Here is a 56,988-nt window from a genome sequence, read left to right on the forward strand (position 1 = left end):
TTTTGAAGTATTTGAAAGAAGCAGGTCTGGTAATATGCAAAAGCCGCGCAATACCCCTGCCCCGCTCAACCAAAGTTCTTCTGAAAAGACCTCTGAAAAGATGATCGACAAGATCCAAACAGCGGGCGTCGCCGCATATTATATGAAAGGAACACTTGGCCCGCACCTTACTGAAGCATTCCGTGAACAGCCGATGGCAAACGCATACCAATGGGATGCCGTTTTTGCCGATGGCGATTTTTACAAAAGTGGGATGAATGGCCAAGGCATCTATGTCTCGCCAGGAAAAGACGCTGTCGTGGTTTGGCACGCAACCGGAGGTGCCAGTGTCGACATGGAAGCTTACGCCAGGGCCATTGTGACTTCACTGTAGGTCAGATCACGTACTGGTGTCTCTGGCTGCGGGTCAACAGATTGTCGGTCGTTTGATGACTAGAGCATCCATTCGACCGGCACCCACCTGACAACGGCCGTCAGGGCACGCTGTAAACCGGTGGTTTCCGGGTCTGCTGTGTGAATGGTGACTGTCCCATCCTGCTCTTCTTGCAGCCAGATCATCTCGCCGCTGTCGTTAAGTTCGACGCGGTAAGAAAACTCAGGCCGGTTCAATTGCTCCGCAAGCGACGCAGCAATCGTTGGGCTTTCGATCATAAGACCCATTTCCGTATTCAGTCGCGCGGACCTGGGGTCGAGGTTGTAAGAGCCTATAAATATCCGTTCTCCATCCGATCCAAAGACTTTTGCGTGTAGTCCGGACGCCGATCCAGCCAGCATCTCGGGCAGGCTGCGCTCGCGATGTTCACGCCGCAAAGCTCGAAGCTCAAGCAACTCTACACCGCTGTTCAGCAAGTCTTCCCTGTATCGCATATATGCCGCGTGCACGGGCATCACATCCGTGGCATCCAGTGAGTTGGTTAAGACGCGGACCTTCACTCCGGACTTTGCCAACCCTTCCAGAACCTCCGCGCCTCTTTCCCCCGGAATGAAATACGCAGAGACCAAGTCCAATGAGGTCTGAGAGGTTTTGGCGAACTCGATAAGTTGTTCGACAATCAGGTCTTCACTTTCTACTTCGCCCAAACCTTTTGACGGGTCGTCGACAAAAAGTGTAACTTCGCTCCACTCGAACTTCAGATCATGTGCCGCTATCCGGTCGGCCAGTTCGTTATCCTGAATTGCCCTTTGATAGCCTGCACCAACCGCAGTCTGGCGTGCTGCATCCGCCTTTGCCTTCAGGCTTTTTCCCGCCGGAGGGTCTAAGAAGAGATCAGCATCGTACGCGGAGGCACTGTTCCAATATGCGTCGAATGATTGCGATACCTCATCCACAATCGGGCCGATAGCTATCGCGTCTACATCCAGGTAGTGCGTTCCCGCCCCGTAGTCGAAATAGATGTCACCAATGTTGCGTCCCCCAACTATCGTGGCGACCCCGTCCACAGTCATTGACTTGTTATGCATCCGCCGGTTCAGGCGACCAAAGTCAAATGCATAGGACAGAAGTTTTGGGTTCCTCAAAGTGAACGGATTGAAGATGCGTACTTTTGCATGTTGCAAGGCGTCCAGTTCGGCAAGCAAATCATCCAATCCGGAGATACCGTTATCGTCGACCAGCAATCTGACGCGCACGCCGCGCTCTGCTGCTGCCCTAAGTTCTTCAAGAAGCATCAGGCCGGTAACGTCATCTTGCCAGATGTAGTACTGAGCATCGATTGAGGATGTTGCTTCTCTCGCAAGGATCGCCCGGGCCGCAAAAGCTGCGCGTCCATTGCCCAAAGGCCTTACACCGTCAAGCCCGGGGTTACGCTCAAGTGCATTTCTAATAGTTGCGCCTAATGGTCCGTCCCAATCGGCATCTTGCTTAAACGTTGGCTGAGAAAAATTTTCTTCAGGAAGTGGAAAGGTCCACCTTAACCCGACTATGGCCACTGCCATCAGCGCCACCGAAATCAAACATATTCTGATCAGCCGCATTCAGGGTTCCATAATTGGCTAGTTGGATTTGCACTAGACCTGAGTTTGACCTATCGACAGATAGTTTTTCAAGAACTTAGGTCGAAGCAACAGACTGAGCACCAATGTTTGTCTGCTATGTAATTGGTGAGCCATGGAATCGGACATACCCGATTAAACATGCCCATAGTAGTCTCGGGCAGCGACTGCTGAGTAGGCATAGTGCAGCAAGGTCCCCCAATCGAAAATCGGCAGGCCCACCTCGCGCTGTGCTGCACGAGAAAACGGGTGCATCCCTGTGCATTCAAAAAACGACGGCGCCGACGTTTGGATAGCGTGCCACGAGTGCTTTGGTGGCCTCTACCATCTGGCGTTCTGCGGTCTCAAAGTTTGCGAGAGGAGCGTCTGGACGTTTTTCCGGATCCCAGAGTTTGTCGAACTCGGTCACCCCAGTTCGTCCTGGGCGCTTCCAATGATCAGGTTGGAATTCGGATCAATTCCGGCGGCTTCAAGGTGGCCTATGAGGGTCTGGGCAAATGGCACCTGCAGCAGGCTGGACGTGAACACCGGCACATTTACGGCGGTGGCGACATCCTGCTGGAAATAGGCAAAGTATCCACACTCTGCGGCAATGGCGCGGCATCCGTATCTTTCCAACCGCTTTGCGGATGCAATGATCAGCGCGCGAACTGGCGTTTTGTCCTGGTCCCAAACCAAGGTTTTGTTGCTGACGTCCGTGGCGATGTCGTATTAGATCGGAAAGGGAAACGCGCTTGGGTTTCGCACGTCACCGGGGAAGCCCGGATAGGCATCGTCCAGAAGCATGACGCCAAGGCCCATCCCATAGCCCACATGGTTCTGACGCACGCTGATATTTTTGATGCCGGGGTCACGGGGTGCATAAAACATTTAGTTAGGCCTTTTCGTGTCAGGGCATTTTGGCGGGTCAACATACAGTCGACCCGACCCAGTCTGATCAGCTGTTGCGTTTGAGGAAGTCGACTAGCAGGGCCGAGATCTTCTCAGGCTGGTCTTCCATTGAAAAGTGGCCGCAGTCCTCGAGCACATGCAGTTCCGAGCCGGGGATGGCGTCGTTCAGCTTGTGGGCCCATGCGACCACCTGCCAGGCGTCATCCGCGCCCCAGATCAATTGGACCGGACGCACACCGAGCTCGGCGTAGCGCGGTGCGACCTCATCGGTGTGCTTGGGTTCGTAGTGCATAACCTGATGCTGAAAGAAACTGCCCTGGCCTACGGGACCACAGATGAAATCGAGGTAGGTTTCCATCGAGGTCTCGGCGAGACGTTTCTTATTCTGCACTGTCGAATAGAGCCATTCACGGAAATGCTCACGGTGTTCTGCATCCGGCGCCTTGATCAGCTTCTCAAGACCCGCTTGCATCTGTTCACGGGTGCGCTTCGAGGGCCAGCTGTTATAGCTCACCACGTCAATCATGGTCAGCGTGCGGACACGCCCAAGGGATTGGATGCCGAACCGCTGGGCGATACCACCACCGATGTCATGGGCGATGACATGCAGGTTATCCAGCCCCCAGATGTCGAACAGCCCTTCAAGGATCGGAACCTGCCCGGTGACCGAGGTGTCAATGTTTGGGTCGCGTGGACGTTCCGATAGGCCATACCCGAGCAAGTCGAACACATGCACCTTGTATCCGGCCTCGACCAGCGAAGGCAGGATGTTTCGCCAGATCCAGGACGAGGACGGAGTGCCGTGGATGAGGACTACAGGCGCGCCTTCACCATGCACGCCGTGGGCGATGCGGTTTCCGTTTATCACACAGTGTCGGTCAACAAGTTGGGTCATGATATTTCTCCTGCTTTGGTGGGCTGGTCGGGCTGCTATTCGGGGATGATTTCAAGGAAAGGGAGCGCAGGAACGGTCAGACGCTCCAGGCAAAAATGCCGTAGGCGCCGGCGGCGATGTAGAAGCCCTGCATCGTCGTCCAGCCCCACATCCGCTTGCGCACCGCAAGGGTAAAAAGCAGAAGCGCCGACAACAGGAAAAACACGAAGGAAAGCACCTCGTATCCAGTGTTGGAGGCGATGAGCAGGGAATAGGCGATGGACAAAAAGGCTCCACCCCACTCAAGCGATTTGTTTGCATCGGTTGTCATGTTTCAATCCGTTTTCTGACTTTCCCCGATTGTAGTTTCAGAGCAATCAATCTATAGAATGAATGATTGTCATGAATTGATAAGGTATTCGAATGGGGACATGCCATGGCTGAACGGCTGGAAATAGATGGCCTACGGGCGCTTCTGGCAATCTCGTCTCATGGGGGCGTCACGCGCGCGGCCGAACATCTTGCGCTGTCGCAACCGGCGGTCAGTCACAAGGTCAGACGGTTGGAAAAGGTGCTGGATTGCGATCTTCTGGCGCGCCGAGCTGGCGGGCCGCTGTTCACCGAGGCGGGTGAGCGGTTGCTGGGATATGCACAGCGCATGATGGATCTGCATGACGAGGCGCTGGCGGCGTTGGGCAAGAAACCACTCAAAGGTATGATCCAACTGGGCATGACTGAAGACGCAACGGGCGGCGACGTGGCCCGCATTTTGGGTCGCTTCACCCGGCTACACCCAGAAACCCAAGTGCGCACACGGATCAGCCAGAGCTTGACCCTCGCAGGCTGGTTGGAGGCCGGTGAAATCGACGTTGCAGTCATGCAGGTCTTCAGCCGCGATGTGCTCCCTGACGATCTGGTTCTCTATGAAGACCAGTTGCATTGGATCAAATCGCATGACCTTCCATTGGACCTGTCGGTCCCGGTGCCGTTTCTCGCCTTTGACAGCAACTGTTTCTACAAACACTGGGCCAGTGCCGAAGGGGCGCGGGGCGGGCAGCGGTTTGAAACGGCCTTCGAATGCCCCAGTGCGGCGGGTATCCTATCGTCCGTGCGCTCGGGGTTGGGGGTCGCGCTGATGAACGGGCTGCACCTGTCGCCTGACCTGGAGGTTGTCGAAGATGTGTTCCCAGAGCCGCCTTCCATCGCCTATGTCGCGCGAACTCGCCCCAAGAACCGGAATGATGCAGTCAAGGCGCTCATCCAGGAAATCTCCAGACAGGTCAGAAATGCAATTCCCCTACGCGTTGCTTGAAGAACCAGCCCTGGCCTCTATCGAAGCACAGGCAGCCCAAATTCTCGACGAAATAGGGATTGAGTTGCGGGGCGATCCCGACAGCCTCGACGCCATGACGTCGGTCGGGGCACGGATCGAAGGCGAGCGTGTGCGTATCGGTGCTGACCGTCTGCGCGATCTGCTTGCACATGCGCCCGCCTCCTTTTTCTGGCAAGGAAAGACCGAAGCGACTTCGGTCACGGTCGGAGGCGACCGCCCGGTGGTCGTCCCCTTCTATGGCCCGCCGAATGTCCGTCACGCGGACGACACCATCCGCCAGGGCACGCTCGAGGACTACCGCGAACTCGTGCGCCTATGCAAAGCTTCACCGGCAATCGACAGCACCGGCTTTCAGCTTTGCATCGCCCATGAGGGCGACGCACTCGTGCCCTACATGGAGCTCGCCCGCGCCCATCTGGAGCTTTCAGATAAGCCGATGATGGGCACCGTCTTGTCCGAAGACGCTCTGCGCGAGGTTGCCAGCGCGGCTGGCGTCAAGGATACGGACGAAGACTGTCGGTTGCTTCACCTGATCAACCTGACGCCTCCGTTGGTCTTTCAGGCTAATCCTTTGCGCTGCCTGCGGGCGTCGGCCGAATTGGGTCAGGCGAGCCTTGTTGCCTCTTACATGATGATGGGGGCCACCGCGCCGGTGACCATTGCCGGGGCGCTGGCTCAGGGGCTTGCGGAAATCATGGTTGGGCTGGCTTTGACGCAAATCTATCGCCCCGGCGCTCCGGTGGTCGGCGGGATCTTCGCAACCCCGTTTTCGATGCAGTTCATGGGTCCGATCTTTGGAACACCAGAATCTCACCTGGCCCAATTGGCCGGTTGCCAGTTGGTGCGCCGACTTGGGGTCCCCTGCCGTGGCGACGGTTTGGTCACGTCGTCCAAGATCAATGACGCTCAGGCCGGATATGAAGGGGCCAGCGCCTTCGGGGCATCTTTGACCGGAGGAGCCGACCTGATCTTGCATGCGGCGGGCTGGCTGGAGTTTGGCCGGACCGTCGGTGTTGAGAAGTTCAATTGCGATAAGGCGATCGGGAACCATTACTCGGAAACTTTGGGTTGAAACCGAAAGCGCTTCTACTTAGCGCCCTGCCTGCATACAGCTTGGCGGAATTCCATCCTTTTCCATCTTTCGTCATTTACAAATTAAAACATTCATTTTATTGATTTTGTATGGGTGGAAATTCATTTTCTCGACGTACTTTCTTACACAACGCCGCGTGTCTCGCGGCATTTGGTGTTCAGTCCAAAATCGCTTGGGCAGAGCTACAACTCGGTTCTTCGGCTCGGATTGCGACCATGTCAGACGGGTACCTGTCATTGCCTCCGGAAATGGTCTTCGGCGCCATGCCGAAGGAAGAACTCAGGCAGCTTCTGGACAGCTACAAGGTGGACGCGACCAAATACGAGCCAGAGTGCAACGTGGCGCTTTATCGAGATGATAAAAACACAGTGCTGTTCGATGTGGGAGCTGGGCCCGATTTCATGCCAACATCTGGCAAGCTTCTGGAATCTCTTGAAACTATCAACCTGTCGCCCGAAGACATCTCGCACGTGATCTTCACCCATGCGCACCCGGATCACATTTGGGGCGTTTTGGATGATTTCGACGACCTTCTGTTCCCCAACGCCACGCATCACTTTGGCCGTAGTGAGTGGGATTATTGGTGGAACCCCTCAACGATGGATACCATTGGAGAAGATCGCGCTGCGTTCGCAGTAGGCGCAAAACGGCGTATGGAAGCAATTGAGGATAAGGTCGCGTTCTTTTACGACGGGCAAGAGATCCTTCCCGGTATTGCCGCACGCGCGAGCTTTGGACACACTCCCGGTCACATGGCGTTTGAAATTCGCAGCGGCGGTGAATCCGTGATGATTGTCGGCGACGCGCTGGGAAATCCACACGTAGCTTTTGAACGCCCCGACTGGCACAGCGGCACGGATCAGGATCCGCAGGCGGCGGCATTAACTCGGATTTCACTGCTGGATCAGATTTCACACGAGCAAATGAAAATAATTGGTTTCCACCTGCCGAATGGTGGAATCGGCCGGATCGAGAAGACTGGGTCTGCTTATGAGTTCATTGGAGAACAATAATGATGCGATCGCTGGCGATTTTCTTGGCCCTAGCCACACCAGCTTGGGCAAGCGAGGATATTGCAGACCAATACCCGCAAAGTGTGCTGTATTCCGAACCGGTCGAGTACATCCCCGGGGTCTATTCCGCCATTGGCGCAACCGCCCCGCCGACCTACGAAAACTCTGGTCACAACAACAACCTCAGCTTCATAGTTACCGGGGAGGGCGTGGTCGTCATAAACGGTGGCGCGGCTTATTTGCTTGCCGAAGCACTTCACCAGGAAATTCAGGCGATCACGGATCAGCCGGTTAAGCTTGTCTTCAACGAGAATGGCCAGGGGCACGCAATGCTTGGCAACGCCTACTGGTCAGAGCACGGCGTTCCAATTATCGCCCATTCGGATGCTGCGGCTGAATTCGAGGAATACGGCCCTCAGATCCTTGAAGGAATGCAACGGTACAATCAGGACAAGGCGGAAAGAACGTTTCTGGCTGGCCCAACCGAGACATTCGAGGATGAATACGTAATTGAAATGGGTGATTTCCGGATTGAGGCCAAATATCTCGGACCGGCCCATAGTCCCGGCGATATCTCGATTTGGCTGCCGAACCAAAGCCTTGTTATCGCGGGTGACATGGCGTTTCACGAGCGCATGCTGCCTATTTTTCAAGAGACCTATACGGCGGATTGGCTTGAGACTTGGGACAACGAGTTCGAAGCTTTGGGAGCCACATTTGTCATCCCCGGCCACGGTCATCCGACAAACATGGATCAGGTGCGCCGCTATACACGCGACTACCTGATCTATCTGCGCGGCAAGATCCAAGAGCACATGGATGCTGGCGGCGATCTGGCTGAGGCTTACTATGTCGATCAGTCACCATATGCCCATTTGGACACGTTTGAGGAACTGGCGACAAAAAATGCCGGGCGCGTATTTGAGCAGATGGAATTCGAATAGCTCAGGACGTTTGTGGAACAGGCATTCGCCTCAATAACCTATGCGTGCTGATCGCTCCAACCCACATGAAGAAAACGGCAAGCCATGCCGTCAATGACAGGGCGGACCCTCCCGAAAGCCCTGCCCCCACGGCACAACCTCCGGCCAGCATGGCTCCAAACCCCATGAGGACAGCTCCAGCAAGGTAGCGTTCCATGGGAGTATCAGGGCCAAAACGTTCGATCTTCCACTCCCCTGTAGTTAGGGCTGAGCCTGCAGCACCAATTGCTACGCCTGGAACAAGGCCGATACCGAAAGACAAAACAACGTTCCTCTCCGCGACTAACGCCATTAGTGTATCTGTGGCCGGTCCGGTAAATGTTATTGACGACACGGGCACGGCGTCAAAAGATGCTTGCGCGATCGAAAAGGTCATCAACCAGCCAAGCGCCACAGCCACGCCAACGCCTGCGGCGGTTACGATCCTGACAGGCGCGACGCTCCGGTGGATTGCAAATACAAATGCCAAGACCAATCCCAACGCTGCAACAGCTGTATATGCTGCTGGCGAAAATCCAAGTATTTCTGAAAGATCTCTCGAGGCGCCCCCTGAGACAGTCCAAATCCCGGAAAGCAATTCGCGGGCGGGACTAAGAACGCCCGTGTAAGCAGCCTGAGCCACTAAGGTTAAAACCAATCCTGTAATCAGGGCGCGCAGATTACCGCAGGAGGCCAATACCAATAGGCGAGATGCACACCCGCGCGCCAGAACCATGCCGGCACCGAACATCGCGCCGCCAATTATTGCGCCGCTAAGACTACCCCTCGATGCGATCGCGCGTGTCTCGGAAAGGTTTAACCACTCAAACGCGACAAACGCCTGTACTAAGGTGAGCGCAGCGGTGAAGGCGATCAGCCAAACCGCCAAGCGTGGACCAAGCTCGCCTTCGGCGACTTCGATGGTCGACGCTCGCAAACAAAAGTGAGACTTCTGGGCCGTCACGCCGAACAAGATACCGACAAGCGCACCGGCAAATGCCAAAGCGCCAGGGTCTCCCAACAAATCGATGAGCCTTTCCATCAAGAGAAACTCTCACTTCGTTGCTTGCGCGTCCTCGTTTTCGGTCAAATTGTCATTGTCACTGCGCAGCCATTGGCCTGCGCGCCAATTGGCATTGAGTCCATAACTCACCCAAGGCAGATACCAGTCGATCCACGTCTTCGGTGGAATGCACTGGGGAAGATGTAATCCGCAGACGTTCCGTTCCCTTGGGGACGGTAGGATAGTTGATCGGCTGGATGTAAATTCCATAGTCACGCATCAGTACGTCAGAGATGAAGCGACACTTGACCGGATCGCCGACCATGACCGGAATAATGTGACTTGGGTTCGGTGTGTGCGGAATACCCAGATCGTCCAGCCTGTCTCGCACCTCGCGCACGCGCTGCTGGTGCAAATGTCGTTCCGAATTGCTTTGCTTCAGGTGCCGAACCGAAGCGGCAGCTCCTGCGGCCACAGCGGGAGGCAATGCAGTGGTGAAGATAAACCCACTGGCAAAGGACCGGACAAAATCAACAAGCTCTTTCGACGCCGCGATGTATCCACCAACTACGCCGAACGCTTTGCCCAATGTCCCCTCGATGACGGTTATCCGATCCATCAGGCCTTCGCGCTCAGCTATGCCGCCTCCGCGCGGTCCATAAAGCCCTACGGCGTGAACCTCATCCAAATAGGTCATCGCGCCGTAGCGATCGGCCAGATCACAGATCTCGGCAATTGGTGCAATATCGCCATCCATGGAATAGACGCTCTCAAACGCAATGAGCTTTGGGGCATTGGCAGGCAGTTCAGCAAGGTGCCTTTCAAGGTCCGCCACGTCGTTGTGTTTCCAGATACGCTTCTGACACCGACTGTGGCGAATGCCCTCAATCATCGAGGCATGGTTCAACTCATCGGACAAGACTGTGATGCCAGGAATGCGAGACGCCAAGGTTCCCAGCGCGGCCCAGTTCGAGACGTAACCGGACGTAAACAGCAACGCTGCATCCTTGCCATGCAAATCAGCAAGCTCTTGCTCCAGCAAAACATGCTGGTGGGTCGTTCCAGAGATATTCCGCGTTCCTCCCGCCCCGGCACCAACCTCATCGATCACCTTGTGCATTGCTGCGACAACACTGGGGTGCTGACCCATTCCCAGATAGTCATTTGAGCACCACACAGTGACTTTTTCGGGGCCATTTTCCGCGTAGCTAAGTGCTGTCGGGAACGCGCCGCGCTGTCGTTCGAGATCTGCAAAGACCCGGTAGTTCCCTTCCTCCCGAAGCTGGTCGAGTTGACCACGGAAAAACTGCTGATAGTTCATTTCAGTTCCCAACGGCTTCTTCGACGATTCCTGACAACAGAGACTGGACCTTTTGCATTGGCCCGTCAGGGTAGCTTCGGTACCCAACCATCACGCCACTGTCGTCTTCAGCCACAAATATCCCGTAAGGGCAAAAGCCAATATTCATTGGGTCGGCTTCCATGACCTCACGCGAAATTTTTGCCGAGCAGAAAATGAAGATATCTGCGGCCGCAAATATCTGCTTGTCGCTGCCAACATCTGCGCCTGTTCGATTCAGCATTTCCCCAACATGGCTCACATAGTCGATGACCAGTCCCTGTCCCACAATCGCGGATTCGACGGCAAACGTTGCATCATCAAAACTGCCGTCGTAGGGAATAGTGATGATCTCTTCTGCAAGCCCTTGGCTCGCCAGAACAGTGGAAAACGCGGCTGCGGCGATAAAGTGTTTCATGGTTTTAGTCCTCCTCCTGAACCGCATTTTCTCAGATTGATCATCGAGGTCTTTGACACCGGTCAAAGCCCCCAATTGCCTCAACCAAACATGTCCGACGTGATACCGGCGTACCAACCAAGAGACTCTTCGTAGGTTGCTTTCCTCAGGTCGGCATCTTCTCCGGTCTGGCTGATAAAGCCATCGACTTTGGCGATCTTTTCAGGCGTCGCCTCATAAGTCGCGCCAACTTTCACACCATCATCGGTGTCAATGAGCGACCAGCATGTGTTCGAGAACTTGGCCGGGAATACTTTTGACCCGGTCAACGCACCTCTTACTGCGTTCGCACATACTTTCGCCTGGCTGTTTGCCGAAAAACCGGATTTCGGCATGTCACCCTGCTGGCTGGCATCACCAAGAACGTAGATATCGGGATCGGCTTTGGATGACATATCCGCAGCGTTCACCGGTGCCCAATTGCCGTCGGTCACTCCCGCCATTTCCGCAATGCGACCGGCTTTCATCGCTGGGATCACATTGCAGACATCAACCTTCGTCTCTTCGCCGTCGATAGTCACCGTCATTGCTTCCGGATTCACGGATACATTGCCGCCGCCGAAATCTTCGCCGATCCAGTCAACCATTCCTTCATAGTTGTTTCCCCAGCCTTCTTGGAACAATGCCATTTTCGAGAATTTCGGCTTCGGATCAGCTACAATGATCTTTGCTGTTGGGTTGTTTGCTTTCAGCACATGCGCCACCATCGAAACCCGTTCATACGGCCCGGGCGGGCAACGGTACGGGTTAGGAGGAGCGACCATCGCGAAGGTACCACCTTCGGGCATCGCCATGATCTGCGCTTTCAAAAGCTCAGTCTGAGAACCAGCCTTGTACGCATGTGGCATCTTGTTTTGGGCCGAGAGGTCCCAGCCCTCGACCGCGCCATCAACAAAGTCGATACCCGGGCTGAGGATCAGTTTGTCATAAGGAACTGACCCACCACCCGCCAAGGACACCGTCTTTGCGTCGCGATCGACCCCAGTGGCCCAATCATGCACGACGTTGATACCGTAGTTCGCGGCAAGCGTGCCGTAGCTGTGGGCGATGTCCGATAGCTCCTGAAAACCTCCCAAATAAAGGTTTGAGAAGAAACAGGTGTAATAGGTCCGAGACGGCTCGATCAGCGTCACGTCAATCTCACCTTTGCTGTCCTTGGCTATGTAACGTGCTGCAGTCGCACCGCCGGCGCCGCCACCAACAACCACCACACGGGGCTTGCCTTGAGCCAGCACCATCGGAGCAGATAGCCCGGCGGCCACTACCCCGGCGGCTCCAAGAAATACTCGTCTATTGAGTGTCATCGCGTTTCCTCCCCTTAGGCACTTTCATTCTGGATTATTGAAGTAGGCGGCCAATGCCGCGATCTCGTCATTGCTCAGCCGTCCGGCGATCATTTGCATGACCGGATGTGGCCGCTGTTTGTCTTTATAAGCGTGCATGGCGACCACGAAGTCTTCGTCAGGCCAATACACAATCGAAGGAATGCCCTCATCGCCTCCTTCGATCTGGTGGCATGTCGTACATTCGCTGCTGAGGTATGCGCCGTACTCAGGATCTCCTTGTATCGCCAGGATCGCGGGATCGATCGAATGATCCGTGCCTTTCGCCGTTGGGTCCGCTTCTGGGATGTCCTGAGGATTGTCCGAAAACGCCCGCAAATAGGCGATCACGTTGGCTCGGTCTTCCGGGTCTTTCAAACCGGGAAAACTCATCCGCGTGCCTGACGCAAATGCGCGTGGGTTTTCGATGTAGGCGGACAGAGTATCAGCGTGCCATTCCAGACCCGAGTTACCCGCACGCTCTAGGCTTTTTGAGTAATTGAAACCGTCCAGACCAGCAGCCTTGCGCCCAAAGACACCATTCAAATGCGGCCCGATTTTGTTTTTGGCTCCATCTCCAACCTGATGACAGCCTTTGCATTTGGCGAACACTTCTTTTCCGGCTTCGGCGTCGCCGAGGCCTTCGGTGGCGTGGGTCGATGGGGCAACAGCAACCATAACCGCCGCGCAGGTCAAAAAAATGTTCAACCACCGCATGATCAGCTTCCGAACGACTTGAGGTAAACGATCACGGCTTCAATATCGTCTGGTTTCTTAAGCCCAGCAAAGGACATGCGTGTGCCCTTCATGTAGTCCTTGGGTTTTGCCAGGAAGGCCGCCATTTCTTCTTCGGTCCAAACAAGACCAGCCTCGGCAGCTGTTTTCATAGCTTTGGAGTATTTGAACCCTTCAACCGAACCTGCGTTGGCCCCGATAACCCCGTTCAGCGCAGGGCCCGTACTGTCCTTTGCACCGTCACCAACCTGATGGCAGGACTTACACTTCTTGAAGACCTTCTCACCAGCTGCGAACAGTTCCGTAGTCTGGTCAGCCTCGTCGATTTCCTGAACATCCGGTGTTGCGGCGGCTTCTTCCTCAGGCTTTGGCGCTGCGGCTGGAATGAACGAGGGCCCTGCCGCCGTGAACGTCGGTAACCCGTCCGCGCTGGCTTCATTCATGACCGAATTCGAACCGCCTTCTGGTGGCGTCTCAACCAGAAAGACAGAACGCATAGTAACCGCTGCCTCTGTCTTGCAGTTCTCCATGCAAGGTTCCTCTCGCCATTCCGCGTATTCCGTCTCGGGTCGAACATCGACGACAAAACCGTCCATATTGTACATCTCGAATTCGGCGAAGTTTTCGTTATTAAGAACGAAGTCGTCATCCACCAGATCATTGGAATAAAGGATGTAGGCGACGATTGCGTAGGTCTCATCCGCCGTAAGAGTGCCCGCTTCACCAAACGGCATTGAGCGGGAAATGTAATCCCAAGCAGTCGACAAATGCGGCCAATAAGACCCAACAGTTTTCACAGGATCTTCGTCGGCAAGTGTGTCGAAACCGCCGGCCAGAACAGGCCAATTGTCGGCGCCTTCGGCAAACTCTCCGTGACAGGACGCACAGCGATCGACAAACACTTCTTCTCCGGTCCAGACATCGCCTGATCCAACCGGCAAACCGCGCCCATCGGGCAATACGTCAACGTCCCAGGCTGCGATCTCTTGCTCCAGCGCGGGGCGCCCAAGCCCGTATGTGCCCTCGCTGCTGGGCGCAGGCGCGGTCAGGTTCATCCCGTTTGCGATCCGTTCGGCCGCTGCGGTCTGGATTTCTTCGACCTTGGCCGCCAGTTCGGCTGCCCGGCTGGCCTCTGCTTGCGCGTTTTCCTGGGCTGTAGCTGCATGCGCCTCAACCTGACTGATCCGGGTTTCCAAGGTTTCTATCTGCGATTGGCCGTAATTCCGGTTCGCAATAGCCACTGCCGCCGCAAGCACCAACGCCGTGCCGCCGAATACAGGCAGGAAAACATGACTAAGAGACTTCGACATTCTCGGCGATCCCTTCTGCGCTCACGTACCAAGTCTGGATACAGTTGTTGTGGTAGACCGAGTTCTCTCCGCGCTTTTCGCGCAGTTGGTCTTTGGTCGGCTGCACATAGCCGGTCTCATCTATCGCCCGGGCCTGTAACAACATTGGTGCTCCGTCCCAGTTCGTGTCGAGATAGAAGCGCGTCAAAGCCTTGCTGTCGCCCTGCTTACCAAGACGCGCCGTCTCCCAGGTGATCCCACCGTCCTTGGACACATCGACCCGCGTAATTTGACCGTGGCCTGACCAGGCAAGTCCGGAAATAACCAAAGGTCCCGGTCCATGTTTGATGGGCATTTGCGGACTGGGTGAAGTGATGACGGATTTTGCATCCATCACCCACGTCCATTTCTGGGCCCTGCCATCGGCGTAGACATCAGTGTATTTTGATGTTTCTTCGCGGCTTTCGACCGCCATATCGACGATCTCAATGCGGCGCAGCCACTTGACCCACATGTTGCCTTCCCAACCCGGAACAACCAGTCGCACGGGATATCCGTGCTCCATGCGCAGTGCTTCACCATTTGCCTTGAAAGCCACCAGCACGTCATCCAGCGCTTTTTCCATCGGGATGGAGCGGCCATTGGATGACGCATCTGCGCCCTCAACATAGACCCATTTGTCTGGTGAGATATCGGCGCCTGCTTCCTGCAACAGCGTACGCAGCGGAACACCGGTGTATTCCATGTTGTGAATCATGCCATGGGTGAATTGGACGCCGTTGAGTTGCGCACCCGCCCACTCCATACCCGTATTCGCCGCACATTCGCAGAAATACACGTGATTTTCGCGCGGAAACCGCTCAATGTCGTCGTAGGTAAAGACCAGCGGGCGATCGACCAGCCCGTTGATCATCAGGCGATAGTCCTCTTTGCGCAGCTCAATCGCGCCCGAATGATGACGCTCAAAGGCGCATCCTTGCGGAGTGATCGTGCCATCAAGCGCGTGGATCGGCGTGAAGTTGATCGACGAAATCGGAGAGGCGGTCAGCCATTCCACGTTGCGCCGAACGACATGAGATTCGAAGCTGATCGGCATGCCATAAGGTGACTCATCGACACCGGCGCCCGTGTAAGATGCCCAATCCTGAAGCTCTGTTATCAGTGGATCAGGCGTGTTTGCGGCTGCCGCGCCCGCAACTGATCCTGCAGCGACCGCAGCGCTGCCTTTCAGGAAGGCCCGGCGGGACGGTTTGAACGCGTCATCCATATCTCTTAGGTCTCCATCTGTTTCTTAAGCGCCGACAACATCGACGCTGGTGTTCTCTTGCACCGTGACGGTGCCAAGGTTGCGAATGTGGTTTTCGACGACATCCCAGATCGGCGGGCCCTCGGTGCCTTCGTTGACACTGGCCCAACCAGCCACGACGTAGGTTTTCGACGGATCAATCGCTTCACCGGTTTTGAGCAGAGTCATTTCGCTGATCCGTTGCCCTTGTGGTTTGGTCACATCGATGCGGTAGCCAAGCCCACCAACGCGGACCATATCGCCGCCCTGCTGGTAGTAAGGGTCGGGATTGAACAGGTTGTCACCGACATCCTCAAGGATCACATGGATGAATTCGCCTGTCATTTCTGTGCGATAGGCATTGGGATACGACATCGATGTGACGTTCCAGATGTCCTCGCGCGTGATATCTTGTCCCGGCAGGATTGAGGGTCCCCAACGGACGCCAGGCGACATCGCGATGTCTGCCTCACGCTCATTGATCAGGGCATCGCAAATCAGGTCATCCCAAGTGCCGTTAAAGTTGCCGCGGCGGTAGAGTAACGAATCCGTTTTGCCAATCACCTCACTCAGCGCAGCTTCATAAGGCGCGCGCTGATCATTTATCAGAGCGGTGATCGCAGGATCAGGAGCGATGACGTCAGAGAAGATCGGGATCAGCTTGTGCTTCAGCCCCGTCATCTGTCCATCTCTCACGTCGAGATCCACACGGCTGACGAATTTTCCGTTCGAGCCAGACGCGATGATATGCGTTTTTCCGACCAGAACCGGCTCGGGAAGTGCGTCATGGGTGTGACCGCTGAGGATCACGTCGATCCCTTGCACCCGACCTGCCATCTTCTTGTCCACGTCAAAGCCGTTGTGGCTAAGGACGACAACAACATCGGCACCGGCATCGCGAACCTCGTCGACCATGGCCTGCATGTTTTCATCCCGGATGCCAAATGAATATTCTGGGAACATCCAGCCTGGGTTCGCGATTGGCATGTAAGGAAACGCTTGCCCGATGACAGCAACCTTTGCACCGCCCCGATCAAAGAACTTATAGGGTTGGAACAATTCTGCAGGTTCGTCCCATTCGGCATCAAAGATGTTTTGACCCAAGGCCGCAAAGGGCAAACCTTCGACGATTTCGTTAACCCTGTCGCTGCCCAACGTGAACTCCCAATGGAAGGTCATAGCATCGGGTTTCAGCGCGTTCATGACATTGACCATGTCCTGACCGGCCGTCTGATAGCAGGTGTAGGAACCGTGCCAGGTATCGCCTCCGTCCAATAGAAGGGCATCAGGACGGTCAGCACGTATGGCGTTGATGACAGTTGAGACGCGGTCCAATCCACCGACCCGACCGTAGGTCTTGGCCAGCGCAGAGAAATCGTTGTAGGTCAGCGCATATGCCGACGGGCTTCCATCTTCGATCCCGTAGGCCTTGCGGAAAGCCGCCCCTGTGACATGCGGCATCTGTCCTCGCGCATCGCCAATACCAAGGTTTATCTCGGGTTCACGGAAATAGATCGGCTTGAGTTGCGCGTGAATATCGGTGACATGGATCAAGCTGATATTGCCGAAGGTCTCGAACTCCAGCAATTGATCCTGCGTTAGGCTTTGCTGCGCAGCAAGCTTGGCCCATTTGCCAAAACCGGACGCGCCGTACAGAGCCGAGGCTGCCATTGAAACCTGCAAGAAGTCACGTCGAGAAATCATCTATCAGCTTTCCTATAACACATATAAATGTGTGAATGTTATTGTATGAAAAAACCCGCGCAGGACAACACCCGCGCGGCTCGTTCGTTATTGGCGTACTGCAGGAGTTTCGACTGAAAGCCCGTTGCCACGTGAGGCCACGTAGAGCTCAAGCGCGCGAAACTCGTCCGATCCTTCCGCAAAAGTTTCCGCCCGCGTATCGCGAATACAGCCGCGGAAACGATTGTGGCGCGAGATCAGCTTGGCCTGTTTCAGACGATAAGTCGGGAACCCGTTGATCATACCTTGGCTCAGGTGGTCAGCACGGATCATGTTGCCCCAGTTGTCTTCATGACAATTGGCACAGCTCAACTCCAACTGACCATAGCGGGTATAATACATCTCCTTACCCTGCTCCCAGTACGGGGCAGCATCGCCATCAATTGCGACATTCATTGGCAACCCACGTGACTGCAGACCGATCAAAGCGACCATGCCTTGCATATCGCCCCCGGACCATTTCCAGGCATCCGCTTCCATGCGGTCCGTACGACACTTGTTGATCAGATCTTCCATGACGACCAGCTTGCCGGTTTCGGCATCCACCTTCGGCATGGACGCCTGCAATCCCTTGAAGCTTTCCACCCCATCGTGGCATGAGGCGCAGCTCTCGCCAGCGGCACCATCAACGGTCTCGAAGAGATCGGCGGCCTGATCGACGAAGATCATTGCAGGATTGTCGAAGTCATCAATTTGAAGCGCTTGCGTTTCATCCGTGCGGAAATGCCAACCCGAATAGATCGTGTCCAAATTTTCCAGATGTGCCGGAGCTTCAGTGACCGAGGTCATGTCCAGCTCATCATTGATCGTGAGATTGTCTTCGTCCGGTCCAGCCATCGCTGCAGCCGGGACAACCAGAATTGCCGCGATCGCCGTAATTGCCTTGGTATTCATTGCGTTCCTCCCTTGGTGGATCAGCGCCAATTCCTCGGACCCGCGCTGATCTGCCTTAGTCGTCGAGCCGTCAGGCGATCTCGATCGTTTTCTTCTCATCGTAGACAGAGCCGTCATCATCGTACCAGGTGAAGACAAACTCACCGGCCTCGGGCACAGTCGCTTCGAACTGGAAGTACGGGTTGGTCGAAATCGCCGGCTCCATCGTAACATCAACCACCATTTCTCCGTTAAACTCGCAGGTGAAACGGTTGATGATCGAACGCGGGATGACGTTGCCTTCTTTGTCCTTGCGCTGGCCGCTTTCCATCTTGTGGCTGATCAATGTCTTGATCGTAACGGTTTCTCCAGCAGCGGCTGTCTTTGGAACCTTGACGCGGGGTTTTACACCGGATGCCATTGGTTAGTCTCCTGTTCTTCAGGGCGCGTGGCGATCAGCCGCCGCAGCCGCCGATTGTCACTTTTACGGTCGCGGACGCTTTGGAAAAGCTGCCATCTGCCATCTTCGCCACGGCAATGACATCCTGCGTTCCGGCAAGACGAATACGGGTTGATGCGGCTTGTTCAGCAGCCAATGGACCGAAATTGAAAGTTGCAACGCCCGGTTCGGGGTTACCTGCAGCCACGATAAGAATTGCAGCTGCGCCCGGAGCACTGACTTCGATTGGTACGGTATTGCCGTTTTCTGCGATTTCCGGTGCAGTCAATGTAACACCGCCGTCAGCCACATCTGCGCCGCCTGTAAATGCCGCGATGGCATCTTCAGCAGCTGCATTTGCGCGTAGCGGCATAATTGTCAGGAACGCGGCGCCCAGCCCAAGGGCCAGTGTCTCGCGGCGAGAGAGTTCCATTTTCAATCTCCTTTGAAACTTCGAGAATTCACGCATCAATGCGCGACTATTCCTCTTTCAGGGTCGCAAGAAACGCGACCACGTCCTCGATTTCCTGCGCTGTCAGGATCGACGACAAAGGCGCGGTTGGAGCTTTTCCGGTATAGGCGTCACCCGGGCGGATATAGCCGTCATCCTTGTAGAAAGCTGGCATCACCGTGCCTTCAAATGTCATCTTTGCGTTTGCGACCAACCCTCGAAGCTCTGCTTCGGTCCAACGATCACCGGCACCATCCAGCATCGGGCCGACTTCGCCGTGGAACGGGATGTCTGCTAAAACCGTGACCGCGTGGCACGCGACGCAGTTGCCTTTTGACTTGTCACCAACGATGAGCGCGCCATTAGCCGCGTCGCCAGCAGCACCGGTCAACGAAGCCTCAATGGCACCATAGTCGTCATAGGTTACGTCCTGCGGATCTGTATCTGCCGCATATGCAGCAACGCCCGTCATTGCGCAGACCAATGTTAAGAGTCTCAGCTTCATGATCCCTCCCATTTGCTAACGCGCCGACGGCGCCTTGCGACCCAAAGCCTTTGTGTACCGTAGTCGACGAGTACCGCTTGTCGCAACATTAAATTCATAATAATGAATTTTTTTATTTATAACGGCAGTGCTCAATCCTGAGAAACATTGTTTCGCTCTTGAATGCGCCGCGCATGATACCGTTGGAAATCTTCACCATTATCAAGCTCATATCGTTTTTCGTCGACCCAGGTGAAAAGGTCCATGGTTGTTCCTTTTGAGAACGCTCCGGGCATAACAGCGACCGCGGCATCGATGGCTGTAGCGTCCTCTGGCACCTCTTCAGGAAGAAAAACAAGCGTCGGGGTAAACAGAATCCCCCATTTTCGCATCAGCGCTCTTTGCTCGTTTTCTTCCCCGTCAAAGTCGGTAGCGGTGGTGCTGCCATGCAGATCCAGTTGGACGACAAAGAAATTCTCTTCGATGAACGCTGCAAGGTCAGGCTGGGGGAACACCTCTTCATACATTTTTTTGCAGTAGATGCAGCCTTGTTGCTCAATAAATAAAACTAACCGCTTGTCCTCGCTTGAGGCCTCTTCAAGATCCTCGCGGAGGTCTTTGAACGTGTCGCGCATCCACGGTGTTTTATGCAAACCGCCGTCGCCCAGCTCAGCGGCGGAAACTGTCCCGCCGATCAGACACGCGATCAATACTGACAAAACTCGTTTCATGTCTTCCTCCCGGATTATCCAATGGCTGCGAGCCAAGGCATATGGTCGAGCATCCATTGTGCGATGTAGTTGATGGAATTGGTTGCGATGAGGATGCCGAAGAGCACCAGAAAGCCACCCATGGCCTTTTCGATGAGGGGCAAGTGCTTTCTGAACTGCGCCATCCATTGCATGAAAGGGCGGACCAGAAAGGCCGCCAGAACAAACGGTGCGGTCATTCCAACCCCGTAGACGAATAGAAGCACCGCTCCACGCCAAGCCGTTTCGGTTCCGGCCGCTGTAAACAGGATCGCAGCGAGCACTGGCCCAACACAGGGTGTCCAGCCGAAAGCAAATGCCAATCCAAGAAGATATGCCCCAACAAGGCTTACGCTTGATGTTTCACCGACGTCCGCACGGAATTGGCGATACAGGAACCCGATGCGAATGAACCCCAGGAAATGCAGCCCCATCGCAATGATGATCGCCGCTGCAATCCAGCGCAGGATGTCGAAATACTCTCGGACCAGCTGCCCGAATATCGAAGCTGTCGCCCCCAGTGCCATGAAGATCGTTATGATCCCAGCTGCAAATGCTATTGCAGAAAGCGTTGCCCTGCGACGAACGCCGGCGGAAAGTGTTGACCCCGCAGATATCTGATCAATCCCAACGCCGGCCAGATAGCTAAGATAAAACGGCACGATAGGTAGGATGCACGGCGACAGGAAAGACAACAGTCCTGCGACCAAAGCTCCTGCAAATGTAATGTCGAGCATGGTCAAACCTGTCCTGGCACGCTATCATTCACATATTCAAAATAGTAAAGATATGCTACTGCGGTCAATCGGAGCTTAAGATGCGCCACCTACTTCTGCTTTTGCTTGCAATCACGATGCTTGTTTCTCCGGTGATAACACGGGCAGAAATGACGCTTCTGATGGCCGAAGAAGATGGGTGTATGTGGTGCGCACGTTGGGACACTGAAGTCTCGGAGATATATCCCAAGACACCCGAAGGACATGCCGCGCCACTTCAACGCATCGATATCCACGCAGCTATGCCTAAAGGCATCGCTTTGGAGCGGCCTCTCTACTACACGCCAACCTTTGTTCTGCTGGACAATGGTCAAGAGGTTGGACGGATCGAAGGCTATCCCGGCGAAGATTTTTTCTGGGGGTTGCTGGGCGTTTTGCTGCGTGACGCTGGGGTGCCGATTGAGACCTCTGGATAAAATGTGGCGGATTAAATAAACTGTTTCGAATGCGTGAAGCTATGAAAGCGAGGCGATCTTGTTGGACAAATCTTCGAAACTGCCTGTGTTCTCCAAGGACATGTGCGCCGAAGACCTGGACAGAATGATGGAAAATGCTCAGACGGCGTCAAATTTCCTCAAGGCAATCAGCCATGAAGGGCGCTTGATGATCTTGTGCTACCTGTCTTCGGGTGAAAAATCTGTCACGCAGATGGAAGAAATGCTCTCGGCACGCCAGGCCGCCGTGTCTCAGCAACTATCTCGCCTACGCTTCGAGGGCTTGGTCAAAACGCGACGCGAGGGGAAAACGATCTACTACAGATTGGCGGATGATCGATCGACACAGATTCTGGAAGTCGTCTACGATCTATTCTGCAGAGAAAAGTAGAAGCCGCCAAAAATACCCGCCAGCTTTGGGAGGAGACTGGCAATGTTTGAAGCATTGGGAGACGCCAACACCGTCGCCCTGATCGGTTTGATCGGTGGCATTGTGTTGGGCTTGGCCGCACGCATTGGCCGTTTTTGCACGCTGGGTGCAATCGAAGACTACCTTTACGCAGATGATGACCGGCGGCTGCGCATGTGGGCAATTGCGATCGGCGTAGCAATTGTCGGCAGCCACTTAGCTATGGCTTTCGGGTGGCTGGACCCAGTTGGAACAAGGTATCTTGCGCAGACCTGGAACCCACTTGGGTCGATCGTAGGTGGCCTCATGTTCGGTTACGGAATGGCCATCAGCGGGAATTGCGGCTATGGCGCGCTGGCAAGGCTTGGGGGCGGCGACCTTCGATCTTTCGTCATCGTATTGATCATGGGTCTATCTGCTTACGTTGTCATGTCCGGACCCCTGGCATATTTGCGCGTTTGGGTCTTTCCCGAAGAGATGGGTCTTAGTGGCCCCCAAAGCATCAGCTTCCTTGCCGAACAACTGACCTCTATCCCAGCTTGGCTCATTGGCTCCATTATTGGCGTTGTATTGGTGATTTTCGCCTTGGCAAACCAGCGTTTCCGCCGAACTCCCGCACAGGTGTTCTGGGGATCTGTAGTTGGACTGGCGATCGTATCAGGGTGGCTCGGCACGAACTGGGTGGCGACGCACGGTTTCGACGGTGAGCCAGTTCAAACCCATACCTTCGCTGCGCCCCTTGGCGACACAATATTCTACCTAATGACGGCCTCAGGAAACACTTTGTCCTTTGCGGTCGGATCAGTCTCCGGCGTTCTCATTGGCGCATTCTTGGGGTCCTGGTCCAAGGGTCATTTCAGATGGGAAGCATGCGAGGATCCACGTGAACTCAAGCGTCAGATGCTCGGCGCGGCGATTATGGGGCCAGGCGCGATCATCGCGGTCGGTTGCAGCGTCGGGCAAGGTATATCTGCCTTCTCACTTTTGGCCTACAGCGCGCCCGTAACATTCGCTGCCATCTTCGCCGGCGCGGCGATTGGGTTGAAACAACTCGTGTCTGGGCTGTCCTTCATAACTGAGCGTTGAGGTTACAGTTCTAACCAGAATTCACGTGTGGAAGACGGTTTCGACGGTTTCTATTTTTCGGAAGCCGATCGCCGTTGAAGGCAAATTGTCCGTCAACCATGCTCGTTAGCAGTTCGCAAAGTAAGATGACCATCGCGGTCCATGCCGCCGGTGTCTAAGCGACAGACCCGCACCTTCCGGTTTACGCCTCAAAACCTTCCCGTTTGTTTTGCTTATCGCTGCGGTGTGGTTCACCATAGGAGAAATTCGCTGCGTTTGAGAGTTGGCGATGAATCCGAATGATCGGATCGTGAAATCTTTCACACGTAGAGCAAGGCTAACCACCAGGACGAATATGAGCTCGCGTCGATCTTGCTTGAGGTGATCCGTTTGACAGGCCCGACAATCCATTGATTATGTGCGCATGACCAAAGCTCAAAGACCGCCAAAGCCAAAACCCATTCCCTACACCCCGGAGCCGAACCGCTATGAGCGGATGGTGTATCGGCGATGTGGGCGGTCGGGTGTGAAGCTTCCTGTTGTCAGCCTAGGCCTGTGGCACAATTTTGGCGCGGACTCGACGCACGAAAACAAGCGCGCCATGTGTCGAACCGCGTTTGATCATGGGATCACTCACTTTGATCTGGCGAACAACTACGGTCCACCACCCGGTTCAGCCGAAGAGGCATTTGGCGAGATCCTCAAAACGGATTTCGCGGGTTACAGGGATGAACTGATCATTTCCTCCAAAGCAGGCTACGACATGTGGCCGGGTCCCTATGGGGAATGGGGGTCACGCAAGTACATGATTGCGTCCTGTGACCAATCACTCGCGCGCATGGGGCTTGATTATGTCGACATCTTTTACTCCCACCGCTTTGACCCCGATACCCCGCTCGAAGAAACAATGGGCGCGTTGGATCATATCGTACGATCGGGCCGCGCGCTCTACGCAGGTATCTCGAGCTACAACTCCCAACGCACGCGCGAGGCGGGGAAAATTCTCAACGACCTTGGGACACCTTGTCTGATTCACCAGCCTTCTTACAATCTGCTCAATCGGTGGGTGGAGCGGGATGGTTTGCTCGATACTCTGGATGATCTTGGAGTAGGATCGATTGCATTCACGCCGCTGGCACAAGGCATTCTGACTTCCAAATATCTGACCGATATTCCGAGTGGCAGCCGTGCCACGCAAGGGAAGTCATTGCTTGATGGCATGATCAACGCGCGGTCGCTGGCAAGTGTCCGGGCGTTAAATGATATGGCCCAGGCACGTGGGCAGACTCTGGCGCAAATGGCGCTGGCCTGGGTACTCAGAGGTGGACGGGTGACGACCGCTCTGATTGGTGCGTCCCGGCCGGAACAGATCATAGATTGCGCAGGCGTCGTTGATAATCTCGACTTCAGTGCTGACGAGCTCAAAAAGATCGATGAAATCAGTTCGGAAGAAGATATCAATTTGTGGGCGCGGTCGTCAGAAACAGAATGACCATAATTTGAACGTACGCAAAACCCTGGTTCTTTGAGGCTTACGATCTTTGGCGGATTGAACGTTTTTAGTTCGGCCTACCTGCTAACATGAGCCATCGGCCCAATATGTTCATTGGCCAAAGAACCACTCTTCTGCAATTTGACCCTCCCAAACCACCAATCGCTGAAGCAGCATGAATTGATGGAGAGTGAAGTCAAAACGTTTGTACAGAAATCACTACTCGGATCAAAAAGAGGGCCGTTATCGCTAGTCTGTTGACAGACAAGCAGCATGCTAAAAAATATTGATCTAGTCATGTTGCATGAACATTTGAAAATGAAGCCTCTTTGGAATGGGATTTCAGGTCTAACTAAAACGCTAGGGCTACGCTTCTTTTTTTTAGTAGTAGTTCTAAGCGTAACTTCATGCATTCGACCTCCAGAACTCGTAGGCGTCGAAAATCCCCAATATCCTGCGTCAGATGTAGTTGAGGCCAAACGCCAGACAGTCTTTATTGCCACAACGCGACAGGCGTCCGGAGCAGAGGGTGTTTTTTATTCGGGCGACCGCAGCGATACACTTGGACTAGCTTCGGTGGTAGTCACCATTCCGCCAATTCACAAAGTTGGAAAAATAGAAAGAACCAACGCTCTCCCCCCCAACCCTTCGAAGCATTTCACTATCATCGACCCAAAGGTTTATGCATCGGAAAACGCTTTTGTTTCGGGCATTGACAAACAACTTCTTGCACTTGGTGCTTCGGAGCGAAACGTCCTATTTTTTGTTCACGGCTACAATACGACCCTAAGTGACGCCATTCTTAGATTGGCACAATTTGTTGAGGATACCGAGTACGATGGGGTTCCGGTGTTAATGTCTTGGGCTTCTGCGGCAGAAACCCTTAAATATGTTTACGATATCAACAGTGCGCTTGCTGCTAGATCGGACTTCTTGAAAGCTGGTGAAATAGTTACGCGATCAAAAGCTCAGCAATTCGATATTCTTGCATTCTCAATGGGAGCGTTTCTTACAATGGAAGCAATCTCGCAAGCGGAGTTGGCCGGAGAATTCAATCCTCGAAAAAGAGTGCGAAACATTATTTTAGCGGCGCCGGATATAGACTTGGCCGTTTTTGAAAACCAGCTTTCCAAAATAAAACACGACAATCAAAAGATCTTTGTCCTCGTGTCGTCAGACGATAAGATTCTAAACTTCTCAAAATTCGTTTCTGGTGGAGTAGATCGCGTTGGCGCAACAGATGCAGCGGAACTCGCGAAGTCCGGAGTAACCGTTATCGATCTAAGCCAAGTAAGAGATTCTAAGAGCACCAGCCACTCAAAATTCGCTGCTTCGCCAGAAGTCGTTCGAATATCTGGTGAAGCAATCCGGACAAGCAGACGTTCCAGTAGACGATCGACTGTAGAACTTCAGGATCTAATCGGTGACGCTTCCGTGGAAATCGTGGGCACAAGGTAGTCTGATCGTTTTCCCCGAAATAATAAGTCTTCCTCGACTAGAAATGAAAACGGCGCCTTTGTCCTCAATGCTGTCATTGGCGCCAAGCGCAGCGAATGCCTGTTTTCCACCCGCACTCGACGTTGGGGTGCAGCTAGGTGAGAAATTTTAAGCGAAGTCTGGGGTTTTCCTTTTGCAAGACTGCGTTGGTGTTGGTTATAGCTACTCCCAAAACTAACAACGCTGGCCATAGTACGCTCGCGAACGATTATGCGCGTCCCTACAAGATTTTTAGGTGCGCGCATAACGCTGCATTCCAATCATTGATTTTATTCAGAAAATCTAGGTGTCGTCGCCCATAATTTTGCATAGCAATCGCGCATAAGTTTGCACGATTTGCCCATAAGTTTGCACGGTTCACCATACGCGCTCAATTGTCGATTGTCTTGGCGTAATTCGATCAACTTGAACGCATCAAAACTCAATTAAAAGTGCGTTCTGACTGATAAAGTTCAACACAAAACCGAACAACACAGCTCAATTGCGAGGTCGCGGCAGATCCCTTTCAACGTAGCGCGGCTCGGTCGGCCTTGAATGTCCACTCACCGTGGCTCAATCAAAAAACGGTTCAAAGTTGCATAGACATTTCGTGCCAAGTCATTCCTCCATGATCAGAGGTTGATGGGCGAAGATACTTGTACCCAAATCTCTGATAAAGCGGGACGTGATGCTCTTTGCACATAAGGTAGATCGCAGATTTGCCCATTTTTCTCATGCGGCCGACGAATTCAGTCATCAATGCCCGCGATAGGCCTTTTCCTTGATGCTCCGGATCCACGACGACAGACATAATAACGACATTTGGCGCGTCGGGGTCATGCCCTATAAGCTCTTTGAATTCCTCATCAGACATTTCGACGTCGTATGCACATCCGCAATTCGCAAAGCCGACGATCTCGCCTTCGACCTCAAGAACAATGAAACCATCGGGATAGACCTCGATTCTCTTTGCTATCTTTTCGAGGGTAGCCGCTTCGCCGCCTTCATAGGCATCAGTCTCGATCTCAAAGCATCGAATTGCATCAGAGGGTTGGGCGTTTCGAATTCGGCTCATGCATTTACACTATGAACGATGGGTCAAGTTGTATAGCCGCCGACGGTTTTGTTCGCACCATTGCTCAATCTGCGCTCGGCGCAGACACTCTCTGCACCTACCCCTAGCGGCGGCTTTGCGGGCAATGTTGCCCTAGGCACGAACACATGCTTTTCATTCCACAACAACGCAGCACACCCTTGACCGTAATCAGTTGCACATTTAGTCAAGTTTGATCTGCCCGCTGGGACGACCCGGCCAAGCAAGGGCGTTTTTTTTCAGGACGACCTGGCAAATTAGAGGTCGAACATGACAACTAAAACCAAACAAGCCAGGAAACTGATCGAGGGTAGACCTGCCCTAATCGTAATCGACATTCAAAAGAGCACGTTTATTGATGACAGCGAAGTACGCTCCATCGACAACATGCCGGGTTACAAACAGCGCATGATCGCTGCGCGTGACTTGGTTGACGCCGCGCATGAGAACAAAGTGCCCGTCATCTTCGTACAGGAAGTCCATCGTCCCGATCAGCTCGATTTCGGCAGGGAACTGGATGGTGACGAAGACATACACTGTCTCGAAGGTGATCCAAGAACGGAAGTTGCAAAAGATGAGATGGGATATCGCAAAGGTGACTACATCGTCCCGAAGCGACGGTATTCCGCCTTTTTTGGAACCGATTTCGAAATCCTGCTGCGCGGTTTAAAAGTAGACACACTTTTATTGTGCGGCGGTTTGACCGATGTTTGTGTGCACTACACATTCGTCGATGGCCACCAATCAGACTACTTCTGCCGCGTTGTAGAGGACTGCGTTGGAGGGTCATCTGTCCAAGCCCATGAAGCTGCTCTCAAAGCTATGGAGTATCTACAAACCGGCGCTGTTCAGAGCCGAGAAGCAGTGATCAACGCGATCACCTCGCTCTAAATTGCAATCGAACTGTTAGTAGCAGTTGGGGCGCACAATTATTTAGGGTGCAGAAACGGGTGGAGATTTTTGTTGCTTGATCGCCTTAGACTTGCCCACTTGAAGCAGAAGATACCGACACTTTCAGTGCAAGCCTTTGAGTTTGCGACGATGGCCCTTCAAAACCTCGCTTGCATCGCAATCCAGCCGTCGGCGCGCATAGTGCGAACATGACTAGAGGCATTGAACCTAACGCTCAAACAGACGCTGATGCCCTAACTTCTGCCCAGCAGATTTCTAAACTGACTTCAGAGGCAGATCAGCTATCGCTCCAATCTGTCACAGCCAACAGATTAAAGCGCTAGCTGATCTGCGCAAGAGAACGCCGAAAAAGCCGTAGGCTCATTAGTAACAAAGCAATTCCTAACAACGTCATCCAAACGAATTCCGGCCAGACAGTCTCAATACCAGCGCCTTTGAAAACAATAGCCTGACTTGCTGACATGTAGTGGCGTGACGGCAAAACCAAAGTACCTGCCTGCAACCACGCTGGCTGACCTTCAATTGGGGTCTCTCCACCTGACAGCATTAGCATTGGCAGCACAATCAACATGACCAGAAGCGCGAACTGCGCCATAGAGCGTGCAATGGTTGCCAGAAACACCCCAAGCGCCGTCGCAGTAAAAAGAAACAACGCCGTGCCAACCAAAAACAACATCTTGGATCCAGCGATACTGATGCCCAAAGAACCCTGCATCACAAAGATTAGTGAAAGACCAGCGGCGACCAAAACCACCGCTGCATTCGCCCAAATTTTAGCAATAGCAATGTCAAATGGAGCAAGCGGCATGGCAAGGAGATGTTCAATGGTCCCGTGCTCTCGCTCTCTAATCATTGCCGCTCCGGTCAATATAGTTGTGAGCCACATGATCTGGCCGATCAAAGCAACGATACCAGCAAAACGTACGGTGTCTCTGTTTGGGTTGAAGGCGCTTCTTAGAATGACACTGATTGAGGGAGCATCTACTAGATCGATACCAATTGCATAGCGATGTATTTCAGCGCTCAAGATACTGGTGATGTAGTTTGCACCAATACCGGCCTGTTCCATAGCGGTTGCGTCAATAAGAACTTGAATCTCCGGACTGCGCCCTGCGCGCAGATCCTTTTCGAATCCGGGGGGCACAGCGACAACGAAAATAAAGCGCCCAGCATCCATGTACGCAGGTCCTTTTCCGGGTTCGATTTGGACGACCGGTTGGAACTCTGGTGGGAAAAACGCTGTGGCAAGTGCTCGAGAAAGTGGCGAGTCGTCTTCATCCGCAAACGCTATCGAGGCGTTGTTTACAGAACTTGCCACTCCCGTTGCTTCCATGATCGGGGCCAGCGTGAAAGACCAAACCAACAATGCCATCATCACCCAATCACGGCGCAGGCTCATCACTTCCTTCAAGCCTAGCCAGAATATGCAGTAGAAGCGCTGCATTCACTTCTCCTGCGCCCGAAGGCATAGGGCTGCGATCAGTGTCAGAACGGGTCCGAAGCAGGCGAGGGCCAGAATGTCTGGCGCAAGGGCTTCCCAACCCAAACCTTTAGTGAAGGCACCTACGTTCAGGTGTAGGAAATATGAGGAAGGCCAAAGAGAGCCCACCACTTGTGCGCCTCCTTCGAGCGTTGAAACAGGTTGCAACAGACCTGAGAACTGGATTGTTGGGACAACTGAAGCGATGGCAGTTGCAAATGTTGCGGCCACCTGACTGGATGTCATTGTAGCGATCAACAGCCCGTAGGATGTCGTAGCCCAAACGTAAAGAAGGGCACCAACAGCCAAGGGGAAAGGATTTCCTTTTAACGGCACCCCGAAAAGAAGAACGGTCATTCCGGCCAAAAGCAGAAAGTTTGCGTAGGCGATCAAAATGTACGGAATTTGTTTGCCGACTAGAAATTCAAGCCGCGTGGTTGGTGTCACGTAGAAATTGACAACTGACCCCAGCTCTCGTTCCCTTGCTACGCTTACGGCAGTCAAAACAGCTGGCAGCATAATCAGTAGGATAGCAGGCATTGCCGGAGCCATTGCGGCGATGCTTTCAAAGCTTTGATTGTAGCGAAACCGGGGTTCGATCCTGGCGATATCTATCTGGCTTTTGCCGTTGTTAACGGCATATTCCGCGAGAAATGATTGGTGCAGTCCGGAAACATAGCCTTCAACCGTCTCACCCTTAAATGGGATAGCACCGTCTACAGTCGCAAGTATCTGGGTCGGTTCACCCGTACTCATCTTTCGGTCAAAGTCAGGTGGCAACTCAACAACCAGAGAGACCTCACCTGCCACTAGACGGTCGCGCCCTTCGCTGGCGCTTTGCAGCGGCGATGTAGCTTTAAAGTAGGACGATCCGGCGAATTCAGCCGAATAAGCACGACTCTCCGGCCCCTGAGAAAGGTCAAGTACAGCGAATTCAAGCTCATCGATATCCAGCGTAATTCCAAAGCAAAAAACTAACATTAGAATAGCAGAACCCAGAAACGCGAAAGCCAGACGCACCGGGTCGCGAGCTACTTCAACGGTTTCGCGCCGCGCATATGCCAATACACGAGAAAACGCTCCTCCCCCGGCGTGGGATTTGGTCCTAAAGCCCACCTCTGGCGCGACAACAGAGACTGGTTTTTCTGCTGCTTCCAATATCGAAATGAAGGCGTCTTCTAGGTTTTCCGCCCCTTCAACAGCGATCAGGTCAGCCGGAGTACCTTCGGCTAGAACTCTACCAGCATGCATAAACGAAACGCGATCACAGCGTTCCGCCTCACCCATGAAATGAGTGGAAACAAAGATCGTTACCGACTCATTTCGCGACAGCTCAATCAACAAGTCCCAGAAGGAATCGCGTGCCTCTGGATCCACACCGGATGTTGGTTCGTCGAGTATTAGCACTCTCGGACGGTGGATCACAGCTACGGCTAGCGACAGTCGCTGTTTGATCCCCAGGGGCAGTGCCGTCGCCAACGTATGAAGGTGCTCCTCGAGCCCAAAGCGCTCAGTGAGTTCCGAAACACGTTGTTCTCGGTCGGCAATTGCAAATATCCGCGCATGCAATTGTAGGTTCTGATGGACCGACAACTCGCCATACAAGGAAAAGGCCTGGCTCATGTAGCCTATTTCACGCCTCATTTTTCGGTCATATGCATCGACAGGGTTGCCAAACAGCAGTGCTTCACCTGAGCTGGAAGGTAACAAGCCAGTCAGCATCTTCATTGTCGTGGATTTGCCGCAACCGTTTGATCCTAGAAACCCGAATATCTCTCCGCGATTGATTGTGAAGTCGACGTTGTCTACGGCCGTGAAATCACCAAAGCGTCGTGTCAGTCCACGCGCAACTATCACTGGGTTTGCTTCGATCTGCCCCTTCGTTTTGTTTTTTCCCGCCGGTTCGACAGGCAACTCCCGTGCTCTCAGACGCCGATATGCAATTTCGAGGTCGACATCACTCCCTTTCAATTCGGCGGGCTTCCCATGAAAGATGACTTGACCCGCGTCCATCGCGACAATCCGGTCAAAACCGTCGGCTTCTTCCATGTACGCCGTTGAAACCAATACCGACAGTTCGGGGCTTTTTGCTCGGATTGCATCAATCAAAGCCCAGAACTGCCGACGCGACAACGGGTCGACCCCGGTCGTTGGCTCATCCAAAACCAAAAGTTTGGGGTTATGGATTAACGCACAGCAAAGACCTAGTTTTTGCTTCATCCCACCCGAGAGCTTGCCCATCAGACGGTCTTCAAACTGCGCAAGCCCTGTCGCAGCCAATAGCGCTGCGATACGGTCATCCCGCTCTGAATGCCCTTGAGCAAAGAGACCTGAGAAGAACTCAAGGTTCTCGCGTACAGACAGCTCCGTATACAGGTTTCGACCCAGCCCTTGCGGCATGAACGCGATGGCTGGGCAAATGCTGTGTCGATGACCAGAATCGCCAATCGGGCCGCCTAAAACGTCGATATTGCCGGATTGCAGTTTCTTTGCGCCGGTGATCAAACCAAGCAGTGTAGACTTTCCCACCCCATCCGGCCCGATAAAGCCAACAAGCTGGCCGCCTGGCAGTTCTAACGAAACAGAATCCAATGCGACATGCTTGCGATAACGGTGCGTAACACCTGAAATGTGAATATCGCAGGCCTCATCCTCTACTCTCATTCGAACAGCTCTTCTGGGATGCGTTGTTCAAGCGCCTCAGGCCAAGCAGCGGCTGGGTTCAGCCGGATCACCGCGAAACCGCGCAGACCGGTTTTGACGTGCTCAATCCGACTTTCAACCAAGTCTATTGGGATACGGACGCGAACGCGAAAAACCAGTTGCTCTCGCTCATCCAGGGTCTCGACCTGTTTGGGGGTGAATTGTGCCTCGGGAGAAACAAAGCTCACGTATGCAGGTATCGCATATTCCGGCAAAGCGTCGAGCACGATGCGAGCCTCAGCTCCAATGGGCAAAAGTCCGGCTTCACGCGCAGGAAGAAAAACTTCCATGTAAACATTCTCAAGGCCAAGAATAGTCAGGATTGGTTCGCCTGCGCCAACGACCTCTCCGGGTTCTGCAAGCCGGTAAAGCACGCGGCCGGGCAAAGGTGCCACTAAAGCGCTGTCTTCAATCTGTGCTTCTATCCTGCGCACTTCCGCCTCAGCGGCAGCAATACGGCTTTCTGCGGTTGCAACTCGGGCTTTGGCGGCGCCCAATACTGCTGTAGCAACCTTATGAGTGGTATCGCGATCTTCAAAAATAGTTTTGGAGATATTTTGACCTGCCAGCAACGCCGTGGCACGATCAAGCTCTTGCTCGGCCCTGCGCTGTTCGCTTTCGCGTTGCACAACGAGCGCTTCTGCTTCGGCCTTTGTTTGATTTGCCAAGGCTACTTCGGCTCTAGCCCGATCCAGGGCGGCAGATAGCTCATCTATGTCCATTTCGGCCAGGATTTGACCGGTTGCAACCATACTGCCTTCTGTTGCCGTTACCTTCGCAACCCGACCTGCATTAGTTGGTGCTATTTCGACTTGTTCCGCTTCAACCCGCCCGTTTCCTTGCACAAATCCGACCGGCAATTCATCGCCATCCTCGGCAACAACGACATATAGCAACGCACCAGCAATTACTAAACCAGCCAAAAAAAGAAAAACCGATAGGTTTTTGGTCATAGCGTTTCACCTGAAACAGGGTTTCTGGCGCAGAGTTTAGTGTCTCAAAAGACTCAAAGCCTTGTTTTGGATCAAAACCGATCCGGGCACCTCAGTTCCAAGCAATTGTTTGGATGAACACTGGTTTGGGTGTTGCAGGCTCTTTCGCGATAGGTCGGAAGAAGTAGACTTGAAGCGTTTTTGTTATCAGTTTGGTATTGAAACGGGTTGTTCCAACCTGCAATTGCGGTCGCCGCCAACCTGCTACGCAATACAGCGAAAGGAAGAATTATGACCAAAACACTGAGAGCTTGTTTGTCTTTGTGGTTGGTTGCAATCGCTCCTGCGTATGCGCAAGAACCTCCTCGTCTTGTTTTGCAGCTGACCGTTGACGCGTTTCGGGGCGATCTGCCCACACGCTACTTTGAAAATCTTGGGGAGGGTGGCCTTAAGTATTTACTTGAAAACGGTGTACACTATGTGGACGCCCATCATTGCCATGCCAATACAGAGACTGTTGTCGGGCACGCCACATTGGCCACCGGGGCAACACCGGCAGTGCATGGGATGATCGGAAACATATGGTTCGACAGAACCTTGGACCGCGTTGTCTACAACGTTGAAGACAGCACCGCTCCACTTCTTGGAGATGGCGCTGGCGTCAATGACGATATTGAAATTGACCCGACTCAGGCGGCAGCTGGCACAGATGGGCGGTCACCAAGCGCTATGCTTGTTACGACGCTTTCGGACGAATTAAGCGCCTCCACTGCTGGTGCTGCCAAGGTCTTTGGAGTTTCAATCAAAGATCGTGGGGCTATTACAATGGCGGGACAAAGCGGCAAAGCCTTCTGGTTCTCAAAAGCCGCAAATCGTTTTGTCACAAGCTCCTATTACTACGACAAATACCCGGATTGGGTTTCCGCATGGAATGACGCATCGCCGAGCGCCTCCTTTGAAGGAACCTCTTGGGAGTTGATGCACCCAAAGGAAACCTATCTCTTTGGCGACCGCGACAACCAACCATGGGAGACGGATGTCGCCGGGTTCGGCACAACCTTTCCTCATCGCTATTCTTCGACGCAAAATGGGTTTGATCCGCTGGAAAATCCCTACTTTACGACCTTTTTAACGCTTAGCCCCGCTGGCGACGATCTGACGGCGCAATTTGCCAAACGATTGATTGCTGCCGAGGATATCGGGCAAGACGCGGTAACGGATTATCTGGCGATTAGCTTCTCGTCCGTGGATTACGTCAACCATGTGTTTGGCCCCTCCAGTCTTGAAGCCGAGGACACGATATACCGCCTCGATCAGACTCTCATGAATCTCTTCGCGTTTATCGACGAACGGATTGGGCTGGAAAACGTTTTGATCGTTCTATCGGCGGACCACGGCACCACCGATGCGCCGGGCTATTTGGAGAGTGTTGGCATCCAAACTGGCCTTGTTGCTCCGGACACATGGGACCCGACGGAACAGATAGCCAGGCTTAAGGAGCGGTTTGGGATCACCGGGAAACTGCTTGAGGGTTATAATCACCCCTATCTCAATATCGCCCCCGAAGTATTGGCTCGCCGTGATATTGATTTACCCACGCTGGAGTCAGCTATTGCAGAAGAGCTTCTATCCTTTCCCGATGTGGCGTTCGCCGTCCCCAGTACGGCTATCGAAGCAAACCTCCTGTCCGATACCGACATCATGCGCCTGATCCGCAACAACTATAATCCGACCCGATCCGGGAACATATACGTAGTCTTCAAACCCGGCTGGTTCATCGCAGACTTCGATGGTCTGTCCGTCACATCCACCCACGGGTCACCGTGGCGCGGTGACACACATGTGCCGATTTTCTTTGCTGGAGCGAACTTAAAACCGCAACGGGTTGCACGCCGGGTTTGTACGACTGCTATCGCATCCACATTGTCTGCATTATTAAGTACGGCACGTCCTAATGGTGCGAGCGGTGAAGTCCTACAAGAAGTCTTGGATTAGACCGCTGTGAAGCGCGAGCCCTGATACTGAAGCACGCTATGCCTGGCCGCGACGGCATCGTCCACAAGGCGTGCATTGATCGGAATTCACTAAACCGCCACCTCACTTCCAGGTATTACAGTGCAAAAATTAGTCTCCGGGCTAATATACGATGTGGAAGAAGGCATTTTGGGTATGCGAACGACCCGTGTTCTACTGTGCCTGAAGGCCACGACCCAGCCATGTGGAAAAAACACAACGGTTGCAGCTGAATTCTTTTTGAGATCAGCGCAAACTAATGTTGGACATGGAGCTGGGAAATCTGATTGCCCTTCATCCAATCTCTCAGCTGTGTCGAGCAAACACACTCGTCGTCCCATCCAGACCAACGAGCAAGGTTTCATAGGGCTCTCGTTCGTCTGAAAAATCCATCCCCGGTGAACCCATCGGCATGCCTGGAACTGTCAGGCCGAGGCCTTCAGGATGTTCGGACAAAAGTCGATAGATGTCTTCTGCCGGGACATGACCTTCCACAAAATAGTCCCCAATAATTGCAGTGTGGCAACTGGAAAGCTCATCTGAGATTTTCATTTGTTCTTTAAGCGACCACAGCTGCTCCTGTTCAACGTCTAGCGTATCGGCGCGAAATCCTGCGGAAATCAGGTGATCTACCCAAGCGGCACAACAGCCGCAAGTTGGCGTCTTGTAGACCTTGATGAGTGGGGCTTCTTGTCCGACGGAAGGAGTAGCCAACACAGCTGCTGTACCCGCTAGTAAAAATTCGCGTCGTTTCATTGGTCTCTTCTCCGCTTCCTCATGGGACTACAAAGATATTGTGCCAAGGCCAAACTTTTCAATGTTACCGGACTGGGCATCAAACGGGCAGTTTCGATACAAGATCTGAATCACAATCCAAATAACATTGGTCGCCCAACGTTTTGTGAGCTGCGTCGCGTATGGCTCAAGTTCACTCGAGCGCTCGGCAATGGACCTCGCGATCCACGTCGTGGTGAGGTCCATAGCAACCTTCTAAGCCGTGGCCATGCCAATCGCCTTGGTGGTGCCTGCCCGTGCACCCTGACAATGCAATTACTATGACCAAGAACGCCGCTCTTCGCGGGTGCTTGATCCAACAGTTCTGTTCCATGTCCAAACCAACTTAGTAGCAATCCGGCTACCTATGCTTTGACGCAGGTCAACACCCCATTACGGCAGGCTCCAAACAGCGGCAGTTAGTCTAGCGTAAACAGCTCCTGTCTGTCAGCAACACCGCGCAATCTGTATTGTCCCAGGGAAACAAGGCTTGGAATGGAGCCCACCAAGTCGCCCGCCACCTTGTCGGAAACAACAATGTTCTGATCGAGCGCGCTGCACATGCCTAAGATGCGGGAGGTGGTATTGACTGCTGGGCCGACTACTGTGAAATCCAAGCGAGACCTACCGCCAATATTGCCGTAAAGAACATCGCCTGCGTGCAACGAAAGAGTGAAGCCGGTCGTTGGCAAACCATCCGCTTGCCGTCGTTGGTTGAGTTCCTCAAAAGTATCTCGCAACTCCGATGCCGCGTGAATTGCGACGCGGCGAGCGTCCGGAACTTGATTGATATCGAAGATGGCAAGCATTCCATCTCCCATGAATTTCAGAACGTTACCGCCATTGCGTTCGACTACGTCAACAGCTTCCGCGAAGTAGTCGTTTAGCAATTCTATGATTGAGCCCCCCGGAAGCGCCTCTGACAATTTGGTAAATCCTTGCAGGTCAAAATACCAAATCACCGCTGAAATAGTTTCCGATGAACCTCGGGTGATGTCCCCGGAAAGAACACGCCTACTGGCGTCTTTGCCCAGATACGCGGCTGTAATGTCTTCAGCCATCAATCGGTTCGCCCCACATTTCAGCGTCAGGCAAAGTGGGGATATCAGTTGACGCAAACCATCAAGTTGCTCGCTCGTGAAGCCCCCGCTCGCATCGGTTGTCAACGAGATTATGGCACCTTCCTCGGCCTGCATTGGATCGACTGGCGTAGTATTGTCCTGAATAAGGAAGAACCGTTTAACAGCGAAGTAGTCAGTTGCACCGCGCTCGCGAAGTTCGTCGAAGATCGGAAAGTTGAGCGCGGGTTCTTCGACTGTCAGATCTTGTCTGATCTCTTCAACGTTGTTTGCCAAAAGATAGTAAATCGGGCTTAGTACGTATTCCTCAGGCGCATCCGTTCTTCGGACAAAGTTCTCTCGCTCGTTGCCACCATCCCTGTGCCAGCGAAAAGCGACCGTTCCAATCTCGGGATGATGAGCGCGAACAGTGATGTTTGCTCTTTGAAGTGGAATTCCTGCTGAAACAAGACGGTTGCAGAATGCTTCAAGCCAGAGTTCCACTGGCGCATTCTCCAAGCCCTGTTGAACCAGCCAATCGGCTATGTCCTTAACGGCGGCGGTCAGTTCCCAGTTTTGGACTAATGGGGCTGCCATGATGACCTCACAACGGGTTGTCTCAACAGTTAGCTCCCAGTCTATTTCACTTCAAGGACACCTCAACTTCAATTTCCAGCGGTTCTCACTGCCCAAAGCGGACAAAGCTGCCGTCTTCATTCATCTCACGCTTTTTTAATTGAAGGCAAACACAGAAAGAGCAATTTTCAAGGCCCCCATGATTCCGAAAGATCGCTTGGATACAGCGGGGGTCGAAACGTCAACCTTATCCTATTGCCTCAGTTGATCTATATCCGGAACACAGGATCTTCGGTTTTCGGGTAACTCTGTCGCTCCGTCCGCGCGTTTCTGGAAAACGTTGTGGTGAAGAAGCTTGATTTTCGGATGCGTCAGCGTCCCAACGATCTCGAACGGCCACGCGCTCCGCGACAAGGGCCTGCCAAGTTTTCGGGCCTCGGCCTGAATTGAAATCGTGTTTTTTATCCAATCCAGATCGCCGCGAGCAACTAGCTGTACCTTTTTGGTTTCCGCTACAAACGAGCTGAATGAAACGTCGCCAGCATCGATTTTAATGGGAGCGGCGAGGCACGTGATCTTGCTGTAACCTTTTCTCAGCTCTTCAGAAATTAGCCAAGGAAAAATGCCAAGTCCGGACAGTTCGAGAAGACTGGTTGATATTCCACCATTTGTCATCAAGATAGATGCAGAGCCTCTCATCGAGTTAAAAAAGGTCTCAACCGAGCGCCTGTTTCCGATAAACTCAAAATTCCCATGAAGCTGGCCTACTGCCGAGTATTTGGTATTAAACTCGTTGAACAAGGTTGCCAGATTCCAATCCTTTATTGTGCCTTGAAGTGAAAGCAACTGCGGGCTCTTCACCATATTCATTTTTGCCGTAGCGGAGAAATGACCTCCATCATAGGCGACATCGACAGGCCCAAGCTGGGCAAGGCCGTTCTTTGCCTTGAGATGGCTGGACAGGCTGGTTATTCCCTGTTCGCCCTCGATTTTTTTGATATCAATGGACACATCGACATCCTGATCGAGCAGAAAATCTTCTACCTCGACAAGATCACTGACTTTGCCTTTCGACACCTTGTGCTTTGCGCCACTGGTTCCGGGTTGGCGAAAGCTTGTTGCAATGCGTGAGACAAAAGCAAAAGCGTTTCTAACGTCTTGAAGTTCAATACTCTGACTGGAAACCTTGCCTTGCGTCAGTGGACGCGCGCCAGACGTGGATGTCTCAAGTTTGGCACTCAGTTGCGACTTTCCGGATGTTAGCGCAAGTACGCTTGAGAAGTTGTCTTGTTTTCCGTTTGCGGACAGGCTGACCTTTAATTGCCCGGCTTTGATTGTTGTCTGCCCGATGGCCGCTAGGAAACGGGCGCTGTCTTCGACATCCAGATTGAAATCGAAGGACAGGTTTTCAAATTCGTTTACATTCCCGAGCTTGGCCTGGGTTTTCAGCGCCCATATTTCGGTATCAATGGTCTGTGCATCGAATTTGTTGAGGCTTAGGAACCCCTTTAGATCGTCCACCGAAAAACTGCCTTCGACGATGCCAAGCGATTTTGCGCTTAGGCCTTGGAAAAACAGCGATGACGGTATCGACATCGTACCGCTAAAGTCGACCTCTTTCAGGCGCAACAGGTCTTTTATGTTACCTTTGGCCGAAAAGTAGGGTCGATCCTGGGGTCCAGCCTGCAAGCTAATATTTTCCAGCATCAGATTACCATTGTCAGCGCGAAACAGACGGCCAACGCGAACCGGACCTATCTGTTTTAATTCATTGTCAAACGCATTGGTCGTCAGAGTCAGATCCTGAAACTCCAGCGCGTTTTCAGTGCCAACAACGTGGGTTGAAAGATCGGTGAGCTTTAAGTCCTTTAGATCCGTGGCCGTTTCAGGTGGATCACCCTGCGGATATTTGTTTGGATTCTTGTAAGGGGCACTTAGGGATATGGCGTTGATTGGATTGGCAACGATTGTGCTCGTTGTTGTTTCGCTTCTTACAGGTCGAGTAACTCCCGTAGTAGCGCTAATTCTGTTCCCGCTCGCAGGAGCATTATTGGCGGGTTTCGGCCCTACAGATTTGTCGGAGTTCTTTAACTCAGGCCTACTTCGCGTTGCGCCGGTCGCCACGATGTTCATCTTTGCGATCCTGTTCTTTGGCATCTTGCAGGATACAGGGCTCTTTCGCCCGATTATCAATTGGATTATCGGCGTAACCAAAGGCAACGCAGTTGCAATCACGGTTGCCACTGCGATGGTCGGCGCTCTTGCCCATCTGGACGGTGCCGGTGCCACAACATTTCTTCTTACTGTTCCGGCCCTGCTACCACTTTACGTCGGGCTGGGAATGAACCGATACCTGATGCTAATGATGCTATGCTTGGGCGCCGGCCTGGCGAACATGCTTCCTTGGGCGGGACCATTGGGCAGAGCTTCTGCTGTCTCGGGTATTGATCTGACTGTGCTTTGGCACCCTCTGATACCCATCCAGATTATCGGATTGGTGCTGTTGGCAGGATTCGCAGTCCTAATGGGACTTCGCGAGAAACGCATAATGTACAAGACAACAGGTGATGAGAACCCGACAGGAAGCATGGCACAATACGCCTTGAAGGTGACTGACGAAGAATTGGCATTGGAACGCCCTCAACTCATTTTCGTAAATGGGGGTTTGTTTTTGGCGACAGTAGTCGCGCTTGTGCTGGGCCTACTGCCGCCCGCGTTTCTCTTTATGATCTCTCTTTCGTTGCTTCTACTCATCAATTACCGCGACGTGGACAGCCAAATAAACCGGATGAAAGCGCATGCGCCTTCCGCGCTGACAATGGCTACGATTATCTTTGCTGCTGGGGCGTTCCTGGGCCTTATGGACGGTACAGGAATGCTCCGGGTTATGGCTGAGCAGTTGGTCGAGATCTTGCCTGAAAGCGTTGTACCAACATTACACATTTGGGTCGGGCTGATCGGCGCGCCGCTTGAGTTGGTGCTCAGCACGGACGCATTTTACTTTGGATTGATGCCGGTGATGCTAGAAGTTGTGGAACCAACTGGCGTACCAACCGAAAGCATTGTCTATGCGATGCTAATCGGCAATATCATTGGCACATTCATCAGCCCGTTTTCGCCCGCCCTTTGGCTTGCGCTTGGATTGGCCGGTGCAAGCATGGGGCGGCATATTCGATACTCGCTGCTCCCATTGTGGCTGTTTTCCATCGCAGTTTTTGGGGTCGGTTTTTTGTTGGGTCTGTACTGAGAACGATCCTCTCAGAACAACTGAGCTGTTGAGCTTTGCACGGGATGGCTCCGGTTTGGACGCCGAGGAAGTGGCTTCGACCAATGCTCCAACTCTCGTAGTCGGAACGGACAACGAACTAATGCACCCACTCGGCTATACCTCATCCTTTTCCAATATTACCCCAAAGCGAAATTGGCAGTTACTACCCCGAAGTTTTTTGTTTTGGACCAGTATCGCGAAAACTCTTAACGCACCCTCTCAAGTTTTTTGGGTACTTTAAATCAATAGCGCCGCTCTGGTTTTTCACGGTTCTGGTTCGGCTTGCAAACTACAACCAAGTGTTCGCTTCCATAGATGCCGACTGGCTGGTCAGAGAGCTCTACCGCCAGCTTTCTCCAGTCGGACTTTGATACTTCCAAGACAGGTCTCAATCGCCCTTCAGACTGAGCGAGCCCGCCTTCAGCACCAAATACTTTAATGACTTCGCCACCTGATCTGGTCACCACTTCAGCTATTGCCTCAGGATGATCAAAGCGAGCATCGGTGAAAAAACCATTATTGTGTTTCGGCTCGTTTATTCCGGATTCAAGTATTTGGTTAATTGTCGAGATGCTTTCGTCCAACCGCGCCGGTTGACGCTTCGCAAAGTAGTGAACGGCAGCGTATCGAGACAGAAAACCGATAAAAGCAATGCCATTCGGTCGCAGAACCCGGAACACCTCTGCAAGTGCTCTATCGCGATCTGCGTCTTCAATAAGGTGGTAAATCGGACCTAAACATAGAACAAAATCGAAAGAGTTTTCTTTTAGTTGGGATAAATCCCTTGCGTCTGCTTGGGAGATTTCTGTGAGCGTAACTCCAAGCCGGGATTCTTCCTTCCTCGCTGCCTCGAGATTTGCTTTGGAAAGATCAGACAACGTAACTCTATGGCCAATGGCAGCAAGCTCAAAAGCGTACCTTCCAGGGCCGCCACCAATATCCAAAACATCAGAAGCCGGCAAAATAAACCGGTCTATCCAAACCTTGGTTACGTCATGCTCCAACCAACTTTCATCTAGCCGTGAGATCTCGTCTTGGACGGTTTTGTCATAGAACGTTTGGATGTCGCCTATTGCCATTATTGAACCTCTTTAACAGTCTCATCTGGCCGGTCCAATTCTATTGTAAGTACCACTTGTGGCGCAAAATATACTTTGGCTCCGAAACGGACGGTGGTTTTTTTCGCTTGAACGTCTTGGACTGCGCATTTGATTCAAAGGGTGTCGACACTTTCAGTGCAACCCTTTGAATTTGCGACTATGGCCCTTCAAAACCTTGATTGCATCGCAATCCAGCCGTCGGCAGGTATAATGCGAATATGACAAGAGATATTGAAGCTAACGCTCAGAAAATCGCTCATGCCCTGACCTCTGCCCAGCAGATACCTAAACTGTCTTCAGAGGCAGGACAGCTATCGCTGGATGACGCATATTCGATTGCTAGTCGTGTCCGCGAGATTCTGGGCAAAGAAAGAGTTGGCAGAAAAGTCGGCTTCACGAACCGCACGATTTGGCCTGTTTACGGTGTGGATCAACCCATTTGGGGAGAGGTTCACTCAGATGGACTGTTTTCGACTGATCAGCCGGTAAACTTGGCAAGGTATTCAGAACCGAGGATTGAACCAGAAATCGTGCTCGGCCTTAGACATGCGCCGACGGCTGAAATGAACAATGAGCAGTTGGCAGGTTGCGTGGATTGGGTTGCCCCGGGATTTGAAATTGTTCAATCGATTTATCCCAACTGGAAATTCTCGGTCGAAGACTCAATCGCAGCACAAGGATTGCACAGCTGCCTTGTTCTCGGCGACAAAATCGCGGCGACGCATGATGTCTTGACCGGCTTGGCCGAAGTGCCACTAGCATTGTTCAAGGGCACCGAGGCTATCGAGTCCGGCAAGGGTGAAAACGCGCTCGGTGGCCCAATTGAAGTCCTGGCTCATCTTGTTTCTCTGCTCTCAGACGCCGACCAGCTTCAAGGAGGCGAGCTAATCACAACTGGTACTTTGACAGACGCATGGCCAGTGTTTCCGGGCGAACAATGGTCAGCGGGCTTTGGTGGGGTCATGAACACCGAGCTGTCGGTGCGATTTACATGAGGCTGTAATAGAGTTGTGACGCCTACTTCACCAAAGAAAAGTTACTCTCAATAGCTGGGCGCGATAGTCTTCCACTGATTTCATCAATTCTGGAATGCAAATTATACGATGCTATCCAAATCTGATTACATGTTGTTTCTCAGGCACCCTGCCTGGCTATGGATCAAGAAACACGCCAGGTATCTGTTGCCGCCAATTGACCCCACATTGCAAGCACGCTTTGACGACGGGCACGCGTTTGAGCCCTACGCGGAAGAACTATTTGGTGATCTCGCTCGCCTCGGGTTTTCAGATTTTTCAGAATACCAGACTCTGCCCGCGCGCACGTTAGAAGCCTGGAGGAACGGTGCAGACGCCGTGGCGCAGGGACGCTATGAAGATGGAACCATAACTTGCATCTCCGACATCGTGAGCCGCGATGGCGATGGGTACGTTCTGACAGAGATCAAGAGCGGGACTTCTGCAAAGCCCGAGCACGTTTTTGATCTCGCATTCCAGCGTGTCGTGCTTGAGGCGGCTGGGTTCCCCATTGCGCGCTGCGAAGTAGCACATGTGAACCGTGATTACGTCAGAAACGGCGAAATCAATCCTCAAGAGCTTGTCAGCATCACTGACATCACGGATGCGGTGACTGAGCAGCTCGAAAAAACACGCACGCGTATCGATCAGGCATTGAGCGTCGTTGCCAGCGATACGATGCCTGATCCGTCCCCTGAACGTGCGCGCCTTAAATCCTATGGTGAATGGCTGGAGATCCGCGAAGAACTCGACCCACCTCTCGCGCATGACAGCATCCACCGCCTTCCGTTCATGAATGCGGAAAAAGCCTCGGAACTCATAGCAAATGGGATCACAAAGATTGACGAGATCAGTGATCCATCTGTGTTGGGCAAGTCGACACGGCGCTACTTGAGAGCAGTGGCGAACGGTGAAAGCACAATCGATCATCAGGAGTTAAGCAGGTTTCTGAGCGAGATTGTCTATCCGGTTTATTACTTTGACTACGAGACGTCTCAAAGTTTGCTGCCACCTTGGGACGGAACGCGTCCCTACCAGCAAGTCGCTTTCCAGTATTCCTTGCATATCCAGCATGAGCCTGACGGAGAAATCGAGCACAGGGAGTATCTCCACCGAGACGCCAGCAATCCGATGCCAGCTTTGCTAGAAAGGCTACGTGAGGACATGGGAGACGTTGGCTCTGTAGTGGTTTGGTATGCGTCGTTCGAAAAATCGCGCAATACGGAGATGGCGGAAACTTATCCAGAGCACGCTAAGTTTCTGGAAGGCTTAAATGCACGCGTTGTAGATCTGATGAAGCCGTTTGCGGATGAAGTGATCAACGATCCCGCGTTCAAAGGAAGCGCCTCTATCAAGGCCGTCCTTCCAGCGTTTTTGCCAGAACTTTCATACGATGATCTGGACATCAAAGAGGGGGCGAGCGCGTCTCGCCTTTGGAAGGACGTAACACTGACCGAACCGGATGATCCAGCGCGCGAGAAGGTCTATTCTGATCTTGTGGCGTATTGCACGCGCGACACCTGGGCGATGGTCGAAATTCATCGGGAATTGCTGGCGATGTGAGGTGCGCCGCGAACCTCAAAACAACTGGCGGTGCTGCTCCCCTACGAGATTAGGCGATTTGCCGGAGTTACGGCGCCCCCAAGATTTAATCTTGCCAATCCAGCCGATACAAAACGTGGTGACCGCGTAGACCTTTCAGGAGTCTGGGTTCTATTTCAGAAAAAGAGAAATCGGTTCGTCCTCCGACCATGGCGCGAGTCGCATCTGAAACGAGTATCTCGCCCGCCGCACCAACCGTGGTTATGCGTGAAGCTTTGTTGACCACAGTGCCAAAAAAATCTCCACGAGATTGCACGACATCACCAGTGTGAATTCCAATCCGGACACCGAAAGACGGCTCCTCGGAAGCCGATGCAATAGCCTTCTGAATCTTGACAGCAGCCGTTAGCGCTTCCTTCGCGGACGGAAAGACGGACAACGTTCCGTCTCCAAGAGATTTCACGAACTGGCCATGATACTTTTCAATGATCGCCGCCAAGACTTGGAAGTGGTTTTCGATCAGCACCGACCAACGCTGATCGCCCAACGCCTCCGCCAACGTTGTGCTGCCCTCCACATCAGTGAAAAGTACCGAAGCCAAACCTTCGGTTTGGACCAGCTCGGGTCCATCTTCACGCGCAGCATCAACCAGTTTTTGGATGGCAAGCTGCTCTTTACCCACGAGTTCAATATTTGGAGTGGGAACTGAAGCGTGGCGATTGATGATCTTCCAGGCCGCTCCCTCCAGGACAAAAATCAGGACGGTGCGATAAAAGACGGCTTCATCAAAGCCGACAAACTGAATCTTATGGACGAAGGATGACCATCCCGTTTCTCCGTTTTCGAAGGCCTCAGCTTCAACTTCTTCGAAAACGACTGGTGCCGGGATCTCCGCAAAAAATCCGCTAACCCCATCGCGAACTGCTTGCCCGCTCCAAAACTCACCTTCGCCTGTGCCAACGAACCTTAGTTCATCTGCTTGCGACAGAAAATCCTGCAACTCGTCAGTATTCTTTTTAGTTCTGAGTATTTCATACCAACGCCTCGAAACCGCCAGCAGCTCAGGTGAGGAACGTATCATCACAAATGACTCGAGACGCTAATTGGAATGAGACTTACAAGGTCTTGCAACCGGGATCTCCATTTTCGAAAGATGCAGGTCAATGCTGCCGCTGAGGTTTGGTCAGATCAAGACTTTTGTATTTCTCCAGAACGGAGCGCATCAGACGCAGAAAAAAAACGCGCGTCGGTTCAGAGCGAGTTATCGACGGAGCTTCTGAGTTCGACTCCGGATCACAGGGCATCGAATCGCTTCGCGGTCTGAGTGCTACCCGACGCTGTACTGACCCGCAAAATAGGATGCTTGATTCTTTTTGGCACACGCTAAGCTAGAAGGTTCCCAGAACTACGCGGTGAATCTCGGGCTGCCGCGCACGTCGACTTGACACAGTAGCCCTAACTGGTTCAGCTTCTGGTCATGACGTACACACGCATCCACTGCCATCGAATATCGGCCTGAGGTCGATAACCCACGCGAAATCCGCGGGAAGCAGCATTGGTATGCGGGCGAGGCTTATATCCTTGTAATTGCTCCTGATTAGAGTGCACGAGTCGGTTCGATTCCGACGCCTCCTACCATCCTCAGGAGGTGTCCGACATGGCGGGCGACGTCACGAACGCAATTGATTTCAAAGACATCAAACAATCGGTCGAGGAGAGCCTCGGACGCACACCCGAAGGCTGGTCCGGCTTGCCAGATCTCGAGAGGGGTCTTCCATCTCAACAAGACCAAGTTCTGGAGAATGTGACTGATGGATGATGTCGAAAAGAGCTGGAAGGAATTCCGGGAAAAGGTCCGAGGTGTGATCGAGGACCATGGAGCGCCAGATGATCTCCGCTCATTTGACGCCTGGTACGCCGAAGAGATGCGTTTGGTGATGGAGCACAACTACCCAGCTCCGCACGTCTCTGACGTCACATGGTCGACCGAAGGTCTGCATGTCGAGTGTGATGACCGTGAAGTGGTCGACCGTATGATGACTGCTATGGCGGAGGTTTCACATGATCTCAAAGAGGCGCGGGCCCGGAGGTCAGTGATGAGCAGTGTTGTCGACTGGAATGATATTCATGGAAGCGTCTTCAAGCAGCTTGGTGAGTATCGTGCCGGGTGGGCGGAGCAGCTTACGCTTGCACTTGAGAAAGTGAAGAGGTTGATCGACGAGCAGCCCGACCTGTTTGGTGATGAATATTCTATCCAAGAACAGTAAACCTAAGCTGATACTAACTCTGAATGACATGCTCTTTCTGCACTGCGCAGAACGCGGATCCTATTGATTCAGATCAATGTCACAACTCTCATTCATATCAGAATGCTAGAATGCAAGTTCAGGCCTTCGCTGTCGAATGTTCTTTCAGTCGGTGTTTGTTTGGAGGGTACAATGCAACGGCTTCCCACATGGAGAACCGCGTTCTTAAGCTTAGCGTTTTTGGCGGCACCTATGGCAGCACATTCCAGCGACTGGAGTTTCGAAGCCACTATTTACCTCTTCATGCCAGAGACCGAAACGTCGCTGGACACTCCACGAGGCAACATCGATGCCACGCTCAGTTTTTCGGACGCGCTAAGCAACTTGGACCTTGCGTTTATGGGTACAATTGCTGCCAGCAATGGACGGTGGAGCTTATTGGCTGACTACAACTACACCGACCTTTCTTTCGGAGATGACACACCTGGCACCGCATTTTCCGGGCTGGACACGTCGCTAAAGACGCAGTTTCTGAGCGGCTATGTTGGTTACCGGGTCTACGAAGATCCAACTGTACAGGTAGACGTTGCAGGAGGTTTCAGGTGGTTTAGTACAGAAACTCAGTTCACGCTGTCACCTGGAGCGTTGCCAGGGCGTACAACTACTGTGGACGCAGACTGGACTGACCCCGTTGTCGGAGCCCGTGCTCGGTTTAAATTCTCAGACAGGTGGACCGGCACGGCGTTTTTAGATTATGGCGGATTCAGCAGCGACAGTGAGACCTGGCAAGTGTTGTTGACCGCGGATTACTCAATAAACGAAAGATGGATGATTAGAGGCGGATATCGCTACATCACGTTCGATCACGAGATCAACGGCAACGACTTTACATTCAGTCAGTCGGGGCCGGTTATCGGTGCGACATACCGCTTTTGATTACCACCTGAAGAACTGTGTGCAATTGTGCGTGCGTGACACGGGTGCCATAGCGCTACACGAAGCAATGGATTTGCAAAGACTGCTGTTTCCGCGAAAGCTTGAGACAGATAGCTCCTGTTTGGGCGAGGAGCAGCTATCCTCTCGACTACACTGGATGTCTAATTTGTAGACGATACTGACATTTGCGCGGCAGAGGCCATGGTTTTACTATGCAATCCTAAACTCGAGCTCTTCTCACGCGTGCCATTCAAACAAATGATGGCCTCTTGGCGACGCCACTCACTCCACGTCACCAAGAGGCGAACCAGACAAATCTGGCGAATGCGTGAGCAACAGAGGTAATACAAACTTGCCACGCATTCGAATACTTGAATCCAAGATGCAACAATTCAAGTATTTTTACGCGCGGGAAGAATATTTTTATCGCGCGGACTATGCTTGCGTGAGTATTAGATCTTGCAGTCATGCTTTTGAAGGCAGGGGCGAACTATGCAGGTAATTGGTTACCAATTGGGACAGCACTGTCGTGAAGCAGTGGCCACACCAATCTGGTTAACTTCGCTTGCCCAAATACGCGTTCCAAATAGTCTGGGCAGTCCCATGACCAGACTATGGCCCGCGCTGTCTGTCATCCCAGATCATGACGGCGCGGGTATTTGGATCACCACCACGTTTTGCCCTGCCTTTAGCGCGCGAACACTCGGGCACCAAGTGGCTGTAAAGCAGAATTCAGTGGTTTCTAAGTCGCGCACAGCAGCCACCTAAAAACCAGCTTAAATGCCCTCTTAATCAGACGGCTCGATTGCAGGAAAGGACCATTTTCCGTTCAAGATCTCTTCACGAGGTTCATATAGCCGAACAGTGTAGTTCCAGCCTGGCGTGATCGGTATGCAATTCGCGCGCCCATCTTCGCACGCGCCGAAATTGATGGTGATGCTGCCGTCGGCATTGGCTTCTGCTGTAACGTTGTTGAGACTGTTTCGACCGAAATCGTTTGCTTCCAGATATCCGTCGGCGTTGTAGACCGTAATCGACCAGAACGCGTCAACCGGGACTTCATTCACCGTCACCGAATGTGGTGTTTCGCCATCATTTGCATCGACGCTGTCGATTTCATAGAGCGCAGCCGTTCGCGGCAGTCCGCCCCAGCCGGCAGCGGTTCCAACCAAATGATCGATGGGCCTGGTCTCTTCCTCAGTGCCAAACGAGTAGAAGCTGCTGAATCCCAGCTCGGCAAGGTTGCTTAAGGCAATGCGTGCCTGTGCGAGATCATCCAGATCCCAATCCGGCGCTTCGAACGGACCTGCCCCACCTCCAGTTACGATAAGACTGTCCTGAGCGGCATGTGCCGCTATCACGTCGTCAGGATCGTTGGCGTCCATGAATATCCGTACAGTCACATAGGCAAAACGAGAACCAACGTTTTCCTCGGTCAGGTTGTAGGTCCCAGGCGCGGTTTCGACGAACATGTAGTGATCCTGATTGATCACATGCATCGAGATGTATCGCTCGCCCAGATCAGGCAGAGTGAATTCAACCGGATCGGACAGGTCCAAGACGATCCCGGAGTAGAGTGTGTCCTGGTTCATCCGGATAACCGGTTGATTGTCAGGGGTTGTCGGTTTGCGAACGTGGATCAATTCCCCAACACCCGCGTCAAAAGCGGCCATGTTGGCACGGAACATATGATCCGTCTCCGCCCGGACAAAGGTGCCCAGCGTCACTGGTTCGGCAACAGCCAGAGATGGGGCCAGCAGTGCAATCGGAAACAATTTCTTCAACATCATTGGCCTCCTTCTCAATTCACATGTTGCGCGGTGGGAAACGTCCAGCTTCCATCTAGGACCTCCTGACGGGGGCGATACAGGCGCACCACGTAGTTCCAGCCTTCGGTGATGGGCAAGCAATTCACCCGCCCGTCGTCGCAGGCTCCAAGATGGATGGTCATGCTTCCGTCAGCATTCTGCGCGCCGGTGACGGAGTTGATGCTGTAGGAGTTCAGAGTGTTCGGTTCATAGAAGCCTTCGGCATTATACATGCTCACCGACCAGAAAGCGTCCACCGGTACGTTCTGCGGCACCTCTATCTTGTACGCGCCAACTGGCAGACCTGGGAAAAACGCGGGGTAGAATGCTTCCTCTTCCGGCAGCCCGCCCCAACCGGCAATCGTGCCGAGCATGTGACGTATGGGATGGACGTCTTCTCGTCTACCGAACATGCGGGAGCTATCAGGTACGAACCCGAGGGCACCGAGTGGCAGCAGCTGTTCCACTACCGCCTCAAAAGCTTCGTCATCGTAGTTCGGGGCCACGAAAGGATTCGATGCATTAGCCTCGATTGTCATTGCGTCCTGGATCACATTGACGGCCGCCACGTCCTCTGGATCTGCGGCATCGACCAGCACGCGGAGATACACAATCACGTACGGGGTGTCGAACGTTTCCATGTCGAGGGTATAGGTGCCGCCACCGAAGAACACCTCGTTTATGAAGTGGTCCTGATTGACGACCATTGCCGTCATGTACCGATCCGCGACTTCGGGAAGGATCAGCGTCGCACCCTCACTAATGTCAACAACTGCGGTGCTATAAAGTGTGTCGCGGTTCATCCGGATCGTCGGTTGGTTTTCGACCGGGGTCGGTTCCCGGAAGTGGTAAAACCGATTGATGCCACCCGCGAGCGAGACATATTTTTGAAACTCAAGGTCTGTGGCCGCCCGGATGAAATTGTCCGCGGTGATCGATACTTCCGCGCTCTCGATCAGGCCCTCAAGGGTATTGGTCGTCGTTTGCGCTTGCCCGTTTGTTCCGACAATTGTTGCCAAAGCCAAGGCAATTAGACTAACTCGCATCGCGATTTTCCCCCACATCCCAGTAGCAAGCCAATATGCGCGTTTGACCTCAGAATTCTTTGACCTGCGTCAAGCTTTACGCCCCAAGAACACGCCGTTGGATTCGATATGCAAATTCTTTGGATTACTTAGCGAAGCCGGAGTGAGAAATGGCATTTCCTGCTGTTTGTCGGATGTCGGCAGAGGGTTTCTAGGGAAATCCGCTCTGGTCTCATTCCGATCATTGGTTGGATTTTGTTCAAACGGTCACCTCTCGAGGACAGACTGGACGAACATCCAATATCAATTGTCAGCCTCCCGGCGCATACCAAATCGGAGAGGTATAAGCTCGCTCTTGGTGGACCATCACTGCGTTTTCAGGCAACTCGAGGTTGCCATAGAAAGCTTCGTCATAAGCTAGCCATGTCGGCGTCGGGATTTCAAGAACGCGGACGTAGTAATAGGCACGAAGAGATGGATCAAACTCAGGATCCACCCAATGAGCATGTAGGTTTGCGCATAACACTTCGCACACACCATAAGTTTGCGTAGTGTTATGCGCAAACCTACAAGTTTTCAGAAATCCAGATTCTCCACGCTCAGGGCGTTTTGCTGAATGAACTCGCGGCGGGGTTCGACCACGTCTCCCATCAGTTTGGTGAACAGATCGTCGGCCTCGACCATGTCATCCACACGCACTTGCAACAGAGTGCGCGCGTCCGGGTCCAGCGTGGTTTCCCATAGTTGATCGGGGTTCATCTCGCCCAAGCCCTTGTAGCGCTGAAGCGACAGGCCCTTTTCGCCCTCTTCCAGAATGGCGCGCAAAAGGTCCAGCGGGCCGTGGATCGCCTGCATCCGGTCGCGGCGGACCAGCGTGGCGGGGGTGTTGTAGACCTCTTGCAGGCTTTGCGTGAAGCTGCCGGTCTTGCGCGCCTCGCCCGAGCGCAGCATGGGGCCGTCCAGTGTGCGGACCTCTTCGACGCCGCGTAGGATGCGTGCCAGACGGATGCCGTGATCTTGCGTGATACGGCCCTGCCAGCCGCGTTCATATTCCAACGCGATCAGGTCCAAACGAGCGGCAACCTTGTCGGCCACGCCTTTCAGGTCGGCATCGACAGCACCGGGCACGAAGGCACCGGCCACGGCGGCCTGCTCCAGAATGTGACGCGGGTAGTGGGTTGGGAAGGCATCCAGAACGCGTTTCAATTGGCGCGCTTCGTCGACGACGCGGGTCAGGTCTTGGCCGACGATTTCCTCGCCCGAGCCCAGTTTCAGAACAGCACCCTCGACCCCCTGATTTATTAGATAGTCATCCAGCGCGGCCTGATCCTTCAGGTAAACCTCTGATTTACCTCGTGAAACCTTATAGAGCGGAGGCTGTGCGATGTAGAGGTATCCACCTTCAATCAATTCCGGCATCTGACGGTAGAAGAAAGTCAGCAGCAGGGTCCGGATGTGCGCGCCATCGACATCCGCATCGGTCATGATGACGATCTTGTGGTAGCGTAGCTTTTCGATGTTGAACTCATCGCGGCCAATGCCGGTGCCCAACGCCATCACGAGGTTCCCGATCTCCTGCGACGATAGCATCCGGTCAAACCGCGCGCGTTCGACGTTCAGGATTTTCCCGCGCAGGGGCAGAACGGCCTGAGTCAGACGATCCCGGCCCGTCTGCGCAGAACCGCCGGCTGAGTCACCCTCAACGAGGAAGACTTCGGTCTTGGACGGGTCTTTCTCAGAACAATCTTTCAGCTTACCGGCCAGATAGTTCACATCCATCGCTGTCTTGCGGCGGGTCAGTTCGCGCGCCTTTCGGGCGGCCTCACGAGCCAATGCGGCCTCGATGATCTTGCCGACGATCCCCTTTGCCTCATTCGGGTTTTCCTCGAACCATTCGGCCAGCTTTTCGTTCATCAGACCTTCGACCGCTGGGCGGACTTCGGACGACACCAGCTTGTCTTTGGTTTGCGACGAGAACTTGGGATCCGGCACTTTCACCGACAGCACGCAGGTCAGACCCTCGCGCGCGTCGTCGCCGGTAAAGCTGACCTTTTCCTTCTTCGCGATCCCGATGGACTGCGCATAGTTGTTGATCGTCCGAGTCAGAGCGCCCCGGAAACCCGCCACATGGGTCCCGCCATCCCGCTGCGGGATATTGTTGGTAAAGGGCAGAACCGTCTCGTGGTAGCTGTCATTCCACCACATCGCGATTTCGACACCGATATCGTCCCGCTCGCCCTTGATATAGATTGGCTCCGGCATCGCCGGGGATTTGGAGCGGTCCAGGTATTTGACGAACTCCTTGACGCCACCCTCATAGAACAACTCAGTCTCCAGCCGTTCGGCAGGACGTTCGTCGATCAAGATGATCCGCACGCCCGAGTTCAGGAAGGCCAGCTCACGCAGGCGTTTCTCCAGCGTTTCAAACGAGTATTCGAGGTTCGAGAACGTATCGGTCGAGGCCAGAAAGCGCACCTCGGTCCCGGTGCGATCACCACACTCACCGACGACTTTCAGATGCTCGGCGGTCTCGCCACGCTCAAAACGCGCTACGTGCTCTTTGCCCGCGCGCCAGATGCGCAGTTCCAGCCATTCGGACAGAGCATTCACAACCGAAACGCCCACGCCGTGCAGACCACCCGACACCTTGTACGAGTTGCTGTCGAACTTACCGCCCGCGTGAAGCTGGGTCATGATGACCTCGGCCGCCGAGACGCCCTCTTCGGGGTGAATATCGACCGGAATACCGCGCCCGTTGTCACTGACCGAGACGCTGGAATCCGCGTGAATTTTCACGGTCACATGGTCGGCATGACCGGCCAGAGCCTCATCAATTCCGTTGTCCACGACCTCATACACCATATGGTGCAGACCCGAGCCATCATCCGTATCCCCGATATACATACCGGGACGTTTGCGAACCGCCTCTAAGCCTTTGAGAACTTTGATGGAATCTGCGCCGTATTCCTGGGGTGCCTGTGCGTCTTCGGACATGCCGTTAGTACCTATATTATTTTGGTAACTTATACGTTTTCTGGTGGGGAATGTCACGCGCTCCCCCAAGATTTTGTGGTTGAGATCCGATTTATCTGCGGATCAAAGCCGATCGAGGTCTGCCGCGATATCAGCTGCAATTTCGGCGGCGTTGACGTCGTCCCGTTCGGCCGTCAATCGCAGGCCCAGAAGGTCCGACTGATAGCGCGCAGCAAGGCGTTCGGGATCGTAATCAGGGCTTATCTCTCCGGCCTTTTGGGCACGGCGAAACAGGTCTGCGAAACAGGATTTCATTGCGATCATATGCGCGCTTGCCTGACCGGCCAGATCGTGATCCTTTGCCTGCAACTCGGCATAGGTCTTGGCCAGCATACAAGCTTTGGTCGGCAGGTCAGAGGCAGCAATCACGCGATAGGGTTGCGTCTTGAGCGCCCCGAGCGGCCCTAGCTCATCAGCCAAGGCCAGCATGCTGGCGACCCCGTCGTGAGCGTAGCGCTCCAGCGCCAGCGCATAGAGGGCATCTTTCGAGCCAAACGCCGCATAGAAACTGCCCGGCTTCAGTTTCAGTTCACGCTCAAGGTCCTTCAGCGACGTCCCCGCCCAGCCGTGGCGCCAGAAAATATCACGCGCCTGCGCGATCAGCGCGTCTCGGTCATATGCGGGTTTACGGGGCATTGGATCACCAATTCTTGAGTGCTTGCTCAAATATATACTTGAGTGATCGCTCAAGAAACCCTAAATACGACTCATCGCGCCAGAAATCAGGAGTTTTGAAATGACCAACTTCCCGTCTCACGACCTCGAATCCGCCCCTGAGGGGTCCAAACCGCTGTTGGAGAAATCGCAAGCCGCCTTTGGCCGCCTACCCGGTCTGCACAAGGTGATGGCGGAAAGCCCGCAGCATCTGGAGGCTTATCAGGTTCTTCACGGCCTCTTCCTGCAAACCGATTTCGACAATGATGAGAAAACCGTCGTTTGGCAGACCATCAACGTTGAAAACGAGTGCCACTACTGTGTCCCCGCCCATACCGGCATCGCCAAAATGATGAAGGTTTCGGACGAGATCACCGAGGCTCTGCGCAACGAAACCCCGCTGCCGACTGCCAAGCTGGAGGCCTTGCGCACTTTCACCCTGCAGGTGATGGAAACCCGCGGTAACCCGACCGAAGAACAACTGCAGGCGTTCTTTGACGCCGGTTACTCGCACCGCGCCGTTCTGGATGTGATTCTGGGTCTGGCGCAGAAAACCATGTCGAACTACGTCAACCACATGGCCAAAACTCCGGTCGATCAGGTCATGCGCAGTTTCCTGTGGGAACGTAAAGTCAACGAACCGGCCTAAGCCGACACGACCGAGCCCTCATCGCCTTCGGTAACAACCAGCGTTTGGGCCCGGTCTCCCAATTCCGCAAACAGCTCAGGCCCGGTGCCCGTCATCCAGGCCTGAGCGCCCAGCGCACAGATCTCATCATAGAGCGCCGCGCGTCGCCCGGCATCCAGATGCGCAGCCACCTCATCCAGCAACACAATCGGTGGCGCACCGATCATTTCCGCAAGCGCCCGTGCGTTTGACAGGATCAGGGACACAAGCAACGCCTTCTGTTCACCCGTGGAACAATCCTTGGCCGGAACCCCCTTGGCCGCGAACACCCCATACAGGTCCGAGCGATGCGGCCCGACCAGAGTCCGCCCTGCTGCAAGATCGCGGAAACGGCTTTCGCTGAGCGCCTCGCGCAGATCATCCGCAGTCTCGGGCATCGCACCTTCCGTTTGAATCAACTCCAAGTCTGCTGAAGGAAACGCCGTTTCGGCCTGATCCTGCGCGGCACGCAAATGATCCAATGCTGCAAGACGCGCCGCATGGATCCGATACCCTGTCTCGGCCATCTGACCTTCCAAAGCCGTGTACCAATGGGCGTCCCGGACCTGATCTTTCAATAGCCGGTTCCGCTCACGCATAGCCTTTTCGTAGGTCAGCGAAGCCTCGGCATGCGCGGGATCAAAGCTCAGCGCGATGCGGTCCAGAAATCGCCGCCGCCCCTCAGCCCCTTCGATCCACAGCCGATCCATCGACGGGATCAACCACACCACGCGCGCGAGCTTGCCCAGATCAATCTGACTGGCGGCCTTGCCATCAATCCGAACCTGACGCGCCGCGCCACCTTCGGACCACGTCTCGATCTCATACCGCCCGCCCTGCGCGCTCAGCAGACCGGACAGTTTCCAGCCAAGGGCTTCGGGCCGCCGGGTCATCTCCGCCGCACTGGCCCGCCGCATCCCGCGACCGGGCGAGAACAGAGACACTGCCTCCAGAATATTGGTCTTCCCGGCCCCGTTCGGCCCATGAATGGCCACCGGGCGCCCATCCAAAGACAAACGCGCCAATTTATGAGACCGAAAATGCGAGACCGTAAGTTCGGTCAGGGCCAATCCCATGACCCCTCCCTTCTTCTGTTCAAAAATACCTCCGCCGGAGGCATCGCGCGCCAGCGCGATCAGACGCGCATCGGCATGACGACGTAAACCGCGCTCAGATCGTTGCCTTCGCGCATCAAAGTCGGGTCACCGGCCGAGTTAAACAGGAATACCGCGTTCTCACGATCCACCTGCGATGCAATCTCGAGCAGGTATTTCGCGTTGAACCCAATCTCCAGCCGTTCGTCACCGTAAGCGACGGCCAACTCTTCCTCAGCCGCGCCACTATCCGGCGCGTTGACCGACAATACCAGCTTATCCGCATCCAGTTGCAGCTTCACGGCGCGCGAACGCTCTGATGAAACCGTTGCAACCCGGTCCACGGCTTGCGCAAATTCAGCAGCATCCACTTCCAACTGGCGCGTGTTGCCTTGCGGAATAACGCGGGTGTAATCGGGGAAGGTGCCATCAATGACCTTCGACGTCAGCGTGATATCCGGCGTGGCAAAGCGTACCTTGGTTTCGCTGACCGAGACAGCGATGTCCATCTCGTCATCGTCCAGCAGCTTGCGCAGCTCACCCACGGTTTTACGCGGCACGATCACACCCGGCATGTCCGCAGCACCATCCGGCAGGTCCGCATCAATCCGCGCCAGACGGTGACCATCGGTGGCCACGCAGCGCAGAACCTTGCCGCCCTCAGACCCGTCCGCGACATGCATGTAAACACCGTTCAGGTAATACCGCGTCTCTTCGGTCGAGATAGCGAATTTCGATTTGTCGAACAAGCGACGCAGCAATGCCGCCGACGCGGTGAAATTAGACTGATATTCCGAGGACGCCATGACCGGGAAATCCTCTTTCGGCAAGGTCGCCAGAGAGAAGTTCGAACGGCCCGCCTCAACCGTCAGGCGACCTGCGGCGCTGTCGGCTGTAAGGGTGACCAGCGCGCCATCCGGCAGTTTGCGCACGATTTCATGCAGGGTCGTAGCGGCCACGGTCGTCGCACCGGCCTTTTCGACCTGCGCAGGCGCTTTGTCAACAACCTCGATATCCAGATCGGTGGCTCGGAACAGGGCTTGGTCGCCTTCGGCCTCGATCAGCACATTGGCGAGGATCGG

54 protein-coding genes and 1 pseudogene (1 of these 55 only partly in view) are annotated in these 56,988 nt (G+C 53.7%); 19 read left to right on the forward strand and 36 right to left on the reverse strand.

The annotated features are described in order from the left end of the window. Nucleotides 1–373 (forward strand): annotated as a pseudogene (locus tag ACR0JF_RS12420) (hypothetical protein); the annotation flags it as partial. Between the two features lie 59 nt (nucleotides 374–432). Here ACR0JF_RS12420 and ACR0JF_RS12425 read toward each other — a convergent pair. The 6 genes from ACR0JF_RS12425 to ACR0JF_RS12450 form a co-directional block, all read right to left on the reverse strand. Further along, on the reverse strand, nucleotides 433–1,974 hold the full coding sequence (locus ACR0JF_RS12425; protein WP_170660788.1) for a phospholipase D family protein: 1,542 nt from the start codon (nucleotides 1,972–1,974) through the stop codon (nucleotides 433–435). Between the two features lie 283 nt (nucleotides 1,975–2,257). Further along, complete coding sequence (locus ACR0JF_RS12430; protein WP_480669399.1) at nucleotides 2,258–2,401, reverse strand: hypothetical protein; 144 nt, start codon at nucleotides 2,399–2,401, stop codon at nucleotides 2,258–2,260. Next, nucleotides 2,398–2,670, reverse strand: coding sequence for an aspartate/glutamate racemase family protein (locus ACR0JF_RS12435; RefSeq protein WP_480669401.1), 273 nt, complete (start codon nucleotides 2,668–2,670; stop codon nucleotides 2,398–2,400). Before ACR0JF_RS12435 ends, ACR0JF_RS12430 begins: the two co-directional genes overlap by 4 nt. A 33-nt stretch (nucleotides 2,671–2,703) precedes the next feature. Further along, on the reverse strand, nucleotides 2,704–2,862 hold the full coding sequence (locus tag ACR0JF_RS12440; RefSeq protein ID WP_480669403.1) for a hypothetical protein: 159 nt from the start codon (nucleotides 2,860–2,862) through the stop codon (nucleotides 2,704–2,706). A gap of 67 nt (nucleotides 2,863–2,929) precedes the next feature. After that, a complete protein-coding gene (locus ACR0JF_RS12445; protein ID WP_170660789.1) occupies nucleotides 2,930–3,778 on the reverse strand; it encodes an alpha/beta fold hydrolase in 849 nt (282 codons plus the stop codon). A 76-nt stretch (nucleotides 3,779–3,854) separates the two neighbouring features. After that, on the reverse strand, nucleotides 3,855–4,088 hold the full coding sequence (locus ACR0JF_RS12450; protein ID WP_170380068.1) for a hypothetical protein: 234 nt from the start codon (nucleotides 4,086–4,088) through the stop codon (nucleotides 3,855–3,857). 105 nt (nucleotides 4,089–4,193) lie between these two features. On the opposite strand from ACR0JF_RS12450, the gene ACR0JF_RS12455 reads away from it, so the two are divergent. The 4 genes from ACR0JF_RS12455 to ACR0JF_RS12470 all read left to right on the forward strand — a co-directional run bounded on the left by ACR0JF_RS12455 (nucleotide 4,194) and on the right by ACR0JF_RS12470 (nucleotide 8,140). Then, nucleotides 4,194–5,069 carry a LysR family transcriptional regulator gene (locus ACR0JF_RS12455; protein WP_170660790.1) on the forward strand — a complete coding sequence of 292 codons (876 nt, stop codon included), beginning with the start codon at nucleotides 4,194–4,196 and terminating at the stop codon, nucleotides 5,067–5,069. Next, nucleotides 5,044–6,162: a trimethylamine methyltransferase family protein gene (locus tag ACR0JF_RS12460; protein WP_170660791.1), complete on the forward strand. Its 1,119-nt coding sequence runs from the start codon at nucleotides 5,044–5,046 to the stop codon at nucleotides 6,160–6,162. The genes ACR0JF_RS12455 and ACR0JF_RS12460 overlap by 26 nt, the downstream gene beginning before the upstream one ends. A gap of 284 nt (nucleotides 6,163–6,446) precedes the next feature. Continuing rightward, nucleotides 6,447–7,196 carry an MBL fold metallo-hydrolase gene (locus ACR0JF_RS12465; RefSeq protein WP_480669406.1) on the forward strand — a complete coding sequence of 250 codons (750 nt, stop codon included), beginning with the start codon at nucleotides 6,447–6,449 and terminating at the stop codon, nucleotides 7,194–7,196. 2 nt (nucleotides 7,197–7,198) lie between these two features. Further along, a complete protein-coding gene (locus tag ACR0JF_RS12470) occupies nucleotides 7,199–8,140 on the forward strand; it encodes an MBL fold metallo-hydrolase (RefSeq protein ID WP_170661063.1) in 942 nt (313 codons plus the stop codon). Between the two features lies 1 nt (nucleotide 8,141). Here the strand turns inward: ACR0JF_RS12470 and ACR0JF_RS12475 are convergent, their stop codons facing one another. From ACR0JF_RS12475 to ACR0JF_RS12540, 14 genes are all read right to left on the reverse strand, one after another. Next, a complete protein-coding gene (locus ACR0JF_RS12475; protein ID WP_480669408.1) occupies nucleotides 8,142–9,200 on the reverse strand; it encodes a YeeE/YedE family protein in 1,059 nt (352 codons plus the stop codon). 58 nt (nucleotides 9,201–9,258) lie between these two features. Then, a complete protein-coding gene (gene hemA, locus ACR0JF_RS12480) occupies nucleotides 9,259–10,482 on the reverse strand; it encodes a 5-aminolevulinate synthase (protein WP_170660794.1) in 1,224 nt (407 codons plus the stop codon). 1 nt (nucleotide 10,483) lies between these two features. Then, a complete protein-coding gene (locus ACR0JF_RS12485) occupies nucleotides 10,484–10,918 on the reverse strand; it encodes a DUF302 domain-containing protein (protein WP_170661064.1) in 435 nt (144 codons plus the stop codon). A gap of 80 nt (nucleotides 10,919–10,998) precedes the next feature. Beyond that, nucleotides 10,999–12,261: an NAD(P)/FAD-dependent oxidoreductase gene (locus ACR0JF_RS12490; protein WP_170471074.1), complete on the reverse strand. Its 1,263-nt coding sequence runs from the start codon at nucleotides 12,259–12,261 to the stop codon at nucleotides 10,999–11,001. Between the two features lie 24 nt (nucleotides 12,262–12,285). Beyond that, entirely contained in the window at nucleotides 12,286–12,996 is a 711-nt protein-coding gene (locus ACR0JF_RS12495) for a c-type cytochrome (protein ID WP_170471072.1), read from the reverse strand. Nucleotides 12,997–12,998: 2 nt separating this feature from the next. Continuing rightward, nucleotides 12,999–14,324: a c-type cytochrome gene (locus tag ACR0JF_RS12500; protein ID WP_170660795.1), complete on the reverse strand. Its 1,326-nt coding sequence runs from the start codon at nucleotides 14,322–14,324 to the stop codon at nucleotides 12,999–13,001. Then, nucleotides 14,308–15,570: a sulfite dehydrogenase gene (gene soxC / locus ACR0JF_RS12505; RefSeq protein WP_170660796.1), complete on the reverse strand. Its 1,263-nt coding sequence runs from the start codon at nucleotides 15,568–15,570 to the stop codon at nucleotides 14,308–14,310. The genes ACR0JF_RS12500 and soxC overlap by 17 nt, the downstream gene beginning before the upstream one ends. Nucleotides 15,571–15,594: 24 nt before the next feature. Next, entirely contained in the window at nucleotides 15,595–17,292 is a 1,698-nt protein-coding gene (gene soxB / locus ACR0JF_RS12510) for a thiosulfohydrolase SoxB (RefSeq protein ID WP_170660797.1), read from the reverse strand. A gap of 87 nt (nucleotides 17,293–17,379) precedes the next feature. Further along, nucleotides 17,380–18,225 (reverse strand): sulfur oxidation c-type cytochrome SoxA, encoded by an 846-nt coding sequence (soxA, locus tag ACR0JF_RS12515; protein WP_170380047.1) that lies wholly within the window; start codon nucleotides 18,223–18,225, stop codon nucleotides 17,380–17,382. Between the two features lie 70 nt (nucleotides 18,226–18,295). Then, nucleotides 18,296–18,625, reverse strand: coding sequence for a thiosulfate oxidation carrier complex protein SoxZ (soxZ, locus tag ACR0JF_RS12520; protein ID WP_170380046.1), 330 nt, complete (start codon nucleotides 18,623–18,625; stop codon nucleotides 18,296–18,298). A 34-nt stretch (nucleotides 18,626–18,659) separates the two neighbouring features. Continuing rightward, entirely contained in the window at nucleotides 18,660–19,076 is a 417-nt protein-coding gene (soxY, locus tag ACR0JF_RS12525) for a thiosulfate oxidation carrier protein SoxY (protein WP_170380045.1), read from the reverse strand. Between the two features lie 46 nt (nucleotides 19,077–19,122). After that, complete coding sequence (gene soxX, locus ACR0JF_RS12530) at nucleotides 19,123–19,599, reverse strand: sulfur oxidation c-type cytochrome SoxX (protein ID WP_170660798.1); 477 nt, start codon at nucleotides 19,597–19,599, stop codon at nucleotides 19,123–19,125. Between the two features lie 131 nt (nucleotides 19,600–19,730). Continuing rightward, nucleotides 19,731–20,309 (reverse strand): SoxW family protein, encoded by a 579-nt coding sequence (locus ACR0JF_RS12535; protein ID WP_170660799.1) that lies wholly within the window; start codon nucleotides 20,307–20,309, stop codon nucleotides 19,731–19,733. Between the two features lie 14 nt (nucleotides 20,310–20,323). Then, the gene (locus ACR0JF_RS12540) at nucleotides 20,324–21,064 is read right to left on the reverse strand and encodes a cytochrome c biogenesis protein CcdA (protein WP_170660800.1); all 741 of its coding nucleotides are present in this window, start codon (nucleotides 21,062–21,064) and stop codon (nucleotides 20,324–20,326) included. An 80-nt stretch (nucleotides 21,065–21,144) separates the two neighbouring features. Here ACR0JF_RS12540 and ACR0JF_RS12545 point away from each other — a divergent pair, with 80 nt between their 5' ends. The 5 genes from ACR0JF_RS12545 to ACR0JF_RS12565 all read left to right on the forward strand — a co-directional run bounded on the left by ACR0JF_RS12545 (nucleotide 21,145) and on the right by ACR0JF_RS12565 (nucleotide 25,961). Continuing rightward, nucleotides 21,145–21,519: a thioredoxin domain-containing protein gene (locus ACR0JF_RS12545; RefSeq protein WP_170471056.1), complete on the forward strand. Its 375-nt coding sequence runs from the start codon at nucleotides 21,145–21,147 to the stop codon at nucleotides 21,517–21,519. Nucleotides 21,520–21,619: 100 nt separating this feature from the next. Beyond that, the gene (locus ACR0JF_RS12550) at nucleotides 21,620–21,928 is read left to right on the forward strand and encodes an ArsR/SmtB family transcription factor (protein ID WP_170380040.1); all 309 of its coding nucleotides are present in this window, start codon (nucleotides 21,620–21,622) and stop codon (nucleotides 21,926–21,928) included. A 42-nt stretch (nucleotides 21,929–21,970) separates the two neighbouring features. Continuing rightward, complete coding sequence (locus ACR0JF_RS12555; RefSeq protein ID WP_170660801.1) at nucleotides 21,971–23,032, forward strand: YeeE/YedE family protein; 1,062 nt, start codon at nucleotides 21,971–21,973, stop codon at nucleotides 23,030–23,032. A gap of 439 nt (nucleotides 23,033–23,471) precedes the next feature. Continuing rightward, nucleotides 23,472–24,503 (forward strand): L-glyceraldehyde 3-phosphate reductase, encoded by a 1,032-nt coding sequence (mgrA, locus tag ACR0JF_RS12560; RefSeq protein WP_480669507.1) that lies wholly within the window; start codon nucleotides 23,472–23,474, stop codon nucleotides 24,501–24,503. 273 nt (nucleotides 24,504–24,776) lie between these two features. Continuing rightward, a complete protein-coding gene (locus ACR0JF_RS12565; protein ID WP_170660803.1) occupies nucleotides 24,777–25,961 on the forward strand; it encodes an alpha/beta hydrolase in 1,185 nt (394 codons plus the stop codon). Between the two features lie 607 nt (nucleotides 25,962–26,568). Here the strand turns inward: ACR0JF_RS12565 and ACR0JF_RS12570 are convergent. After that, nucleotides 26,569–27,054, reverse strand: coding sequence for a GNAT family N-acetyltransferase (locus ACR0JF_RS12570; protein WP_170660804.1), 486 nt, complete (start codon nucleotides 27,052–27,054; stop codon nucleotides 26,569–26,571). Between the two features lie 288 nt (nucleotides 27,055–27,342). On the opposite strand from ACR0JF_RS12570, the gene ACR0JF_RS12575 reads away from it, so the two are divergent. Next, complete coding sequence (locus ACR0JF_RS12575; protein WP_170660805.1) at nucleotides 27,343–27,963, forward strand: cysteine hydrolase family protein; 621 nt, start codon at nucleotides 27,343–27,345, stop codon at nucleotides 27,961–27,963. Between the two features lie 340 nt (nucleotides 27,964–28,303). On the opposite strand, the gene ACR0JF_RS12580 is transcribed toward ACR0JF_RS12575, so the two are convergent. From ACR0JF_RS12580 to ACR0JF_RS12590, 3 genes are read right to left on the reverse strand one after another with little or no spacing between them, the layout of a single operon-like run. After that, entirely contained in the window at nucleotides 28,304–29,428 is a 1,125-nt protein-coding gene (locus tag ACR0JF_RS12580; protein ID WP_170660806.1) for an ABC transporter permease, read from the reverse strand. Continuing rightward, complete coding sequence (rbbA, locus tag ACR0JF_RS12585) at nucleotides 29,429–32,128, reverse strand: ribosome-associated ATPase/putative transporter RbbA (protein ID WP_170660807.1); 2,700 nt, start codon at nucleotides 32,126–32,128, stop codon at nucleotides 29,429–29,431. Beyond that, nucleotides 32,125–33,120 (reverse strand): HlyD family secretion protein, encoded by a 996-nt coding sequence (locus tag ACR0JF_RS12590; RefSeq protein ID WP_170660808.1) that lies wholly within the window; start codon nucleotides 33,118–33,120, stop codon nucleotides 32,125–32,127. The genes rbbA and ACR0JF_RS12590 overlap by 4 nt, the downstream gene beginning before the upstream one ends. 270 nt (nucleotides 33,121–33,390) lie before the next feature. Here ACR0JF_RS12590 and ACR0JF_RS12595 point away from each other — a divergent pair, with 270 nt between their 5' ends. Then, on the forward strand, nucleotides 33,391–35,094 hold the full coding sequence (locus ACR0JF_RS12595; protein ID WP_170660809.1) for an alkaline phosphatase family protein: 1,704 nt from the start codon (nucleotides 33,391–33,393) through the stop codon (nucleotides 35,092–35,094). 324 nt (nucleotides 35,095–35,418) lie between these two features. Here the strand turns inward: ACR0JF_RS12595 and ACR0JF_RS12600 are convergent, their stop codons facing one another. The 3 genes from ACR0JF_RS12600 to ACR0JF_RS12610 all read right to left on the reverse strand — a co-directional run bounded on the left by ACR0JF_RS12600 (nucleotide 35,419) and on the right by ACR0JF_RS12610 (nucleotide 39,227). Then, nucleotides 35,419–35,868 carry a DUF411 domain-containing protein gene (locus ACR0JF_RS12600; protein WP_170660810.1) on the reverse strand — a complete coding sequence of 150 codons (450 nt, stop codon included), beginning with the start codon at nucleotides 35,866–35,868 and terminating at the stop codon, nucleotides 35,419–35,421. 437 nt (nucleotides 35,869–36,305) lie between these two features. After that, nucleotides 36,306–37,541, reverse strand: coding sequence for an adenylate/guanylate cyclase domain-containing protein (locus ACR0JF_RS12605; protein ID WP_170660811.1), 1,236 nt, complete (start codon nucleotides 37,539–37,541; stop codon nucleotides 36,306–36,308). Nucleotides 37,542–37,772: 231 nt separating this feature from the next. Beyond that, complete coding sequence (locus tag ACR0JF_RS12610) at nucleotides 37,773–39,227, reverse strand: AsmA family protein (protein WP_170660812.1); 1,455 nt, start codon at nucleotides 39,225–39,227, stop codon at nucleotides 37,773–37,775. Nucleotides 39,228–39,462: 235 nt separating this feature from the next. Between ACR0JF_RS12610 and ACR0JF_RS12615 the strand changes: the two genes are divergently transcribed. After that, a complete protein-coding gene (locus ACR0JF_RS12615) occupies nucleotides 39,463–40,767 on the forward strand; it encodes a citrate:proton symporter (RefSeq protein WP_170747550.1) in 1,305 nt (434 codons plus the stop codon). A 263-nt stretch (nucleotides 40,768–41,030) separates the two neighbouring features. Here the strand turns inward: ACR0JF_RS12615 and ACR0JF_RS12620 are convergent, their stop codons facing one another. Further along, complete coding sequence (locus ACR0JF_RS12620; protein WP_170660814.1) at nucleotides 41,031–41,867, reverse strand: methyltransferase domain-containing protein; 837 nt, start codon at nucleotides 41,865–41,867, stop codon at nucleotides 41,031–41,033. 239 nt (nucleotides 41,868–42,106) lie between these two features. On the opposite strand from ACR0JF_RS12620, the gene ACR0JF_RS12625 reads away from it, so the two are divergent. Both ACR0JF_RS12625 and ACR0JF_RS12630 read left to right on the forward strand, forming a co-directional pair. Beyond that, the gene (locus ACR0JF_RS12625) at nucleotides 42,107–42,883 is read left to right on the forward strand and encodes a fumarylacetoacetate hydrolase family protein (RefSeq protein WP_170660815.1); all 777 of its coding nucleotides are present in this window, start codon (nucleotides 42,107–42,109) and stop codon (nucleotides 42,881–42,883) included. A 108-nt stretch (nucleotides 42,884–42,991) separates the two neighbouring features. After that, nucleotides 42,992–44,464, forward strand: coding sequence for a DUF2779 domain-containing protein (locus ACR0JF_RS12630; RefSeq protein WP_480669419.1), 1,473 nt, complete (start codon nucleotides 42,992–42,994; stop codon nucleotides 44,462–44,464). Between the two features lie 85 nt (nucleotides 44,465–44,549). Here ACR0JF_RS12630 and ACR0JF_RS12635 read toward each other — a convergent pair whose 3' ends face one another. Continuing rightward, entirely contained in the window at nucleotides 44,550–45,524 is a 975-nt protein-coding gene (locus tag ACR0JF_RS12635) for an adenylate/guanylate cyclase domain-containing protein (RefSeq protein WP_170660817.1), read from the reverse strand. 576 nt (nucleotides 45,525–46,100) lie between these two features. Between ACR0JF_RS12635 and ACR0JF_RS12640 the strand changes: the two genes are divergently transcribed. The 3 genes from ACR0JF_RS12640 (at nucleotide 46,101) to ACR0JF_RS12650 (ending at nucleotide 47,625) form a co-directional block, all read left to right on the forward strand. Next, nucleotides 46,101–46,262 carry a hypothetical protein gene (locus ACR0JF_RS12640; RefSeq protein WP_170517544.1) on the forward strand — a complete coding sequence of 54 codons (162 nt, stop codon included), beginning with the start codon at nucleotides 46,101–46,103 and terminating at the stop codon, nucleotides 46,260–46,262. Beyond that, nucleotides 46,255–46,710 (forward strand): hypothetical protein, encoded by a 456-nt coding sequence (locus tag ACR0JF_RS12645; protein ID WP_170660818.1) that lies wholly within the window; start codon nucleotides 46,255–46,257, stop codon nucleotides 46,708–46,710. The genes ACR0JF_RS12640 and ACR0JF_RS12645 overlap by 8 nt, the downstream gene beginning before the upstream one ends. A gap of 171 nt (nucleotides 46,711–46,881) precedes the next feature. Then, the gene (locus ACR0JF_RS12650) at nucleotides 46,882–47,625 is read left to right on the forward strand and encodes a porin family protein (RefSeq protein ID WP_170660819.1); all 744 of its coding nucleotides are present in this window, start codon (nucleotides 46,882–46,884) and stop codon (nucleotides 47,623–47,625) included. Nucleotides 47,626–48,413: 788 nt separating this feature from the next. Here ACR0JF_RS12650 and ACR0JF_RS12655 read toward each other — a convergent pair. From ACR0JF_RS12655 to ACR0JF_RS12675, 5 genes are all read right to left on the reverse strand, one after another. After that, on the reverse strand, nucleotides 48,414–49,412 hold the full coding sequence (locus ACR0JF_RS12655) for a DUF1214 domain-containing protein (protein ID WP_170660820.1): 999 nt from the start codon (nucleotides 49,410–49,412) through the stop codon (nucleotides 48,414–48,416). 14 nt (nucleotides 49,413–49,426) lie between these two features. Further along, entirely contained in the window at nucleotides 49,427–50,479 is a 1,053-nt protein-coding gene (locus tag ACR0JF_RS12660) for a DUF1214 domain-containing protein (RefSeq protein ID WP_170661065.1), read from the reverse strand. Between the two features lie 289 nt (nucleotides 50,480–50,768). Beyond that, nucleotides 50,769–50,993, reverse strand: a complete 225-nt coding sequence (locus ACR0JF_RS12665) for a DUF3604 domain-containing protein (protein WP_480669422.1) — start codon at nucleotides 50,991–50,993, stop codon at nucleotides 50,769–50,771. Nucleotides 50,994–51,034: 41 nt separating this feature from the next. Next, complete coding sequence (gene gyrB, locus ACR0JF_RS12670; protein WP_170660821.1) at nucleotides 51,035–53,452, reverse strand: DNA topoisomerase (ATP-hydrolyzing) subunit B; 2,418 nt, start codon at nucleotides 53,450–53,452, stop codon at nucleotides 51,035–51,037. Nucleotides 53,453–53,554: 102 nt separating this feature from the next. Beyond that, nucleotides 53,555–54,127 carry a TetR/AcrR family transcriptional regulator gene (locus ACR0JF_RS12675; RefSeq protein WP_170660822.1) on the reverse strand — a complete coding sequence of 191 codons (573 nt, stop codon included), beginning with the start codon at nucleotides 54,125–54,127 and terminating at the stop codon, nucleotides 53,555–53,557. Nucleotides 54,128–54,227: 100 nt separating this feature from the next. Here ACR0JF_RS12675 and ACR0JF_RS12680 point away from each other — a divergent pair, with 100 nt between their 5' ends. Continuing rightward, on the forward strand, nucleotides 54,228–54,794 hold the full coding sequence (locus ACR0JF_RS12680) for a carboxymuconolactone decarboxylase family protein (RefSeq protein WP_170660823.1): 567 nt from the start codon (nucleotides 54,228–54,230) through the stop codon (nucleotides 54,792–54,794). Here ACR0JF_RS12680 and recF read toward each other — a convergent pair. Both recF and dnaN read right to left on the reverse strand, forming a co-directional pair. Further along, on the reverse strand, nucleotides 54,791–55,888 hold the full coding sequence (gene recF, locus ACR0JF_RS12685; RefSeq protein WP_170660824.1) for a DNA replication/repair protein RecF: 1,098 nt from the start codon (nucleotides 55,886–55,888) through the stop codon (nucleotides 54,791–54,793). The two genes, ACR0JF_RS12680 and recF, sit on opposite strands and share 4 nt — an antisense overlap. Nucleotides 55,889–55,947: 59 nt before the next feature. Continuing rightward, on the reverse strand, nucleotides 55,948–56,988 hold the 3' portion of the coding sequence (gene dnaN, locus ACR0JF_RS12690) for a DNA polymerase III subunit beta (RefSeq protein WP_170351930.1). Its footprint extends 81 nt past the window's final position; the window shows 1,041 of its 1,122 coding nt (coding positions 82–1,122); the start codon falls outside the window, past its right edge; its stop codon occupies nucleotides 55,948–55,950.

It is taken from the genome of Ruegeria sp. BG11 (genome assembly GCF_056538565.1).

Bases quoted from the DNA above. Each gene is read 5' to 3' on its own strand.
- ACR0JF_RS12465 (WP_480669406.1), top strand. From the start codon at position 6,447: ATGCCGAAGGAAGAACTCAGGCAGCTTCTGGACAGCTACAAGGTGGAC.
- ACR0JF_RS12650 (WP_170660819.1), top strand. From the start codon at position 46,882: ATGCAACGGCTTCCCACATGGAGAACCGCGTTCTTAAGCTTAGCGTTT.
- ACR0JF_RS12590 (WP_170660808.1), bottom strand. From the start codon at position 33,120: ATGACCAAAAACCTATCGGTTTTTCTTTTTTTGGCTGGTTTAGTAATT.
- ACR0JF_RS12455 (WP_170660790.1), top strand. From the start codon at position 4,194: ATGGCTGAACGGCTGGAAATAGATGGCCTACGGGCGCTTCTGGCAATC.
- ACR0JF_RS12630 (WP_480669419.1), top strand. From the start codon at position 42,992: ATGCTATCCAAATCTGATTACATGTTGTTTCTCAGGCACCCTGCCTGG.
- soxC (WP_170660796.1), bottom strand. From the start codon at position 15,570: ATGGATGACGCGTTCAAACCGTCCCGCCGGGCCTTCCTGAAAGGCAGC.
- ACR0JF_RS12605 (WP_170660811.1), bottom strand. From the start codon at position 37,541: ATGGCAGCCCCATTAGTCCAAAACTGGGAACTGACCGCCGCCGTTAAG.
- ACR0JF_RS12545 (WP_170471056.1), top strand. From the start codon at position 21,145: ATGCGCCACCTACTTCTGCTTTTGCTTGCAATCACGATGCTTGTTTCT.
- soxY (WP_170380045.1), bottom strand. From the start codon at position 19,076: ATGGAACTCTCTCGCCGCGAGACACTGGCCCTTGGGCTGGGCGCCGCG.
- ACR0JF_RS12450 (WP_170380068.1), bottom strand. From the start codon at position 4,088: ATGACAACCGATGCAAACAAATCGCTTGAGTGGGGTGGAGCCTTTTTG.
- ACR0JF_RS12500 (WP_170660795.1), bottom strand. From the start codon at position 14,324: ATGTCGAAGTCTCTTAGTCATGTTTTCCTGCCTGTATTCGGCGGCACG.
- soxB (WP_170660797.1), bottom strand. From the start codon at position 17,292: ATGATTTCTCGACGTGACTTCTTGCAGGTTTCAATGGCAGCCTCGGCT.
- ACR0JF_RS12575 (WP_170660805.1), top strand. From the start codon at position 27,343: ATGACAACTAAAACCAAACAAGCCAGGAAACTGATCGAGGGTAGACCT.
- soxX (WP_170660798.1), bottom strand. From the start codon at position 19,599: ATGAAGCTGAGACTCTTAACATTGGTCTGCGCAATGACGGGCGTTGCT.
- soxZ (WP_170380046.1), bottom strand. From the start codon at position 18,625: ATGGCATCCGGTGTAAAACCCCGCGTCAAGGTTCCAAAGACAGCCGCT.
- ACR0JF_RS12495 (WP_170471072.1), bottom strand. From the start codon at position 12,996: ATGCGGTGGTTGAACATTTTTTTGACCTGCGCGGCGGTTATGGTTGCT.
- ACR0JF_RS12595 (WP_170660809.1), top strand. From the start codon at position 33,391: ATGACCAAAACACTGAGAGCTTGTTTGTCTTTGTGGTTGGTTGCAATC.
- ACR0JF_RS12540 (WP_170660800.1), bottom strand. From the start codon at position 21,064: ATGCTCGACATTACATTTGCAGGAGCTTTGGTCGCAGGACTGTTGTCT.
- ACR0JF_RS12485 (WP_170661064.1), bottom strand. From the start codon at position 10,918: ATGAAACACTTTATCGCCGCAGCCGCGTTTTCCACTGTTCTGGCGAGC.
- ACR0JF_RS12655 (WP_170660820.1), bottom strand. From the start codon at position 49,412: ATGTTGAAGAAATTGTTTCCGATTGCACTGCTGGCCCCATCTCTGGCT.
- ACR0JF_RS12680 (WP_170660823.1), top strand. From the start codon at position 54,228: ATGACCAACTTCCCGTCTCACGACCTCGAATCCGCCCCTGAGGGGTCC.
- ACR0JF_RS12460 (WP_170660791.1), top strand. From the start codon at position 5,044: ATGCAATTCCCCTACGCGTTGCTTGAAGAACCAGCCCTGGCCTCTATC.
- recF (WP_170660824.1), bottom strand. From the start codon at position 55,888: ATGGGATTGGCCCTGACCGAACTTACGGTCTCGCATTTTCGGTCTCAT.
- ACR0JF_RS12645 (WP_170660818.1), top strand. From the start codon at position 46,255: ATGGATGATGTCGAAAAGAGCTGGAAGGAATTCCGGGAAAAGGTCCGA.
- ACR0JF_RS12440 (WP_480669403.1), bottom strand. From the start codon at position 2,862: ATGTTTTATGCACCCCGTGACCCCGGCATCAAAAATATCAGCGTGCGT.
- ACR0JF_RS12640 (WP_170517544.1), top strand. From the start codon at position 46,101: ATGGCGGGCGACGTCACGAACGCAATTGATTTCAAAGACATCAAACAA.
- ACR0JF_RS12620 (WP_170660814.1), bottom strand. From the start codon at position 41,867: ATGGCAATAGGCGACATCCAAACGTTCTATGACAAAACCGTCCAAGAC.
- ACR0JF_RS12425 (WP_170660788.1), bottom strand. From the start codon at position 1,974: ATGCGGCTGATCAGAATATGTTTGATTTCGGTGGCGCTGATGGCAGTG.
- ACR0JF_RS12675 (WP_170660822.1), bottom strand. From the start codon at position 54,127: ATGCCCCGTAAACCCGCATATGACCGAGACGCGCTGATCGCGCAGGCG.
- ACR0JF_RS12475 (WP_480669408.1), bottom strand. From the start codon at position 9,200: ATGGAAAGGCTCATCGATTTGTTGGGAGACCCTGGCGCTTTGGCATTT.
- ACR0JF_RS12555 (WP_170660801.1), top strand. From the start codon at position 21,971: ATGTTTGAAGCATTGGGAGACGCCAACACCGTCGCCCTGATCGGTTTG.
- ACR0JF_RS12565 (WP_170660803.1), top strand. From the start codon at position 24,777: ATGCTAAAAAATATTGATCTAGTCATGTTGCATGAACATTTGAAAATG.
- soxA (WP_170380047.1), bottom strand. From the start codon at position 18,225: ATGAATACCAAGGCAATTACGGCGATCGCGGCAATTCTGGTTGTCCCG.
- ACR0JF_RS12535 (WP_170660799.1), bottom strand. From the start codon at position 20,309: ATGAAACGAGTTTTGTCAGTATTGATCGCGTGTCTGATCGGCGGGACA.
- ACR0JF_RS12635 (WP_170660817.1), bottom strand. From the start codon at position 45,524: ATGATACGTTCCTCACCTGAGCTGCTGGCGGTTTCGAGGCGTTGGTAT.
- ACR0JF_RS12600 (WP_170660810.1), bottom strand. From the start codon at position 35,868: ATGAAACGACGCGAATTTTTACTAGCGGGTACAGCAGCTGTGTTGGCT.
- ACR0JF_RS12580 (WP_170660806.1), bottom strand. From the start codon at position 29,428: ATGCAGCGCTTCTACTGCATATTCTGGCTAGGCTTGAAGGAAGTGATG.
- ACR0JF_RS12490 (WP_170471074.1), bottom strand. From the start codon at position 12,261: ATGACACTCAATAGACGAGTATTTCTTGGAGCCGCCGGGGTAGTGGCC.
- hemA (WP_170660794.1), bottom strand. From the start codon at position 10,482: ATGAACTATCAGCAGTTTTTCCGTGGTCAACTCGACCAGCTTCGGGAG.
- ACR0JF_RS12615 (WP_170747550.1), top strand. From the start codon at position 39,463: ATGGCGTTGATTGGATTGGCAACGATTGTGCTCGTTGTTGTTTCGCTT.
- ACR0JF_RS12610 (WP_170660812.1), bottom strand. From the start codon at position 39,227: ATGCTGGAAAATATTAGCTTGCAGGCTGGACCCCAGGATCGACCCTAC.
- ACR0JF_RS12550 (WP_170380040.1), top strand. From the start codon at position 21,620: ATGTGCGCCGAAGACCTGGACAGAATGATGGAAAATGCTCAGACGGCG.
- ACR0JF_RS12625 (WP_170660815.1), top strand. From the start codon at position 42,107: ATGACAAGAGATATTGAAGCTAACGCTCAGAAAATCGCTCATGCCCTG.
- ACR0JF_RS12470 (WP_170661063.1), top strand. From the start codon at position 7,199: ATGCGATCGCTGGCGATTTTCTTGGCCCTAGCCACACCAGCTTGGGCA.
- gyrB (WP_170660821.1), bottom strand. From the start codon at position 53,452: ATGTCCGAAGACGCACAGGCACCCCAGGAATACGGCGCAGATTCCATC.
- ACR0JF_RS12660 (WP_170661065.1), bottom strand. From the start codon at position 50,479: ATGCGAGTTAGTCTAATTGCCTTGGCTTTGGCAACAATTGTCGGAACA.
- rbbA (WP_170660807.1), bottom strand. From the start codon at position 32,128: ATGAGAGTAGAGGATGAGGCCTGCGATATTCACATTTCAGGTGTTACG.
- ACR0JF_RS12570 (WP_170660804.1), bottom strand. From the start codon at position 27,054: ATGAGCCGAATTCGAAACGCCCAACCCTCTGATGCAATTCGATGCTTT.
- ACR0JF_RS12445 (WP_170660789.1), bottom strand. From the start codon at position 3,778: ATGACCCAACTTGTTGACCGACACTGTGTGATAAACGGAAACCGCATC.